This window comes from Paenibacillus sp. J53TS2 (assembly GCF_018403305.1).
GTDB lineage: Bacteria > Bacillota > Bacilli > Paenibacillales > Paenibacillaceae > Fontibacillus > Fontibacillus rhizolycopersici.
On record NZ_BOSK01000001.1, the window covers coordinates 230450 to 288120 of the forward strand.

59 protein-coding genes (2 of these 59 running past the window's edge) are annotated in these 57671 nt (G+C 52.1%); 1 reads left to right on the forward strand and 58 read right to left on the reverse strand.

Annotated elements, in window-relative coordinates; all coding sequences use genetic code 11:
• From proS to sucC, 53 genes are all read right to left on the reverse strand, one after another.
• Nucleotides 1-1196: the 5' portion of a proline--tRNA ligase gene (gene proS / locus KJS42_RS01070; protein ID WP_155608019.1), read on the reverse strand. It extends 256 nt beyond the left edge of the window; the window shows 1196 of its 1452 coding nt (coding positions 1-1196); the start codon lies at nucleotides 1194-1196; the stop codon falls past the left edge of the window.
• Between the two features lie 74 nt (nucleotides 1197-1270).
• Complete coding sequence (gene rseP / locus KJS42_RS01075) at nucleotides 1271-2545, reverse strand: RIP metalloprotease RseP (RefSeq protein WP_213621721.1); 1275 nt, start codon at nucleotides 2543-2545, stop codon at nucleotides 1271-1273.
• A 182-nt stretch (nucleotides 2546-2727) separates the two neighbouring features.
• A complete protein-coding gene (locus KJS42_RS01080) occupies nucleotides 2728-3867 on the reverse strand; it encodes a 1-deoxy-D-xylulose-5-phosphate reductoisomerase (protein ID WP_213621722.1) in 1140 nt (379 codons plus the stop codon).
• A 719-nt stretch (nucleotides 3868-4586) separates the two neighbouring features.
• On the reverse strand, nucleotides 4587-5384 hold the full coding sequence (locus tag KJS42_RS01085) for a phosphatidate cytidylyltransferase (RefSeq protein ID WP_193415231.1): 798 nt from the start codon (nucleotides 5382-5384) through the stop codon (nucleotides 4587-4589).
• A gap of 19 nt (nucleotides 5385-5403) precedes the next feature.
• On the reverse strand, nucleotides 5404-6171 hold the full coding sequence (locus tag KJS42_RS01090) for an undecaprenyl pyrophosphate synthase (RefSeq protein ID WP_155608023.1): 768 nt from the start codon (nucleotides 6169-6171) through the stop codon (nucleotides 5404-5406).
• Nucleotides 6172-6242: 71 nt separating this feature from the next.
• Nucleotides 6243-6797 (reverse strand): ribosome recycling factor, encoded by a 555-nt coding sequence (gene frr, locus KJS42_RS01095; RefSeq protein ID WP_155608024.1) that lies wholly within the window; start codon nucleotides 6795-6797, stop codon nucleotides 6243-6245.
• Nucleotides 6797-7525, reverse strand: a complete 729-nt coding sequence (pyrH, locus tag KJS42_RS01100; RefSeq protein WP_155608025.1) for a UMP kinase — start codon at nucleotides 7523-7525, stop codon at nucleotides 6797-6799. The genes frr and pyrH overlap by 1 nt, the downstream gene beginning before the upstream one ends.
• Before the next feature lie 93 nt (nucleotides 7526-7618).
• Entirely contained in the window at nucleotides 7619-8269 is a 651-nt protein-coding gene (gene tsf / locus KJS42_RS01105) for a translation elongation factor Ts (protein ID WP_155608026.1), read from the reverse strand.
• Nucleotides 8270-8469: 200 nt separating this feature from the next.
• Nucleotides 8470-9168 carry a 30S ribosomal protein S2 gene (rpsB, locus tag KJS42_RS01110; RefSeq protein ID WP_155608027.1) on the reverse strand — a complete coding sequence of 233 codons (699 nt, stop codon included), beginning with the start codon at nucleotides 9166-9168 and terminating at the stop codon, nucleotides 8470-8472.
• Between the two features lie 224 nt (nucleotides 9169-9392).
• Nucleotides 9393-10007 (reverse strand): MltG/YceG/YrrL family protein, encoded by a 615-nt coding sequence (locus KJS42_RS01115; RefSeq protein WP_213621723.1) that lies wholly within the window; start codon nucleotides 10005-10007, stop codon nucleotides 9393-9395.
• Nucleotides 10004-10624, reverse strand: a complete 621-nt coding sequence (locus KJS42_RS01120; RefSeq protein ID WP_155608029.1) for a hypothetical protein — start codon at nucleotides 10622-10624, stop codon at nucleotides 10004-10006. Before KJS42_RS01120 ends, KJS42_RS01115 begins: the two co-directional genes overlap by 4 nt.
• Nucleotides 10625-10659: 35 nt before the next feature.
• On the reverse strand, nucleotides 10660-10980 hold the full coding sequence (locus KJS42_RS01125; protein ID WP_155608030.1) for a hypothetical protein: 321 nt from the start codon (nucleotides 10978-10980) through the stop codon (nucleotides 10660-10662).
• Between the two features lie 65 nt (nucleotides 10981-11045).
• The gene (locus KJS42_RS01130; RefSeq protein WP_193415227.1) at nucleotides 11046-12455 is read right to left on the reverse strand and encodes a flagellar assembly protein A; all 1410 of its coding nucleotides are present in this window, start codon (nucleotides 12453-12455) and stop codon (nucleotides 11046-11048) included.
• Nucleotides 12456-12500: 45 nt separating this feature from the next.
• Entirely contained in the window at nucleotides 12501-13289 is a 789-nt protein-coding gene (locus KJS42_RS01135; RefSeq protein ID WP_213621724.1) for a FliA/WhiG family RNA polymerase sigma factor, read from the reverse strand.
• Nucleotides 13290-13304: 15 nt separating this feature from the next.
• Nucleotides 13305-13727 (reverse strand): hypothetical protein, encoded by a 423-nt coding sequence (locus KJS42_RS01140; protein WP_155608032.1) that lies wholly within the window; start codon nucleotides 13725-13727, stop codon nucleotides 13305-13307.
• Nucleotides 13728-13729: 2 nt separating this feature from the next.
• Entirely contained in the window at nucleotides 13730-14227 is a 498-nt protein-coding gene (locus KJS42_RS01145; RefSeq protein ID WP_155608033.1) for a chemotaxis protein CheD, read from the reverse strand.
• Nucleotides 14217-14813: a chemotaxis protein CheC gene (locus KJS42_RS01150; protein ID WP_155608046.1), complete on the reverse strand. Its 597-nt coding sequence runs from the start codon at nucleotides 14811-14813 to the stop codon at nucleotides 14217-14219. The genes KJS42_RS01145 and KJS42_RS01150 overlap by 11 nt, the downstream gene beginning before the upstream one ends.
• A gap of 36 nt (nucleotides 14814-14849) precedes the next feature.
• Nucleotides 14850-15311, reverse strand: coding sequence for a chemotaxis protein CheW (locus KJS42_RS01155; RefSeq protein WP_155608034.1), 462 nt, complete (start codon nucleotides 15309-15311; stop codon nucleotides 14850-14852).
• Between the two features lie 32 nt (nucleotides 15312-15343).
• Nucleotides 15344-17422, reverse strand: coding sequence for a chemotaxis protein CheA (locus KJS42_RS01160; RefSeq protein WP_213621725.1), 2079 nt, complete (start codon nucleotides 17420-17422; stop codon nucleotides 15344-15346).
• A gap of 28 nt (nucleotides 17423-17450) precedes the next feature.
• Nucleotides 17451-18926 (reverse strand): protein-glutamate methylesterase/protein-glutamine glutaminase, encoded by a 1476-nt coding sequence (locus tag KJS42_RS01165; RefSeq protein WP_213621726.1) that lies wholly within the window; start codon nucleotides 18924-18926, stop codon nucleotides 17451-17453.
• 28 nt (nucleotides 18927-18954) lie between these two features.
• Nucleotides 18955-19842 carry a MinD/ParA family protein gene (locus tag KJS42_RS01170; protein WP_155607306.1) on the reverse strand — a complete coding sequence of 296 codons (888 nt, stop codon included), beginning with the start codon at nucleotides 19840-19842 and terminating at the stop codon, nucleotides 18955-18957.
• Nucleotides 19839-21254, reverse strand: coding sequence for a flagellar biosynthesis GTPase FlhF (flhF, locus tag KJS42_RS01175; RefSeq protein WP_213621727.1), 1416 nt, complete (start codon nucleotides 21252-21254; stop codon nucleotides 19839-19841). Before flhF ends, KJS42_RS01170 begins: the two co-directional genes overlap by 4 nt.
• Entirely contained in the window at nucleotides 21251-23287 is a 2037-nt protein-coding gene (gene flhA / locus KJS42_RS01180; RefSeq protein WP_193415221.1) for a flagellar biosynthesis protein FlhA, read from the reverse strand. The genes flhF and flhA overlap by 4 nt, the downstream gene beginning before the upstream one ends.
• A 21-nt stretch (nucleotides 23288-23308) precedes the next feature.
• Complete coding sequence (gene flhB, locus KJS42_RS01185; protein WP_193415220.1) at nucleotides 23309-24400, reverse strand: flagellar biosynthesis protein FlhB; 1092 nt, start codon at nucleotides 24398-24400, stop codon at nucleotides 23309-23311.
• Nucleotides 24401-24414: 14 nt separating this feature from the next.
• Nucleotides 24415-25203: a flagellar biosynthetic protein FliR gene (gene fliR, locus KJS42_RS01190; protein WP_193415219.1), complete on the reverse strand. Its 789-nt coding sequence runs from the start codon at nucleotides 25201-25203 to the stop codon at nucleotides 24415-24417.
• A 12-nt stretch (nucleotides 25204-25215) separates the two neighbouring features.
• Entirely contained in the window at nucleotides 25216-25485 is a 270-nt protein-coding gene (fliQ, locus tag KJS42_RS01195) for a flagellar biosynthesis protein FliQ (RefSeq protein WP_059045330.1), read from the reverse strand.
• A gap of 38 nt (nucleotides 25486-25523) precedes the next feature.
• Nucleotides 25524-26291 (reverse strand): flagellar type III secretion system pore protein FliP, encoded by a 768-nt coding sequence (fliP, locus tag KJS42_RS01200; protein WP_193415218.1) that lies wholly within the window; start codon nucleotides 26289-26291, stop codon nucleotides 25524-25526.
• On the reverse strand, nucleotides 26288-26827 hold the full coding sequence (locus KJS42_RS01205; protein WP_213621728.1) for a FliO/MopB family protein: 540 nt from the start codon (nucleotides 26825-26827) through the stop codon (nucleotides 26288-26290). The genes fliP and KJS42_RS01205 overlap by 4 nt, the downstream gene beginning before the upstream one ends.
• Before the next feature lie 8 nt (nucleotides 26828-26835).
• Complete coding sequence (locus KJS42_RS01210; protein WP_009223016.1) at nucleotides 26836-27201, reverse strand: response regulator; 366 nt, start codon at nucleotides 27199-27201, stop codon at nucleotides 26836-26838.
• Between the two features lie 27 nt (nucleotides 27202-27228).
• Nucleotides 27229-28461: a flagellar motor switch phosphatase FliY gene (fliY, locus tag KJS42_RS01215; protein ID WP_193415217.1), complete on the reverse strand. Its 1233-nt coding sequence runs from the start codon at nucleotides 28459-28461 to the stop codon at nucleotides 27229-27231.
• Complete coding sequence (gene fliM / locus KJS42_RS01220) at nucleotides 28448-29449, reverse strand: flagellar motor switch protein FliM (protein WP_193415216.1); 1002 nt, start codon at nucleotides 29447-29449, stop codon at nucleotides 28448-28450. Before fliM ends, fliY begins: the two co-directional genes overlap by 14 nt.
• A 43-nt stretch (nucleotides 29450-29492) precedes the next feature.
• Entirely contained in the window at nucleotides 29493-29966 is a 474-nt protein-coding gene (locus tag KJS42_RS01225; protein WP_193415215.1) for a flagellar basal body-associated FliL family protein, read from the reverse strand.
• Entirely contained in the window at nucleotides 29963-30187 is a 225-nt protein-coding gene (locus KJS42_RS01230) for a flagellar FlbD family protein (protein ID WP_155607315.1), read from the reverse strand. Before KJS42_RS01230 ends, KJS42_RS01225 begins: the two co-directional genes overlap by 4 nt.
• Before the next feature lie 77 nt (nucleotides 30188-30264).
• Nucleotides 30265-31089 carry a flagellar basal body rod protein FlgG gene (flgG, locus tag KJS42_RS01235; RefSeq protein ID WP_193415214.1) on the reverse strand — a complete coding sequence of 275 codons (825 nt, stop codon included), beginning with the start codon at nucleotides 31087-31089 and terminating at the stop codon, nucleotides 30265-30267.
• A gap of 90 nt (nucleotides 31090-31179) precedes the next feature.
• Nucleotides 31180-31560: a TIGR02530 family flagellar biosynthesis protein gene (locus KJS42_RS01240; protein WP_193415213.1), complete on the reverse strand. Its 381-nt coding sequence runs from the start codon at nucleotides 31558-31560 to the stop codon at nucleotides 31180-31182.
• Complete coding sequence (locus KJS42_RS01245) at nucleotides 31557-32060, reverse strand: flagellar hook assembly protein FlgD (RefSeq protein ID WP_193415212.1); 504 nt, start codon at nucleotides 32058-32060, stop codon at nucleotides 31557-31559. Before KJS42_RS01245 ends, KJS42_RS01240 begins: the two co-directional genes overlap by 4 nt.
• 22 nt (nucleotides 32061-32082) lie before the next feature.
• On the reverse strand, nucleotides 32083-33510 hold the full coding sequence (locus KJS42_RS01250) for a flagellar hook-length control protein FliK (protein WP_213621729.1): 1428 nt from the start codon (nucleotides 33508-33510) through the stop codon (nucleotides 32083-32085).
• Nucleotides 33511-33551: 41 nt separating this feature from the next.
• Entirely contained in the window at nucleotides 33552-34490 is a 939-nt protein-coding gene (locus KJS42_RS01255) for a MotE family protein (protein ID WP_213621730.1), read from the reverse strand.
• 43 nt (nucleotides 34491-34533) lie between these two features.
• Nucleotides 34534-34977: a flagellar export protein FliJ gene (gene fliJ / locus KJS42_RS01260; protein WP_213621731.1), complete on the reverse strand. Its 444-nt coding sequence runs from the start codon at nucleotides 34975-34977 to the stop codon at nucleotides 34534-34536.
• Between the two features lie 10 nt (nucleotides 34978-34987).
• Nucleotides 34988-36307 carry a flagellar protein export ATPase FliI gene (gene fliI, locus KJS42_RS01265; RefSeq protein WP_155607321.1) on the reverse strand — a complete coding sequence of 440 codons (1320 nt, stop codon included), beginning with the start codon at nucleotides 36305-36307 and terminating at the stop codon, nucleotides 34988-34990.
• Nucleotides 36288-37142 carry a FliH/SctL family protein gene (locus KJS42_RS01270; RefSeq protein ID WP_193415208.1) on the reverse strand — a complete coding sequence of 285 codons (855 nt, stop codon included), beginning with the start codon at nucleotides 37140-37142 and terminating at the stop codon, nucleotides 36288-36290. The genes fliI and KJS42_RS01270 overlap by 20 nt, the downstream gene beginning before the upstream one ends.
• The gene (gene fliG, locus KJS42_RS01275) at nucleotides 37135-38151 is read right to left on the reverse strand and encodes a flagellar motor switch protein FliG (protein ID WP_155607323.1); all 1017 of its coding nucleotides are present in this window, start codon (nucleotides 38149-38151) and stop codon (nucleotides 37135-37137) included. Before fliG ends, KJS42_RS01270 begins: the two co-directional genes overlap by 8 nt.
• Nucleotides 38152-38162: 11 nt before the next feature.
• Nucleotides 38163-39746: a flagellar basal-body MS-ring/collar protein FliF gene (gene fliF / locus KJS42_RS01280; RefSeq protein ID WP_193415207.1), complete on the reverse strand. Its 1584-nt coding sequence runs from the start codon at nucleotides 39744-39746 to the stop codon at nucleotides 38163-38165.
• Between the two features lie 30 nt (nucleotides 39747-39776).
• On the reverse strand, nucleotides 39777-40085 hold the full coding sequence (fliE, locus tag KJS42_RS01285) for a flagellar hook-basal body complex protein FliE (protein ID WP_239484139.1): 309 nt from the start codon (nucleotides 40083-40085) through the stop codon (nucleotides 39777-39779).
• Between the two features lie 42 nt (nucleotides 40086-40127).
• Nucleotides 40128-40577, reverse strand: coding sequence for a flagellar basal body rod protein FlgC (gene flgC, locus KJS42_RS01290; protein WP_155607324.1), 450 nt, complete (start codon nucleotides 40575-40577; stop codon nucleotides 40128-40130).
• Nucleotides 40578-40583: 6 nt separating this feature from the next.
• Nucleotides 40584-40991 carry a flagellar basal body rod protein FlgB gene (gene flgB, locus KJS42_RS01295; protein ID WP_193415206.1) on the reverse strand — a complete coding sequence of 136 codons (408 nt, stop codon included), beginning with the start codon at nucleotides 40989-40991 and terminating at the stop codon, nucleotides 40584-40586.
• A gap of 427 nt (nucleotides 40992-41418) precedes the next feature.
• Nucleotides 41419-42822, reverse strand: coding sequence for an ATP-dependent protease ATPase subunit HslU (hslU, locus tag KJS42_RS01300; RefSeq protein ID WP_213621732.1), 1404 nt, complete (start codon nucleotides 42820-42822; stop codon nucleotides 41419-41421).
• A 38-nt stretch (nucleotides 42823-42860) separates the two neighbouring features.
• Complete coding sequence (hslV, locus tag KJS42_RS01305; RefSeq protein WP_155607411.1) at nucleotides 42861-43403, reverse strand: ATP-dependent protease subunit HslV; 543 nt, start codon at nucleotides 43401-43403, stop codon at nucleotides 42861-42863.
• A gap of 561 nt (nucleotides 43404-43964) precedes the next feature.
• Nucleotides 43965-45281, reverse strand: a complete 1317-nt coding sequence (gene trmFO / locus KJS42_RS01310) for a methylenetetrahydrofolate--tRNA-(uracil(54)-C(5))-methyltransferase (FADH(2)-oxidizing) TrmFO (protein ID WP_213621733.1) — start codon at nucleotides 45279-45281, stop codon at nucleotides 43965-43967.
• A gap of 71 nt (nucleotides 45282-45352) precedes the next feature.
• Nucleotides 45353-47455: a type I DNA topoisomerase gene (topA, locus tag KJS42_RS01315; RefSeq protein ID WP_193415203.1), complete on the reverse strand. Its 2103-nt coding sequence runs from the start codon at nucleotides 47453-47455 to the stop codon at nucleotides 45353-45355.
• A 207-nt stretch (nucleotides 47456-47662) separates the two neighbouring features.
• A complete protein-coding gene (dprA, locus tag KJS42_RS01320; RefSeq protein ID WP_213621734.1) occupies nucleotides 47663-48754 on the reverse strand; it encodes a DNA-processing protein DprA in 1092 nt (363 codons plus the stop codon).
• Between the two features lie 98 nt (nucleotides 48755-48852).
• Complete coding sequence (gene sucD / locus KJS42_RS01325; RefSeq protein WP_155607328.1) at nucleotides 48853-49782, reverse strand: succinate--CoA ligase subunit alpha; 930 nt, start codon at nucleotides 49780-49782, stop codon at nucleotides 48853-48855.
• Between the two features lie 49 nt (nucleotides 49783-49831).
• Nucleotides 49832-50992, reverse strand: coding sequence for an ADP-forming succinate--CoA ligase subunit beta (sucC, locus tag KJS42_RS01330; protein ID WP_155607329.1), 1161 nt, complete (start codon nucleotides 50990-50992; stop codon nucleotides 49832-49834).
• A gap of 640 nt (nucleotides 50993-51632) precedes the next feature.
• Here sucC and KJS42_RS01335 point away from each other — a divergent pair.
• On the forward strand, nucleotides 51633-53261 hold the full coding sequence (locus tag KJS42_RS01335) for a YifB family Mg chelatase-like AAA ATPase (RefSeq protein WP_213621735.1): 1629 nt from the start codon (nucleotides 51633-51635) through the stop codon (nucleotides 53259-53261).
• Nucleotides 53262-53445: 184 nt separating this feature from the next.
• Here the strand turns inward: KJS42_RS01335 and KJS42_RS01340 are convergent, their stop codons facing one another.
• The 5 genes from KJS42_RS01340 to ylqF all read right to left on the reverse strand — a co-directional run.
• Nucleotides 53446-53838 carry a YraN family protein gene (locus KJS42_RS01340; RefSeq protein ID WP_213621736.1) on the reverse strand — a complete coding sequence of 131 codons (393 nt, stop codon included), beginning with the start codon at nucleotides 53836-53838 and terminating at the stop codon, nucleotides 53446-53448.
• Nucleotides 53831-54136, reverse strand: coding sequence for an EscU/YscU/HrcU family type III secretion system export apparatus switch protein (locus KJS42_RS01345; protein WP_193415197.1), 306 nt, complete (start codon nucleotides 54134-54136; stop codon nucleotides 53831-53833). The genes KJS42_RS01340 and KJS42_RS01345 overlap by 8 nt, the downstream gene beginning before the upstream one ends.
• Nucleotides 54133-56214, reverse strand: a complete 2082-nt coding sequence (locus KJS42_RS01350; protein ID WP_213621737.1) for a flagellar hook-length control protein FliK — start codon at nucleotides 56212-56214, stop codon at nucleotides 54133-54135. Before KJS42_RS01350 ends, KJS42_RS01345 begins: the two co-directional genes overlap by 4 nt.
• Nucleotides 56215-56283: 69 nt before the next feature.
• The gene (locus KJS42_RS01355) at nucleotides 56284-56904 is read right to left on the reverse strand and encodes a ribonuclease HII (RefSeq protein WP_155607334.1); all 621 of its coding nucleotides are present in this window, start codon (nucleotides 56902-56904) and stop codon (nucleotides 56284-56286) included.
• A gap of 224 nt (nucleotides 56905-57128) precedes the next feature.
• Nucleotides 57129-57671, reverse strand: the 3' portion of a protein-coding gene (gene ylqF / locus KJS42_RS01360; RefSeq protein ID WP_155607335.1) for a ribosome biogenesis GTPase YlqF. 321 nt of this gene lie beyond the right edge of the window; 543 of the gene's 864 nt are visible here — the last part of the coding sequence; its start codon lies off the right edge, out of view; the stop codon is at nucleotides 57129-57131.

The following is a 57671-nucleotide window of genomic DNA, read 5'->3' on the forward strand; positions in this document are numbered from 1 at the left end:
TACATTTCCTGATGAACCTGTTCCAACATAGCCTGAACCTCTTCGACCAAACGGTCCTGCTGGATGACCTTCTTCTCGCCACTGATACGAGAGACGAGAACGCAAACGCCGTTCTCCATATCCCGAGGCCCGATCTCCAGACGAACCGGAACGCCGCGCATCTCGTATTCGTTAAACTTCCAGCCTGGGCGGAAATCGGAACGATCGTCGATACCGACGCGAATACCGGCTTTCTTCAGCTCGGCGAACAGTTCGTCCGCACGACCTACGACCGCTTCCCATGTTTTTGGCGGGCCGATCGGAATGATCATGACTTGCTTCGGTGCAACCTTCGGCGGCAGTGCCAATCCGCGGTCATCCCCGTGCACCATAATCAGTGAACCGATCAACCGGGTGCTGACGCCCCAAGAGGTCGTGTGAACATATTCGCGAACGTTTTCGCGGTTCAAATATTGAATATCAAACGCCGTAGCAAAGTTGGTTCCGAGATAGTGGGAAGTCCCTGCTTGGACGGCACGTCCATCCTTCATCATCGCTTCGATGGAGTAGGTATCGACGGCTCCGGCAAATTTCTCGGATGGTGTTTTTTGGCCAACGATGACCGGAATCGCCAAGTAGTTTTCCACGAAATCGCGGTAAGTTTCCAGCATCCGCATCGTTTCTTCGCGCGCTTCCTGCTCATTTTCATGCGCGGTATGGCCTTCCTGCCATAGGAATTCGCTCGTGCGAAGGAATGGCAGCGTACGTTTCTCCCAACGGACCACGTTTGCCCACTGGTTGATCAGCACCGGCAGATCACGATAGGACTGGATCCATTTTTCGTACATATGCCCAATCATCGTCTCCGACGTCGGACGGATCGCCAGGCGCTCCTCCAGCTTCTCGCCGGCAGCTTCCGTTACCCAAGGCAGTTCCGGGTTGAAACCCTCGACATGTTCTTTCTCCTTCTGGAAGAAGCTTTCCGGAATAAACAGCGGGAAATAGGCGTTACGGTGGCCCGTTTCCTTAAAGCGGCGGTCCAACTCGGCCTGAATATGCTCCCAGATCTCGTAGCCGTCCGGCTTAAATACGATACAGCCGCGGACCGGCGAGTAATCCATGAGATCCGCTTTTTTGATGACGTCGATGTACCAGCGGGAAAAATCCACTCCCTGCGGGGTAATCTCCGTGACGAATTGTTTCTCCTCGTTTGCCATAAGAACCTTTGTCCTCCCGTTAAAACCACAAGTTTAATGTTCCAACGCGTCGATCAAAGCCACTCCTACCAGGATCAGCCATGAATCAAACGCAAAATATCATTATACGTGACCGCGATCATCAGCAGGAACAGCATCGCAAAACCGATGAAATGCACCATGCCTTCGCGGTTTGGATCAATCGGTTTGCCGCGCAGGGCCTCAACCCCCAAGAATATAAGTCGGCTTCCGTCCAGCGCCGGAATCGGCAACAGGTTGAAAATCCCCAGATAAAGGCTCAAAATCGCTGCCCAATACGTCAATTGCACGATCCCTTGCTTCGCGATTTGGCCGGTAACCTCAAACGTCCGAACCGGGCCTCCCAAATCGTCCATGTTGAAGCGATTGATCAACTGCTGGAAGCCGAGGAAAATCGCCTTGGTCGTGTTGACCATATCCTCTCCAGCGACTTGGAACGTCTCGCCAATGGAAGCGCTGCGCGTCGGGAACACGGTGACAATCGTACTCCCGATTTTGCCGTCTTCGTTCTCTGCCCCTTTCGGAGTGATCGTCAGATTCAACGTTTCTTCGCCACGTTTGATCGCCCATGTCATCGGTTTGTTTTTCGAAGCTTGAATCATTTCGATCATTTTATTCGCATCGGTTCCCACCGGAGTTCCGTTGATCGTTTCGACGATATCGCCGGTTTGGAGCCCTACTTCCTCGGCCGGCATCCCTTTCATCACCTCGCCGATTTGCAGGTGGCTGGGTTGATCGAGCGGGATTCCCGCCATTTGAATATGCAGGGCAAACAATACGAACGCCAGGATAAAGTTCATCAGCGGACCCGCAAAAATCGATAAGGCACGCTGTCCCACGGTTTTGCTTCCATACTGCCGGTCCCGTGGCGCGATTTGCGTCTCTTTGCCTTTCGTCACCATCATAGCCTGCGGATGCACTTCGTAGGTTAACGTTTCGCCATCCACGTCCAAGCGTACCGCAAGATCGTCTTCGAGGTCGATATGCTGTACCTCGCCCCGGATCACGTTCTTCCGGCTATCCAATCGGTCCAGATAAATCTTCCGGACCTGATCGTTCTCTAGTCGCAAAGCGATGGTTTGTCCGTCCGAAATCTGGATCAACTCCGGATCCTCGCCCGCCATGCGTGCATATCCGCCGAAAGGTAGCAAACGCAAAGTGAACTGGGTCTCGTCCCGTTTGAAAGACAGCAGCTTGGGGCCAAACCCGATGGCAAATTCCCGTACCAAAATCCCGGCACGCTTCGCAAAGAAGTAATGTCCCCATTCATGCACTGTAACGATGACGAAAAACATGAGCACCGTTAAAAATATGATTTTCAGCAATTCCAAGCGTAAGCATCCCCCTTCTGGCCACGGATCGTCCAACGTTACTTTAGATTAATATATTCTCCGATCAGGCACAAGAGAATACCGCCACCCTCAGCATTTGATCACGAAGTGAAACTACGCGCTGATTAGCTGACGCTATTGATCACGGAGCGATGCAACGAAGCAAGCTTGGCTCTTCCGATTTACAGCGTCTCGGCCAAGGCTCGTGCCCAGCGATCAGCCTCGCGAATCGCCTCCAGATCCGGGCGGGCCTGCACTTCATGTTTGGCTAAGGCCGTTTCAATAATGGTCTCGATCTGCAAGAAAGGAATTTCTCCCTTCAAAAATCGGGCGACCGCCGCTTCATTCGCGGCATTATAAACGCTGGTTGCCGTACCTCCTATTTTACCACACTCGAAGGCTAGTCTTAAACAAGGGAACCGGTCAAAGTCCATCTCGCGAAAATGCAACTTCCCGATCTCGGCCAGCGACAACCGTTTCGCTGCGGAAGTCCAGCGATGCGGATAGGTCAACGCATATTGGATCGGTACGCGCATATCGGGCGTTCCGAGCTGGGCGATCACGCTGCCGTCACGATACTCAACGAAGGAGTGGATGATGCTTTCCGGGTGCAACAGAACCCCGATTTGCTCAAAAGGAAGACCGAACAGCCAATGGGCTTCGATCACTTCCAATCCTTTGTTGACCATCGTGGCAGAATCGATAGTGATTTTGGCACCCATTGCCCAGTTGGGATGTTTTAAGGCGTCCTCTACTGTGACGTCCCGCAGTTGCTCTCGCGTCAGATCGCGGAACGAACCGCCGGAAGCAGTCAACGTTATTTGCCTTACTTCTTCAGGGTGTTCGCCGTTCAAACACTGAAAAATGGCGGAATGCTCGCTATCGACAGGTAGCAATGCGACGCCTTTGCGCCGGGCCAGTTCCGTTACCAAGTGCCCGGCCGATACCAGCGTTTCCTTGTTCGCCAACGCAATATGCTTGCCTTCCTCGATGGCCGCCAACGTTGCAGGCAACCCCGCGCTGCCGACAATGGCCGTCACCACCGTATCGGCATCGGTTCCCGCCGCAACTTCAATCAGCCCCTGATCGCCATAGTGTAGCTCGACACCCTCTGGGAGCTGCGGACGGATCCGATCAGCCAATTCCTTGGTGGCCACAGATGCTTTGCGGGGTCGAAACTCATGGACCTGCCGAGCAAACAACTCGATGTTGGTGCCGGCTGCCAAACCTTCCAGCCGGAATTCCTCGGGATGAGCCCGGATCACATCCAGCGTTTGCGTACCTATGGAACCCGTCGATCCGATCAACGCTATTTTCTTCATGTTGCACCTCGTGTTCACAGAGATTCAAAGAGATCTAAATATATCCATAAACCTGCAAACGGACTGTATCGCCGTTATTGATCTATTTCCCGACTATTTCCCGCTGTAACGGACTCCAGAGTCGTTATTCAGAGTAATAGTCAGCCAACTAGATGCCTTTGGCCCTAATAAGGTCTCTCAGGTCCGTTAGCTTCCAAAACCCTTCTTTGCCACACCAATAAGGTCTCTGGAGTCCGTTAGACCTGCAAAAGAGAATCTGAGCCGCGGAAGGTCCGGCTGAGTTCAAGATTCGACGCCGAATCCGCATCACCGAATCCACCTCGTGATGGGAAGCCGATTTTTAATCTACCTCTTCAATAAAGATTTAAAATCGGGTTTTCAGCACCGAGAAGGTTGAATGAAGCTAGGGACTGAGCAGCGCAGCGTAGCTGGAAGCTACGTGAGCCGCGGAAGGCCCGGCTGAGTACAAGATTCGACGCCGAATCCGCCTCATCGAATCCACCTCGTGATGGGAAGCCGATTTTAAATCTACCTTTTCAATAAAGATTTAAAATCGGGTTTTCAGCACCGAGAAGGTTGAATGAAGCTAGGGACTGAGCAGCGCAGCGTAGCTGGAAGCTACGTGAGCAGCGGAAGGCCCGGCTGAGTACAAGATTCGACGCCGAATCCGCCTCATCGAATCCACCTCGTGATGGGAAGCCGATTTTAAATCCTCCTTGTTAAGGGAGGAGGGTTAGGATATGTATGAACGGGAACACCGCAATCCAACTGTCGCACCGGTCCAGAATCCCGCCATGGCCGGGCAGCAGCTTACCCGAATCCTTAATCCCATAGACGCGTTTGTAAGCCGACTGAATCAGATCGCCAAATTGACCGACCACTGCAGCGGATATCCCGAGTAGCACGGCTCGTCCGACCGTTAGCAATCCGCCGGAAGCAAACGCGAAGATCACAGCAACAATGACGGCCAGCAAGACGCCGCCCAGCGCCCCCTCCACGGTTTTGTTCGGGCTGATTGCGGGCCACAGCTTATGCTTACCGAAGCGCCGACCGGTAAAATAAGCTCCCGCATCACTGCTCCATATCGCCGCCAGCATCAGAAACGTCCAGAACAAGCCGTGACCGTCAGCGGTATTACGCGTTTCCGCAATCGCCGCAAATCCGATGCCGACGTAAACCATGCCTAAATACAGCAGAGCAACCTGACCGATCGGCATCTCATTTTTGCTAATGACCGTAACGGCCAAGAAGAGTAGCATAAATAACCACAACACCGCGGAGTCGCCGAGCGGTCTAGCGATGTCGAACAGCCGCCACGGAAACGCAAGATAGATTACGCCTAAGTAACCTAGGATAGCGGGACCTTGGAACGCCGGGATGCGGGTCATTCGCACAAATTCGTAATATCCGATTAGAGCCATAAGCAAAATAAGTACATGATAGAGGGTTCCGCCCAACCAGCACATTCCGAGGAAAAAGCCGCCGGCGATGATGCCCGTAATCAACCGCTGTTTCACCAGTCTACACCTTCCATCGCTAGGTTAATCCGCCGTATCGCCGCGTGCGGCGCTGATACTCTGCTACCGCTTCAACCAAATGATCCTTGCCAAAATCCGGCCACAAGATATCCGTAAACCATAACTCGCTATAGGCCGTTTGCCAGAGCATGAAATTACTTAATCGCAGTTCTCCGCTCGTGCGAATCAGCAAGTCGGGTTCAGGCAAGCCAGCTGAAAGCAACCTGGATTCAATCGTGTCCGTCGTTATATCCTCCACCGACAGCTCACCAGATTGAACAGCCCGGGCTATATCCTTTACACTTTCCGTTATCTCGCGGCGGCTGCCATAATTCAAAGCAAAATTTAAGATCAAGCCGGTATTCTGTTTCGTCCGCTCAATCGCTTCCTCCATGGCGGCAATCGTGTGCTTGGGCAGTTCATCCGTATGTCCCATCATGCGAACCTGGACATTTTTTTCGATCAACTCTTCCAGTTCGATCGCCAGAAACTCCTGCGGGAGCGACATCAGATAATCCACTTCATCCTTCGGCCGTTTCCAGTTTTCCGTCGAGAAAGCATACAGGGTCAAAATGGAAATGCCAAGTTCGTCCGCCGCAATCGTGGCCCGCTTGACGGCTTTCATCCCCGATCGATGACCGACAATTCGCGGCAAACCCAGCCTGCGTGCCCATCTTCCGTTACCGTCCATAATAATCGCGACGTGTTTCGGGATATTGTCCGGGGACAGGCTGACGGATGCCCCAGGATTCTTCTTTTTCCGCCAGGGTTGAAATAACTTGATCATTCCTTTTCCTCCAGCCGATGATGAAAAAGAGACAAAACCCCACCGTAATAGGAGGGGCCGCTTTTTGTCTCTTAAACTTCCATGATCTCTTTTTCTTTCGCAGCGAGGACCTTATCCACTTCCGCGATAAACTTATCCGTCGTTTTCTGAATATCTTCTTGATGTCGGCGCGATTCATCCTCGGAAATATCGGTTTTCTCCAGCTTCTTGATGTCATCGTTCGCGTCGCGGCGGATGTTGCGGATGGCAACCTTCGCTTCTTCACCGAATTTCTTCGTCATCTTCACGAGTTCTACCCGACGTTCTTCGGTCAAGGCTGGGATCGACAAGCGAATCATCGTACCATCGTTCGCCGGGGTTAAACCGAGATCGGATTTCTGAATCGCCCGCTCGATCTCCGATAGCGACGATTTGTCCCAAGGTTGGATCATCAACGTCCGAGAATCCGGCGTGTTAATATTAGCCAATTGGTTGATCGGTGTCGGCGAACCATAGTAATCAACCTGAACCCGATCAAGCAGCGAAGGCGTAGCTCTTCCGGCACGCAGCGTCGCCAGGTCTCTCTTCAAGGCCTGGATCGCTTTGTCCATACGGTCTTCGGCATGTTTCTTAATCGTTTGCGGCATTAATCTACACTCCCTTTGACGATCGTCCCGATTTTCTCACCGAGAACGACGCGCTTAATGTTCCCTTGTTCCGTAATGGCAAAAACAATCAACGGGATATCATTGTCCATACACAGCGAGGAAGCTGTCGAGTCCATGACACCCAGGTTTTTATTCAGTACTTCCAAATAAGTGAGGGATTCATACTTCACCGCGTTTGGATCAACAAACGGATCGGCGGAATAGACGCCATCGACTTTATTCTTCGCCATCAAGATAACTTCCGCTTCGATTTCAGCGGCGCGAAGAGCTGCCGTTGTATCGGTGGAAAAGAACGGATTGCCCGTGCCGGCCGCAAAAATCACGACCCGACCTTTCTCCAAATGGCGAATCGCCCGGCGACGGATGTACGGTTCGGCGATTTGCTGCATCGCGATCGAAGTTTGCACTCGGGTCGGTACCTCGATTTGCTCGAGCGCATCCTGCAAAGCCAGGGAATTCATCACCGTGGCAAGCATCCCCATATAGTCCGCGGTAGCACGATCAATGCCTTTGGCACTGCCGGCAATCCCGCGCCAAATGTTGCCGCCGCCGCAAACGATGGCCACCTGCACGCCCAGCTCTACCACTTCCTTCACCTGCTCGGCGATGGATGCGATCGTCTCGGCGTCGATGCCGTAACCGTTTTGACCGGATAACGACTCTCCGCTGACCTTTAAGACAACTCGTTTAAACACTGGCTGTTCCAAATGTATACCTCCACATTGAACTCATTCGCGGGTTAAAAAAGAAGGAACACGGCGTGTTCCAACTTTCCTTCACATGTATGTGAGATGGTTTGCTTATTTGTTCACTTGGGACATAACTTCTTCTACGAAGTTGTCCACCTTTTTCTCCAAGCCTTCGCCGAGTTCATAACGAGCAAAACGACGGATGGTGATATTTTCACCGATCGTGCTGATTTTTTCATTCAACAGCTGAGCGATCGTTTTGTCCGGATCTTTAACGAAAGGTTGTTCCAACAAGCAGAACTCTTCGTAGTACTTGCCGATACGGCCTTCGACCATTTTTTCGACGATCTTTTCCGGCTTGCCTTCATTCAAGGCTTGAGCTTTCAAGATTTCCTTTTCTTTCTCGATTTCCTCTTGAGGAACCTCTTCCCGACGTACGTAACGTGGGCTCATAGCCGCGATATGCATCGCAACGTCGCGAGCAAACTCCTTAAATTGTTCGTTCTTGGCTACGAAGTCCGTTTCACTGTTGATCTCAACGAGAACGCCGATACGGCCCCCTGCGTGGATATAAGATTCAACTACGCCTTCCGTTGCGATACGGCCCGCTTTATTAGCAGCGGCAGCAAGTCCTTTTTCACGCAAAAATTCAATTGCTTTCGTCATATCGCCGTTTGATTCTTCCAGCGCCTTTTTACAATCCAGCATCCCCGCGCCGGTTTTTTCACGTAGTTCTTTAACCGATTTTGCATCAACAGCCATGTTTAATTCCCTCCATATCGATATATAGGGGTTTTCCCCTTCAAACTAAAGATATAAAACCATCCGCATATGTAATAACATCTTATGGGCCAGCCGATTTTATACCGTCTTCTTCACTTTAAAAAAAGGGTAGTGAGAGGTTTGACACCTACCAACCACCCTTTTCATTTAATTTATCGATTTAGCCTAAGCTATTGCAATTAAGCCGTCGTTTGCTCGCCTTGATGAGCTTCGATCACAGCATCAGCCATCTTACCAGTCAACAGTTTAACCGCGCGAATCGCGTCGTCGTTACCTGGGATGACATAGTCGATTTCGTCCGGATCGCAGTTCGTGTCGACGATACCTACAATTGGGATACCCAATTTGCGGGCTTCGGCAACCGCGATGCGTTCTTTGCGAGGATCGATAACGAACAGAGCGCTAGGCAAGCCCTTCATGTTCTTAATCCCGCCAAGGAACTTCTCAAGACGATCTTTCTCTTTGCGAAGAATGATAACCTCTTTCTTCGGCAATACGGTGAACGTGCCGTCTTCTTCCCAAGCTTCCAGCTTCTTCAAACGGTCGATCCGTTTTTGAATCGTTTGGAAGTTGGTCAGCGTACCGCCCAACCAACGTTGGTTGATGTAGAATTGACCCGCGCGTTCTGCTTCTTCTTTCACGGAGTCTTGAGCTTGTTTCTTCGTGCCTACGAACAGAATCGTACCATTCTCTTCTGCTACGCTCTTAACGAAGTTATAAGCTTCTTCCACTTTCTTGACCGTCTTTTGCAGGTCAATGATATAAATACCGTTTCTTTCAGTGAAGATATAACGATCCATTTTCGGGTTCCAGCGACGAGTCTGGTGACCGAAGTGAACGCCTGCTTCAAGCAGTTGTTTCATGGAGATTACTGCCATCTTCACGCACCTCCTAAGTTTGGTTTTTTTGATGCTTCCTCCGCAGGTTTCATTTCCCGCCAAGACTCCCTCGTTAGAGCGAGCACCCTTGGCGAAATCATCCCGCGTGCGTTATAACACCGTCAATTACTATACCATAAGTAAAAAGGGGATGCAACCGAAGTTTGGCGTAAATTGACGGCAAAAGAAAAAGGCACGCTAGGTGCCTCTCTATATGTTATTCCTTAGCTCCCGGAAGCCTTCGGGGAGATCTTTGAAATGATGGAATCGAAGTCCTCGCCTACTTGAAAACGATACGTACCCGCACGAACCTTATAGTTGATCTTCTTGGATACGGCCGTCTTCAAAAACGCGCTCTTGTCCGCGATGACCCCAGCCTGCTCCAATCCTTGCGCTACGCCTTCCAACGTCGTGCCTCCGACGATCTTGTATTCCACCGTCGCCGGCTGAGGAGATTCCGGGTCCACGGGTTGGTTCGTTTCTCCAGTCTTAGCGCCGGACAAGGCTTGTCCATCGCTGGCTCCAGGATCGTTTGGAGTATTGGGAGCCGTTGGCGAATTAGGCTTCGTTGGATCGACCGGCGTAACCGGAGAATTCCCGGTCCCGTTCTCAGACATATCCGATGCTTGACCGGATCGCTCCTGCCATTCCTCTTCCGTTAAGAGCTCTTGATCCACTTCCACGACCTTTAAACCCGCTAGCACCGCAGCGCGTTCAATCTGCTCTCTCGTATAGAGTTCTTTGTTGTTGCCTTGCCCAATCAACATCAATTGGAGAAGCAAAGCTCCTGCGATGAGTCCGCACCCCAAGCCTAGCATAAACTGGCGGTTCTTCATCATCGGGACTCCTCCTTCTTGGCCAACTGCAAAATCAGCTGAACCTCACCGCGTTGAAGACCCATCGTTTTGGCGATCATATCGATCGATTTCCCCTTGCCATATAGCTCGAACAGCTCGGGATACCGATCCCTAACCTGTTCTTGCGGCGGCTCCGCTTCCTCCGGCAATGGCGACTCAACTACGGGCAGGCTTTCGGACGTCGCGGCAGCCGCAGCTTCAAGCTGTGGCAGCATGCCGGGTAACGCGTGAGTTGTCCCCCCTGGCACCAAGTCAGTAACGACGGCCGACTTCTCCATGGCGCTTTCCAGGAGAGCTAGTCGCGTTTCGGCTTGTTTTGCGGAAGCTTCTGTATCGCCCAGACGACGTCGAAGCTCAGCGATTTGCTCCTGCCCGGCTAACTGCTTCGAGACGAAATCCTGCTTCATCTGTGCGACCATATCGATCAATTCTTGGTTTTCATTTTCGATTTCCGCCATGTACTGCTCCAAAGTGGCTTCCAGCTCTCTGGCCATATCCGCTTTAGGTGCCGCAGATTGACGCCCCGGAAGCAGCAGGGCATAGACAAGTGCCGCCGCTCCAAGCAATACGATGTAAAACCAAGGCTCTCCAAATGACAATGTAATCCTCACCTTTTGCGTTGATGTGATCTCTTCTATAAAGACAGGTCGATATGCCGGCCCTTATAAGGGTGTTCCGCTTTATGCTCCTGTCCTTGCTCATCCGACTTGTCCCCGGAGCCTCCGTGTTCCTGTTCCCGCGCGAAAGAACCATTTCCTTCCCGCCTTACGGTCGTATTATGGGCGCTCTCATCCACGCCGGCACTTCGCCGGCGCTCTATCTCGCTGTCCTTTAAGGCTTGAGCCGATAACAGACTTTGGTCGAGAAGAGGTCGATGCTGCTGATCATGCTGAACACGTCCCGCCTCACTGGTCCGAGGGACCGCGATTTGCATTTCCACGGATTTCATATTCATGGGATCACCTCATTTAAAAACGAAGGGAATGGATAATTCGAATATCGTTCCTATGAGTGCCACTACTAGATGTAAGCCGACATGGAAATATCCCCTTCGCTAAAATAAAAGGACATTCGCGAGATGGGCTCCTTAATATACTTGGTATATCTCCCGATGACGATTTTTGAACCGCCGTAAATCATTTTAAGGACGTCAACCCGAGCTTTGCCGGTATCCTCGAGCGCCTTTTCAATCGAGAGCATTCGCTCCTTCATCAGGTTCAATTCCTGCATATTGGATTTCTTGGTCATATTAAGCTTTGACCGCATCTCTACCTTATCCGGGGTCAATTTCCCCATAGAAGCGAGCTGATCCAGCAAAGTAAGCGCCTTCTCCGTCTTGTCCAAATTAGCTAGCTGATCCTTCACCTGTTGGCGAAGTTCCTGCAACTCGCCCCGCAGCTCCGGCAAAGCCCCTACTTCGATCGAGGTTGTTGTTGACATCGGGTTGCCGATGATCCGCGCGACCACCTTCTCGCCTGCCTGTATGTTTCCTCCAACGATCAAGCCTTTAGCTCCGCTGCAGATCACGTCACGTCCAGCGCGGATATTGGAGTGCATAATGCTCTGCGAAACGATCACATCTTCACCCGCTTGGACGTTACCGTCCTGGATGAACGAGCTCTTAATGTTATGTCCCGCTTTGATCAGACCTTTGTTGTAACCGATAATGCCCCCGGTAATCTCGATGGAACCGTCCGCGATCAATTCAGCCCCCTCAACCCCGCCAACGACGCGAATGTCCCCGGCAGCGCTGATACGAAAACCCGTCAGCACATTCCCGCGGACAACGACCGTTCCTACGAAATCAATATTGCCGATACTGTAATCCACGTCCCCGTTAATTTCATACACCGGGAACACATTCAGCTTGCCTTTCTCTGTTCGCGTCACCAATCCGTCAATTGCGGCATACATCGCGACTTGTTCAGGGTTCAACACGACGTTCTTACCAATTTTGAACCGGGCTTCTTTGCCTTCACGGCAAGGGATCGGTTCACCCGTCACGGCCGTGCCGGGGCGGCCCGGAACAGGAGGCACAAGCTCCGCGATCAGTTGTCCTTTACGGATATTATTGAGCCGCGTGACATCCTTCAAATCCACTTTACCGTCTTCGGATTCTACCGGTCGATGCTGATTGTCATCATCCAGAGAAATCGCGTGACGGATAAAGCCGTTCTCCCCGTGAATCGGTTCTTGACCCATGGCAATCGGGGTTTTGCTAAAAAAGTACTCTTTTGGATTCGCCGCAAAGCGCTTAACGATATCCTCTTGAATTCCAAACTTCAAGCCCTCGCTTTTCAGGAATTGAAGCAGCGCATCCGCCGTACAGGCAAAATCATCTTCCTTCTTTAAAAACTGCAAATAGGCCACCGTCTTATCATCGTTCAGCGTCACGCTCAGGATCTGCTTTAAATCATCCAGAAGCTCCACGAAGCCGTTCCTCCCTCCATCATACACTCGCTTAAAAATAACCCGTCAGTCTTCACGCATCAACAGATCGCGTTGCTTCTCCAAGCTGCCGCGCAGGCGCAATATCGCCTTGGAATGCAGCTGCGAAATCCGCGAGGGTGATAAAGACATGACCTCGGCGATTTCGCTCAGGGATAAATCCTCGTAATACAACAGGGAGACGACCGTACGTTCTTTCTCGGTCAATTTCTCGATCCCTTTCGCGAGGGAATCACGCAGATAAAACTCCCTGACTTTATAATCCGGGTTTTTTGCTTTTTCGTCAACGAGTAAAGTAAGACGAGTCTCCGATTCTTCTTCACGTATCGGATCCTCTAGGGAACAAAGCGTCATGACGGCAACATCTTGGAGCATGCTTTGAAATTCCTTCTCGCTGATATTTAAATAGGAACTCATCTCGGTATCAGTGACAGAGCGGAGATATTGCTGTTCCAAATTCTGGTATCCCTCTTCGATTTTCTTGGCTTTCTCTCTCACGGATCGGGGAACCCAGTCCCCTTGCCGCAGGCCATCCAAAATTGCGCCCCGAACCCGCCAAGAGGCATAGGTTTCGAATTGAAGTCCTCGTTTGTAATCAAACTTTTCGACCGCATCGATCAATCCCATGACACCGTTACTGGCGAGATCGTCCTTGGATACGTTTTTGGGCAAGCCGACAGCGAGACGTCCTGAAACGTAGTCGACAATTGACAGATATTTCTCGATAAGTTGTTTCTTGGCCTCTAAATCGCCGTGCTCTTTCCAACTTTCCCAAAGGTCGGCATGATTCAGAGTGGATGTCTTCCGCTCGTTCAATTGCCTTCACCCTCCTTATTGTTCTGTCAGGTGACGAACGATCTTAACCAGCTCTTCAGGATCTTTGTCGTCAGGTGTCTTTACTAATTTTGGCGGATTCAGTGGCGCAAATGGCATTTCCTCATCCGAAGCGGCCGGAGCAGGCTTTAACAGATCGCCCAGCTGCTCACTTTCATCAGGTGTCAACAAGTCGAGATTCCCGCCTATGCCCTCTTCGGCTACCAAACCTGCCTCGCGAACCGGAGCATAATCTCCCGGCATTTCCTTCAGGAAACCCAGCATCCAGCTTGCCGCAAACGCAAGCAGAAACCAGACGGCAAACGAAATGAGACCCCGGATAAAGCTGGTCATGAACAAATTATTCCCCGCCGAAACGGCAAACGTGATCAGAAATCCGATAAAGCCCGACAACAAGTAATATCTCAATTTTCCTGGCATGGCTACAATTCCTTTATCCCCATTTGTACACTTCGCACATATAAGATCCCCGTCATGCTGTCCAATTCGATGGTTCGGCCATAATTGCCGCCCGTATCTTCCGATAGCAACGGGATGCTTAGCTCGGACAGCTGTTGCTTGCAAGATTCTACATTTCGCGGACCGATTCTCATCGAGTCGCCGCTGCTGGCAAAGGTAAACATTTGTGAACCGCCGGCCATTTTAGCGACGAGCCGGCCAGGCGCCGCACCGAGCTCCAGCAACTTCCGGTAAAGCGCCGGAATTGCGGTGTCCGCATATTTAGCGATATTCAACGCCCCTTCCCGGGCGATATCTGAGGAAGGCAGCATCACATGTGCAAGACCGGCAACCTTGAGCTGCGGGTCAAACAAAGTCAGCCCTACACAAGAGCCTAGGCCGGTTGTTCGTATCAGTCCCTGCTGAGTAATGACATTCAACTCGGCCATGCCTACCTTAACGATATATTGCTCATTGATCATGATCAATCGGTACCCCAAGTGCAGCAAAGATTTTAGCGAATGAATCCGGATCAGGAATGAGGAAGAACTGGCCCTCCACCTCATGATGACCTTCGATGAATGTGGTATCAATCAGCAGGGCGGAATCTCCCATTTCACCAAACTGCAGGAGTCCGTAACTTAAGATTGCGCCCGCCATATCTAGGGCCAGGGCAGGAACGGTAGGCGACATCGACAAGGAAGTGAAATCGGCCAGCGAAGACAAATACGACCCGGCCAAAATATTCCCGATTTCCGACAGCGCCGACCACTCCATCTCCGAGAAGGTTTCTTCGTTCTCCACGGTGATGCCGGCCAAACGATGCAGCAGCTTCTTCGCCGCTTCTGGGCTTAGGATGAAGAACAGATTGCCTGGCGCGTCACCTTCCACGCGAAAGAACACCGCCAGCACCAGGTTCTCCGCACCGCCGACGCGATCCGCAATCGCTTCAAACGGTAGCATTTGGACCTTGGGAACGGCCATATCGATCGGCTTGTCCAATAGCTTGGACAGCGCGGTAGCGGCGTTTCCCGCTCCGATATTGCCTACTTCCTTTAAAATGTCCATTTTGAAGTCTTCAAACCCTTTGAACAAATCCACGGTTTAGCCCTCTAAGCTTTCCAATTGAATGATTTCCTTCCGGCTTAAGACTTCCGATAGATTCAACATGACGAGCAGGCGTTCCTCGGAAATACGGGCAACCCCATGAAGATATTTGGCTTTGATGCCCCCGACTACATCCGGTGGGGAGTCGATCAGATCGGAATCCAGATCGATAACGTCATTTGCGGAATCCACGATGAATCCCACTTCCATCTCGTTTGCCGCTACGATAATAATCCGGGTTTGATCGCTGTATTCAGCCTCCGGAAGTCCGAACCGGCCGCGCAAGTCGATCACCGGAATAACCACGCCGCGCAAATTGATAACCCCTTTGACGAACGCATACGTTTTGGGAACGCGAGTAATCGGCATCATGCGCTCAATCGTTTGGACCTTGTCCACGTCGATACCGTATTCCTCATGACCCAATTTAAATACGATGACTTTCAATTCCTCTCCCATGTGGAAACCCTCCTTAGAGTGTAAAACTGGCCTTATTTAATGAAAGCATTCGGATCGATGATGAGTGCAACTTGGCCGTCGCCCAAAATCGTTGCTCCGGCAACCCCTTGCACCGATGGCAGGTACTTACCGAGATTCTTAATAACGATTTCGCTTTGACCGATGAAATCTTCTACCGTTAAGGCAGCCAACCGATCGCCTTTGCGAATGACGACGATTTCCGTTTCCTCTTCGTCGTTCTCGGAGAAGCCTGGAATGTCAAACAACTTGGCGAGCGACATCAAAGGAATATGCGTATCGCGATAAGCCACCATCGTATAGCCGTGGACTTCCCGAACTTGGTCGCGTCGGATTAAGCCGGTTTCGACGATCGAGGACAACGGAATCGCATATTTTTCTGTCCCAACCTTGATCAGCATCGCCGAAATGATCGATAAGGTCAGCGGGAGTTGAACCGAGAACTTCGTACCTGAGCCTAACTTCGATTCGACAGAAACGACACCGCTTAAGGATTCGATTTTGGATTTGACGACGTCAAGTCCAACGCCACGACCGGAAATATCGGAGATGACCTCCGCCGTACTAAAACCCGGAGCGAACAACAACATAAACACCTGCTCGTCCGTCATCGAGGCGGCTTCGCTTTCTTTCACGACGCCATTTTTGAGCGCCTTTTGCAGAACCTTGCTACGATCGATGCCGTGTCCGTCATCTTCGATTTCGATAAACACGTGATTGCCGCTGTGGAAAGCGCGAAGCTGAACCGTTCCGGTTTCCGGCTTACCTGCTGCAATTCGTTCTTCCGTAGATTCCACCCCGTGGTCCACCGCATTCCGAAGTAAATGCACCAAGGGATCGCCGATCTCGTCGATGACCGTGCGATCCATCTCCGTTTCCGCACCAACGATCTGAAGGTCGATCTTCTTGTCGAGCGATTTTGCCAAATCGCGAACCATCCGCGGGAAGCGGTTGAACACGGTATCGACCGGCACCATCCGCAGTTTCAATACGATGTTCTGCAAATCGCTGCCGACACGACTCATATGCTCGACCGTTTCCGTCAAATCGCCGCGTTTCACTTCGTCGGCTAGCTGCTCTAATCGAGCACGGTCAATCAACAACTCACTCAGCAGGTTCATCAGTACGTCCAGGCGATCGATATCGACCCGGATCGTCCGGGAAGGAGCTGAGGATCCCCCTGCAGGGCGGGCATTATTCTTCGCCTCAGCAGACGCAGTCGGTTTGGCTGGTGCCTCTTTGCTTGGAGAAGGGGTAGGCGCAGGGGCTGCGGCCTCCGCAGTCGCGGCCGTCTCCTTCACACCGGAAGTGAGCTGCGCCAAGGTCTCATGGTCCAGCGGGGCAACCTGGGCGGAATCGATTTCCGACAGATTTAGGATCATGCTTTGGATCTCGGCAGCCTCTTTTTGCGTTATGTAATAAAGAGAGAAGCTGCGTTCGAATTTTTCTTGCTCGATATCTTGAACGGATGGCGAAGATTTCACGATTTCCCCGTATCTTTCCAGGAGGTCGAAGACGAGGTAAGCGCGTGCTGCCTTCAATTGGCAATCTTCCCGAATCGCCACATCGATGTACATCACTTTATGTCCTTCCGTAATGGACTGCTCCAATACGGAGAATTGATATTGATCCAGCTGGATGGCCGATGGGCCGGAAGCAGCTGTCCCCGTCGCTGCTGGCTTGCTCGCAGCGGAGCTTCCGCCTCCTGCGAAGTCCCCGCGCACGATCGATTGCAGCGAAGCGACGATCTCGCTTACGTCTGCTTTCCCTTCGCCGCCTTGGGTAATGTCCTGCACCATCATTTGCAAGGCATCCAGACTCTTGAACAGGGTATCGAAAATAAACTCCTGCATTTTCAGCTTTTCGTTCCGGACCAGGTCAAGCACGTTTTCCATCTGGTGCGTGAGCGATGACAAATCCTCGAAGCCCATTGTCGCCGCCATGCCTTTCAGCGTATGGGCCGACCGAAAAATCACCTGAACGATGCTGATATCGTCAGGGTTGCTCTCCAGCTCCAGCATTTTTTCGTTTAATGATTGCAAATGATCGTTCGACTCATCGATAAACATGGATAGATACTGATTCATGTCCATGGTGAGGCACCTCCTCCAAGAGATTCCGTTATTTCACAACTTGTACAAGCTTGGGGCCGATTTCGTATAGCGGTAATACATGACTGACGCATTTCTGTTCGATTGCCGAGCGCGGCATTCCGAATACGACGCAGGTCTCTTCGCTCTCGGCAATGGTGGAAGTCACGCCAGCGTCATACAGCCGCTTCATGGCTTTCGCCCCGTCGCTGCCCATCCCGGTTAGCAGTACGATATGACGTTTTAGCGCTTGCAGCGGGAGCAGCGATTCATACAAGACGTCCACCGAAGGTCGATGTCCGTTGCAGGGTTCGGTTCTCGTCAGATGGACGCGGTAACCGCCCGCAGAACCAGGCACAACGTTCAGATGGAAACCTCCCGGAGCAATGTATGCCGTACCACTCTGCAATTCCTGGCCTTCCTCAGCCTCAACGACGTTCAATTCACATAAGCTGTTGAGTCGTTGAGCGAGCGACTTGGTGAAGTTCGGCGGCATATGCTGCACGATGACGATGGGGGACGGAAAGTCGCCCGGAATTTTCTCCAAGACCGCTTTCAGCGCCTTGGGGCCGCCGGTAGATGTACCGATCGCAACCAGATCGGTGAACCCTGCCGGAGAGCGGCGGAGCTCTGGCCGCCCTCTGGCGGCAGCGCCGCCCGCCGTTTCACGGGCGGCGGCCACTTCCGCCGCCGCAGAAGCCGGCGGCGGCGTGGCCTGCCGGGCCGGCGGGGCGGCTTTCGCCCCGCCGACCGGCGATGGCGCGGGCCGCGTCGCTGGCCGCGCGCGCTCCGCCGACGCCTTCGCAGGGCGCCGGCTTGGGGCCTCCCGGCCGACGCTTGGCGCGGCCGGGTTCGCTGCGGGCAGCCTCGGCTCTGGACGAGGCTGCCCCGCGAGCGGCTGGCGCGCCGCGGCGGAGCCGCCGCTGGCAAGCGCTCGCCCAGCGGGCGGCGCCGGAGTAGCGGCCGCCGCGCTGCCAGGGCCGGAAGCCTCCGCGCCTTGTGCCGGCGGCCTCGGCTCGCCAAGGCCCACTTGCGGCAGCTTGCCTGCCGAAGGCGGCACCGGCGCGCTCGTCTGCGCCGCTGTCCAGGCGTCGCGTCGCGCTTTCGCCTGCATCGCAGCGTGGATCTGCTCGCGCAGCTCGCGTCCCACCTGCTCGATGTCATGCGAACTTGTGGTTGCCGATGGCTTGCGAATGAAGTCGAAAGCGCCTAGTTCCAGCGCCATGATCGTCTCTCGCATGCCCTGCTCGTTAATACCCGACAACATGATCACCGGCAGCGGATGCTCCTTCATAATAACCTTAAGCGCATCCAGGCCGTTCATTTCCGGCATTTCCACATCCATGGTCACCAAATCCGGCTGGATCCGCGCGATCTGTTCAATCGCTTCGCGTCCGTTTTTAGCCGTCGCCTGGACCTGAAAGGCCTCTTCTTGTTCGATGAGATCCGAGATGATCTTACGCATAAACGCCGAATCGTCTACCACCATCACTCGATAAGTCATCAACGTTCCACCCCTGTTCCTTCACGAAGAATCATTTTGCTAGTTTTAACCATTTATGCATAAATCCCTTGATTCCCGATAAAGTATCCCTCGACTTGGTTTGCGGAACATTCAGATAATCCAAAGCCAAGCGTTGAATGTCTCGCGCTGCTGAGCAACCGGGGAAAGCGATGGAGAAAGGAACCTGTTTTTTGACCGCCTGCATCACATGGGTATCATCGCTGAGATAGCCAAGCGTGGGGATATCCATGTCGAGGAAACGCCCCGCGACCAGTGAAATCTTATCGGCGACCTGTTTGGCTTCATGCTCCCCCGAGACCCGATTAATGACCAACCGAAACGGTACATCCGCCTCCATTCCGTGTACGACCTTGATTAATGCATAGGCGTCGGTGATGGAGGTCGGCTCCGGTGTCGTAACGACCAGACATTCATCGGCCGCAGTGATGAACTTTAGCGTTTCCTTAGATAATCCTGCTCCGGTATCAAAGAGGATGAAATCCATCTCCTCAGAAATCATCTCGATCTGCGAAGTGAAATAATTGAGATCCCCTTCGGAGAGGGAGAACAAATCGGCAAGTCCCGAGCCCCCCGCAATAAAAGGTAAAGCATGCGAGCCCAGTTCCACGATCTCGGTGATGTCTTTTTCCCCCTTCAGTAGGTGGTACAGGTTATACCTCGGTCTGACGCCCATCAAAACGTCGATATTCGCCATTCCGATATCCGCGTCGAAAAGCAGCACCTTACGTCCTAAAGACTTTAAGGCCAAGGCAAAATTCAACGTGAAGTTGGATTTGCCTACACCGCCCTTGCCGCTGCTCACGGTCAAAATTCGGGCTGATCCTTTGCGGAACTTTGACTCCGCTGGGCCTACATGTGACGATACCAGTTGTCTGAGTGCTTGGGCCTGGTCGCTCATGGCTTCCATTCTCCCAGCAAAATATCAACCAACTGTTTCCCATCTGCCTGAAGCAGATCATCCGGTACATTTTGACCGTTGGTCAGGAATGACAACTTCAGAGGGTACTCATTTAACAGATTATAAATCGAGCCTACCGTTTCCGTTTCATCTAGCTTCGTAAAAATCACCTTATCCAAGTTGTATTTGCTAAAATGCTCGGTGATTCGCTTCATATCCTGTGTTTTGGAGGTCAAGCTGAGAACGAGATACGTCTCGCTGGCATCCGACGGAGCAAGCAAACTATGCAGCTCTGCCACGAACAGCTCATTCAGATAATTCCTCCCTGCGGTGTCCATCAGGATGAGGTCGCAGTGTTCTAACCGTTGCATCGCGCGCTGCACATCCCCGGGAGATTGGACAATCTCAAGTGGAACGTTCAGGATGGAGGCATAGGTTCGCAACTGTTCGATTGCCGAAATTCGATAAGTATCTGCAGTGATGAACCCAACCTTCTTGTGCAATCGAAAGATTTGATCGGCTGCCAGCTTGGCGATGGTTGTCGTTTTTCCTACTCCGGTAGGTCCTGCAATGTAAACGATCCTCGTGTTATCGCCAATCCCCATCCCAATACGGTCATTCAGGAAGCTGCTGACAATGGCTCGCAGTTTGGTTCTCATCTCTTCGCCGCTTAAAGTTTTGCCGGAGCTTAGCCAATCCTCGTAGATCTCTTCGATCCATTTCTCTGTAAGCTCCGAACTCACTTCCTGGTTCATGAGCTGCTGTTGAAAGGAATGCAAGCTCGGCGGCATTTCTCGGCCATCGCCTTGCTTCTTGGCCAACTGACCGATCCACATCTTCATTTGCCGAATCTCTTCGAGCAAGCGCTCTTCCTTAGCGGAATCTTGGAAAGGTAGCGCTGAGGTGGATTCCTGATCGGCTGCACTTTGAAGCGCAGCCTCCAACCGAGCCGATGCTGAGCTCGGCGCTGTGTCTACCGATGCTTGGCGTATTTCTGGTCTAACCGTTTGCGGCTTTACGATAGGAGGAATCGGGGTGATGATTGGCTCCTCCCTTTCTTGCAAACCGATCGCCGTCAAAGCGGAGGATGCTGCCGCAACTTGCGGGGAAGCGGTCGACTGTACCAATTGCGACGTTTTGCGATAAGCCTCCGGTACGGTTTGGCGAGCGACCGGAGCAGGTCCCGGCGGCTTTGCCGGAGTCACCGGCATGGCCGGTTTTCCTCTCTGCGCAGGTGCTGCATTCCCCTCGGTAGCGGCAATCACCTCGATCTTCTTCTTCTGGAACATGCCGAGGAAACCGCCAATCTTCATCTCTTTCGTACTCAAGATGACGGCATCCGCTCCTAGTTCACTGCGGATTTTCAACATGGCGTCAGGCATTGTGTCAACGATATATCGTTTGACTCTCATAAATTCACCACCCCGACACTTTGAATTTCAACATTCGGTTCCAACTCACTGTAGGATAATACCGGAATGTCCTGCATACTCCGCTCGATAACTTGCCGCAAATACATCCGGATTGTCGGCGAGGTGAGCAGGATCGGCTGATGGCCCGTTTGCACTAAACGGTTGATTTGCTCTGTCAGCTTCTGGAATACCGTTTGCGTTGATGCCGGATCCAGCGCCAAATAGCTGCCTTGTTCCGTCTGCTGTACGCTCTCGGCGATCTTCTTCTCCAGGGTAGGTCCTACGGTAATGACCCGCATCGTTTCGCCCGGCTGGGTAAACTGTTGCGTAATTTGTCGGGAGAGTGCCTGTCTGACATATTCGGTCAGTACTTCCGGATCCTTAGTGTATGTTCCGTAATCCGCCAGCGTTTCGAAAATCGTCACCATATCGCGAATCGAAATCTTCTCTTTCAACAATTTAGCCAGTACCTTCTGCACGTCACCGATCGACAGTACCGATGGGATTAACTCGTCGACAAGCACGGCATAGTTCTCCTTGAGATTGTCGACCAGGGCTTTGGTCTCTTGACGGCCGAGCAGCTCATGCGCATGCTTCTTGATCAATTCCGTCAAATGGGTGGCCACCACGGATGGCGGATCAACCACGGTGTAACCGGACAATTCCGCCCGATCCTTGGTCGCTTCGTCGATCCATAGAGCCGGAAGACCAAACGCAGGTTCGCGGGTCTCGATACCTGTTATCGTATCGTCATCCATCCCGGGACTCATGGCCAAATAGTGATTAAGTAGTAATTCACCGCCGCCTACGACATTTCCTTTAATTTTGATGACATATTCGTTCGGTTTTAGTTGAATATTGTCGCGAATTCGGATGACGGGAACGACCAAACCTAATTCAAGCGCACATTGGCGCCGAATCATAATGATTCGGTCGAGCAAATCTCCGCCTTGCCCGGTATCGGCCAGCGGAATAAGTCCGTATCCGAATTCGAACTCGATGGGATCAACCTGCAGCAGATTGATGACGCTCTCGGGACTGCGCACCTCTTCGATTTGTTGCTCCTCCTCTTGTTGCTCCTGCTCGATTTGCCGGCGGTCCATATTTTTCTGCATCTTAAGGGCCGCAAAAACCATTAATCCGGCGAATGGATAAGTCGTCCATATCCCGATCGGCGTAAACGTCCCTAGCAGGGCGATCGTCCCGGCTACGATATAGAGCAGCTTCGGATAGGTAAACAGTTGACCCGTAATATCATCCGCCAAGTTCCCTTCAGAGGAAGCGCGCGTCACGATCAACCCGGCCGCCGTGGAAATCAGCAATGCCGGGATCTGGCTGACCAAGCCATCCCCGATCGTCAAGAGCGAGTAAGTCGAAAGCGCATCGGGAAAGCTCATGCCGTGAATCGTCATCCCGATGATAAAGCCCCCGATCAGGTTGATCAGGAGGATGATGATACTCGCGATCGCATCCCCTTTAACGAATTTACTCGCACCGTCCATGGCGCCGTAAAAATCCGCTTCCCGCTCGATCTTGCTGCGGCGCTCACGTGCTTGTTGCTCGTTAATGAGCCCTGCGTTCAAATCGGCATCGATACTCATTTGTTTCCCTGGCATCGCATCCAGTGTAAACCGCGCCGCAACCTCGGCCACGCGTTCCGAGCCTTTGGTAATGACGATAAACTGAACGACCACGAGAATCAGGAAGACGACAAAACCGACAACGGGTTCCCCGTGGGAAACCCATGAACCGAAGGTGGCCACCACGTGGCCGGCTTTGGCCTGTCCCAGAATCAACTTGGTAGTCGACACGTTTAGCGCCAAACGGAATAAAGTCGTGATGAGCAGCATTGCCGGAAAGATGGAAAACTGCAGTGCTTCCTTGGTGTTCATCGAAACAAGCAAAATGATCAGCGCTAACGAAATATTAATGATCAGCAAAATATCCAGCAGCCAAGTCGGGATCGGAACGATCATCAGCAAGACGATGCCAATTATGCCAACAAGAATAAATAGGTCCTTAAATTTCTTCACGTTAGTTCCCCTCCGATCCCATTATGATTTGGCTCTGCCTTTTATTCGGTATACATAAGCCAACACTTCGGCGACAGCTTGAAACAAATCCGCGGGGATTGTATCCCCGATTTCGGTTCGTTGAAACAACGCCCGTGCCAGCGGCTTGTTTTCCATCGTAATCACGCCATGTTCCTTGGCGATTTCTTTAATGCGGAGGGCAACGTAGTCTTGCCCTTTGGCGATGACTTGCGGGGCATCCATTTCAGACCCGTCATACTTTAGAGCGACCGCAAAGTGGGTAGGGTTGGTAATAATGACATCGGCTTTCGGCACTTCCTGCATCATCCGTTGCAGAGCCATTCGCCGTTGACGTTCCCGAATTTTCCCCTTGATAATCGGATCGCCTTCCATTTTCTTGTATTCATCTTTGATGTCTTGTTTGGACATCTTCAAGCTCTTCTCATGCTCATATCGCTGATACATGTAATCCAGGGCCGCGAGCACAATCAAGGCCGCCGCAATTTTGATCCCCAAATTCATCGTTAGCTGGGCTGCGAAATGAAAAGTATCATCCACCGGTAAATGTCCCAGCGCAGAAAGACTTCCACGATACCCCCAAATCGTCGAGTAAACGAGATAACCTATAATCAGCAATTTAAAGAGGGTCTTGAGAAACTGTACCAATGACCGCATGGAAAAAATGTTCTTAAATCCTTTGATCGGGTCCAGTTTGCTAAACTTCATTTTGAGCGGTTCTCCGATAAACAGGAAACCGATCTGTGCGTAGTTGGCAACGATCGCCACCACCACGACGACCAAGAAGATTGGAGCCAGCAACAATAGCACTTGAACCGTGTAATCCCCCATCATGGTCATCACGTTGGTTTGCGTCACTTCCATCGACAATCGGTTATAGAACACGTCGACGAACAGGCTGACCAACCGTTCCTTGATATAACCGCCGAATGCTGTCAGACATAAGAAGCCCGCCATCAATAGCAAGGCCCCGGTCAATTCCTGGCTTTTGGCCACTTGACCTTTCTTACGGGCGTCCTGACGTTTTTTCGGAGTCGCTTTTTCCGTCTTTTCACCGGCGAACAGCTGCAGATCAAGCGAATACCGATATGACATAGCGATCCTCCATCCTACTTCGGCCTTTGTCCGATCGCACCGAGCAGATCATGCAGCGCACGGAACAACACCTCGAACAAAGATTGAAACGCAACGATAAAGCCAGGTACAAGCACCAACAGAACAAGTAAACCAACAATGATCTTTACCGGAATGCCAATGACAAAAATGTTAAATTGCGGAGCCGTTCGAGCCAAAAAACCTAATGCCACGTCGGTGACGAATAAGGCGACGATAAGCGGAGCCGACATTTGGAATGCCAACAAAAACGCCTGGCTGAAGGTTTGCACGAGAAATTCGGCCAAATCCCCGTTGTAGATTTGCTGAAACAGATCATTAGACAACGGAATCCAGTTATAACTTCGTATGACCGCATCCAGCAAATAATGATGTCCGTTCATGCTGAGGAACATCAACGTAGCTATGATGTACTTCAGGTTCCCTAGAACAGGCGCCGCCGCTCCGGTCATGGGATCGATCACGTTCGCGATCCCGAAACCGATTTGTATGTCGATGAAGGATCCGGCCATTTGAATGACCGAAAAGATCAGATTCGCGACATATCCCATCAGCAGACCGACCAACACCTCACGCAAAATAAACAACACATACCCCAAATCGTTAGGTAACGCTTGATTCGGGCCAATCGTCAACAGAATGACAACCGCAATCATCCCTGAGAAGCCTACCTTAAATGTATTCGGCACCGTTCGAGAAGAAAATATCGGTGAAACTACAAAAAAGGCTGTCATTCGACAAAAAATAAGCATAAAAGTAGAAATTCCGTGCAATAAAGTATCCATCATTGCGGTAACCTAACCGATATAACTAGATAGGTTATTTAGAATCCCATAGGTGAAGTCCACCAGCGTCGTCAAAATCCAAGGACCAAACAACAGCAAAGCGACTAAAACCGCAACGATTTTGGGAACGAAGGCAAGCGTTTGCTCCTGGATTTGGGTCGTTGCCTGAAAAATACTCACCAAGAGCCCCACCACTAGACCGATCAACAGCATCGGCGCGCTGACCTTCAACACGGTATAAACGGCTTGTCCGGCCAAACCGATAATAAATTCCGAACTCATTACCGCTGTTCTCCTTCCCTGAACCCATACCCTTATTCCTAGGTATTAAAGCTGACCAACAGTGATTTGACGATCAAATACCATCCATCCACTAGCACGAACAGTAAGATCTTGAACGGCAGTGAGATCATAACCGGAGGCAGCATCATCATCCCCATCGCCATGAGCACGCTGGATACAACAATATCGATGATTAGAAACGGGATAAAAATCATAAAGCCCATTTGAAACGCCGTTTTCAGTTCGCTGATCGCAAAGGCGGGCACCATAACCGAAATTGGAATGTCCTCGTAGCTTTTGGGCTTTTCCATTTTCGTATAGCCCATAAACAGCTGAAGATCTTTGGTTCTCGTATGCGAGTACATGAACTTCTTCATAGGAACCGCTGCTTTGTCCAAAGCTTCGGATTGGGTAATTTCCCCTTTGATATAAGGCTGAACCGCGACCTCGTTGACGGTAGAGAGCGTTGGGCTCATTACAAATAACGTCAAGAACAAAGCAAGTCCAATCAGCACCTGGTTCGGAGGCATCTGCTGTGTTCCCAAGGAGGTGCGGACAAACCCCAAAACGACGACGATTCGGGTAAAGCTTGTCATTAGCACTAAGATCGCAGGTGCGATGCTCAGTACCGTGATCATTAAGATGATCGACAATGAACTCGTCCCTGACGCCCCGCCCGAGCCTGAATTCCCGATTTGAATCCCGATATTCGGAATCGGATCAACCGGTTCAGCCGATGCGATGGAGACCGCGAGTAGGCTCCATATCGTCAACATCAAGCTGACAATCAACAATTTTCTCTTCATGAATCCCTCGACCGATCTGTAGATTGTTCTTCCGGATCCTGCAATAGTTCCTCCATTTGCCGTTTCCGGTCCGGCATCTTCCGTAATTGCGATTGAAACACCTCATGGAAAGCGACTCCGTCTAGCTCTTCTTCCTCTCGAGGCGGTTCTTTGCGAAAACGGGAGATCAAGCCGGATAAGGTCGACGACAATCCGGCAAATTCCGTTCCTTCTTCTGCGAAGGCATTCACCAGCAAGGCTACCTCGTCCGGCCCGGATATTTTGTCCACCAGGGAAATATCCTCACCGACACCGACAAGATAGATACTCCCCCCGAGTTCAATCACTTGCAGGGATTTGTTCGGTCCGAGGCCAATGGCCCCCAAAGTACGAATCGCACGACTCTGGGATAAATACCGGTTCCTTTTGCCAAGAAAGCGGACCAGTAAGACGATTAAAGCAATGATTAGGCCCAGAACTACGATGACGGTAAACAAGTTCCCCCAAAGGTTGACATCCCCAGAATTAAACGGGGGAGACTCCTGCGGATTATTCATCGCTTAGCTTACACCCCAAGCGTTTTGTTGATCGCTTCGATTACTCGGTCGGATTGGAAAGGCTTCACGATAAAGTCTTTTGCTCCGGCTTGAATCGCATCGATAACCATCGCTTGTTGTCCCATCGCGGAGCACATGATCACTTTCGCGTTCGGGTCCAGCTTCTTAATCTCTTTCAACGCGGCAATACCGTCCATCTCAGGCATCGTAATGTCCATCGTGATCAGATCCGGGTGAAGCTCTTTGAATTTCTCGATGGCTTGTGCGCCGTCCTGTGCTTCACCTACGACTTCAAACCCGTTTTTTGTCAAAATATCACGGATCATCATTCTCATAAATGCTGCGTCGTCTACGATAAGAATTCGGTTAGCCATTGATATAAAATCCTCCCTAAACTTCTACTATTGTAATTTTTGAATGCGGTCCCACTGGCTTACGATATCCGTGACGCGTACGCCGAAGTTTTCATCAATGACGACAACCTCGCCCTTAGCGATCAGTTTGTTGTTCACAAGAATATCCACGGGCTCACCAGCGAGCTTGTCCAACTCGATTATGGAGCCTTGGGATAACTCCAGGATATCTTTAATTTGCCGTTGGGTCCTCCCTAATTCTACGGTGACTTTAAGGGGTATGTCCATCAGTAAGTTTAAATTATTTTCGTCCACATGACCAAAGGATGGATTTCCCAGATTAGCGAACTGTACAGGCTGTACATTCAAATTACGTCCCGGGGCTGCACCATAATGATGCGGCTCGCCGTAAGGCTGACCTTGAGGCGGATATCCATAAGGCGCCGGTTGCCCATAGCCATATCCATCTTGCATCGGCGGCTGTTGCATTGGCGGCTGCTGCATGGGTTGGGACGGCTGTTGGTAAACCGGTGCCTGCGGTGCTGGCTCAGCATGCGGCGCGGCGGCGGCAGCACTTTCCATGGCGCCTGTATTGGGTTCTGATGCCGACCCACTGATCAAGCTGTCCACCATCTCCTTAGCAAACTTAACCGTAAGCAGTTGCATGATGGTGGAATCGATCAAATCCCCGATCGTTAAACGGAAGGAGATTTTAATGAGCGGATCCGCCTCTGGCAAGCTGCTCAGCCCATGCCCGTCAGACATATTCAGGATATCGATGCCGGGCGGTGAGATATTGACAAACCGGTTGAAAATCGTTGACATCGACGTCGCCGATGAACCCATCATTTGGTTCATGGCTTCCTGTACGGCACTAATATGGATTTCGTTCAATTCTCCCTCTTCGGGATTCCCTTCTCCGCCGAGCATCAGGTCCGCAATGACCTGGGCATCTCTCGTCTTGATGACCAACGAGTTCATCCCTTCAAACCCGTCCACATATTCAACATGGATGGCCACATGCGGTTTTGGAAACTCGGCTTCAAATTGGGCCCGCGTAATGACGGAGACTTTTGGCGTCGTGATGTCCACCTTTTTATTCAACAGAGTGGAAAGCGCCGTAGCCGCACTGCCAAACGTAATGTTCCCGATTTCTCCCAGTGCGTCCTGCTCCAAAGGCGTCAGTACGTCGTTTATGGTCGGCTCTTGAGCCGTATCTTGATTGGCTTGTTTTAGTAAAGCGTCTATCTCTTCCTGGGACAAGTAATCATTGCTCGTCAAGTTCCTCAACTCCTTCGCTGACAATTTCATCAATTTGGATCGCAATCCGATCTTTGATCGTTCCGGGGCTACCGATATACTTCAACCTGTCCCCCACACGGATTTGCAGTCCATCTTGAACGGGTTTGTTCAATGAGATCACGTCACCGACGGATAATCCGAGGAACTCGCGGATGGTGATCTGAGATTCACCCAGCTCCGCAATGATCGGCAGCTTGGCTTTGTTCACCCGATTTCGCAGCGCATCGACTTCTTCAGGTGCACGCGATTTCTTCTGGGAGACAAACCAATGGTGAACCGAAAGTTTAGGCATGATCGGTTCGATCACGACATGCGGTATACATAGGTTAATCATGCCTGACGTATCTCCGATTTTGGTGCTTAGCGAAATCAATGCGATTGTCTCGTTCGGCGATACGATTTGCATAAATTGAGGATTGGTTTCCAGCCCCTCCATCCGCGGATTAATATCCACGATCGTCCTCCAGGCTTCCTGCAAGCTCTCAAAGGCACGGCTGAAAATCCGCTCCATAATGATCGTTTCGATCTCTGTTAGCGTTCCAATCTTCGAAGGTGCCGCTCCGAGGCCTCCCAATAGCCGGTCCAGCATGGCAAAAGCGACGTTGGGATGCACTTCCAGCACCATTCTTCCTTCAAGCGGCTCCGCTTCAAAAATGTTCAAGATCGTCATTTTCGGGATGGAGCGGATAAACTCGTCATAGGGTAGCTGCTCTACCTGAACGACGTTAATTTGTACAAACGTGCGCAACTGAGCTGAAAAATAGGTGGTGAGATAACGGGCAAAGTTCTCATGTATCCGGGTCAAGCTCCGAATATGATCTTTGGAAAATCTCACCGCTCTCTTAAAATCATAAGAGCGGATCTTCTTCTGCGTCTCTTCCTTTTTCAGTTCCTCGGCGTCCATTTCGCCCGACGATAACGCAGCAAGCAGCGCATCGATCTCGTTCTGCGACAACACATCAACCAAACATCTCACCCCCTTAGAAAAATCCGTATTCGTTCGATATTAATTAGATTGTCGTCATGATGAAGTCGGTAATATCGATTTGAATCAATTTCCCTTCCGGCAGTGACTTGTTGATCAGGTTGAGCAATTTGGAGCTTAGATTGTCTTTCCCCAATGCACCTGTCAATTCCTCCGGCTTGGTATCCGCCAACGTTTTTATGATAATGGGTTTGATTTTGTAGTCCTTGATTTTGTCGAAGGCTTCCTTGGAAACCTCATTATCCAATTGGAAAGCAAAATCAATGACCACAACATAATCCGGCTCGGACAAATTCGTTTTGATGTCGTCGAGCGTTGAAGTGACCTTCACGATCTCGTCCACCGACAATTTCTCCGGTTCAGCTACGCTATTGACAGCAGCATTTACCTCGGTACCAGGCGCGGGTTTATTCATTTGATTCACCAGCAGGAAGGCGGCCAATACGATTAATGTGATTGCAAGCAAAATCGTGATTAGCCAAGGCAGCATTTTTTTCATGACCATTCCTCCGTTTGTTGCACTTTAATAGTTGCTGCGTGGATGCCGATATCCCGATAATACGCTTGGATCATCGCAATAACATCGGCCGCCTTCTCCAGCACGATAATACGCTTCCCTGTGATCAGGGTGACGTAAGTATCCGGCGTTTCTTCTACGGTCTCAATCATGATGGCGTTCAGCCACATTTGAGAACCGTTCAAGCGTGTAACAGAAATCATGATTTCCCTCCTAGGCGATCAAGGAAGCGGGGGAAACAGCCGGGGAAAGGGTTCCCTCCCCCCGGCTACCCCTTCGCTTAACGTTTCAGATTAACTACTTCCTGAAGCACTTCGTCAGAGGTGGTGATGATCCGCGAATTTGCTTGGAAGCCCCGCTGCGCTACGATCATCTCGGTAAATTCTCCCGTCAGATCGACGTTGGACATTTCCAATTGTCCAGAGACGAGAGCGCCGGTCCCGGCTTCCGCATTATTCGGGTTCGTGTAGGCCAACTCGCCGTCAGCTACGGCATTCAGGGACACCCGGTAAAGGTTGCCTCCAATCTTCTCCAAGCCTTCCGGGTTGGTAACTCTGGCCACGCCGATGACGGCTCCCGCTTCCGTCCCACCTTCGGCGTTTTTCAGCATCATTGTTCCGTTAGAAGCGATCGTAAAGGCGGTTACCGCTTCAAAATCGATGGGCTCAATGACATCGCCATCGCTATTACATACTAGCAAACCGTCTGAAGTAACCAGTTGGCCAGATGCATCCAAATGAAAGTCTCCCGCACGAGTCAGGAAAGGAACCTCTTGATCCGCCGTCAGCTTAACGAGGAAAAATCCGTCCCCATCGATCCGTAGATCCAGGGGATTGTTCGTCGTCATCGCGCTGCCGCCGGTATGTAACGTATCGATGGAGCCGATGGATACCCCTAAGCCGATTTGTTTGGCGTTAACGCCACCAGATTCGCCATCAACCGGTGCGGTAACCCCGGCTACCGTCTGGCTCATGATATCCTTAAACATCACGCGTCCGGATTTGAAACCTACTGTATTTACGTTCGCAATATTGTTGCCGATAACGTCAAGCTTGGTTTGAAAGCCGCGCATCCCGGAAACGCCAGAATACATAGATCTTAACATGCGTTCTCATTCCTTCCAGTGATAAAATAACTTGCTTTGGCTGCTTCAGTCGATCCGCAGCCGATGGCTCCCGTAACCGGTCCAGCCATATTAAGAGATGATGACGGCGCTGTCGATTTGCGTGAATACGTTATCCTTCATACTGCTGCCGTCCATTGCGGTAACGACGGTACGATTATTCACATTGACGATAAGGGCCATGTCTTTCAGCAATATCAAGGAATCCTTGGCTCCCTTTGCAGCAGCACTATCTATCGCTGATTCGATCTTGTTCAACTGCTCCGGTTGCAGTTCGATTCCGCGTTGTTCCAACCGCTTCACCGCATGGTTGCTGAAATGGACCAGCCGGTCTTCCAGCATATCCTTGAAATTGGTTCCCGTCGTAGCTGTCGAATGGTTTCTGTTAGGCGTCAGCGCACTAGGTCCGATTCTTCCTGTGTACAGCTGTCCTACTCGGATCGGCCCGTTCATGATGGGTCCGCTCCTTGACCAGCTCCGCCGGTTTCCTCAGCAGGATCACCAACCTGTTCGATATCGGAGATTTTAACTTCCTTATCTCCCACCTTGACGTAGTGAACACCGTCACGAACAATAATGGAATCAACGATACCGCTTTCCTTCTCAACCACAACTTCGGATTGACCTGTCGCAACATCATAGTTACCTGTTTTGGTTGAGCTGACCCAAGTCACCTGTTTCCCAATCAGTCCGGAATCATTGCCTAATGATCGGCCTAGATTGGATAGCTGTTCAGAGATATTGGTCAGTTGCTCTACCGAGGAAAACTGAGCCATTTGAGCGACCATTTGTGTATTATCCATCGGGGATAAGGGATCTTGATTTTGCATTTGGGCCATCATCAGTTTCAGAAAAGCATCTTTGCCCATTTCGTTGGTTTTCGTGCTAGCCTTCTGAACATTGTTCTGCGAATAATTCGGCCACATCACTGAAGGTGAATACGTATCTGCCACGGAGGTACCTCCTTTCTGCTTTTTATGCTCTAGCGACAAAGGAACTGCCGTAGTTTTGCTCCTTGGCTCTGACCTCGGCAACCCACTCGTTCCATTCCTCATTCATATCATGAATGGCCAGAGTATCGTCCTCCATCAGTGGACGGCGTTTTTCACTTTGCTGCTGCCCCGCTCCGCTGCCGGACTGGCGACCATCATGGTACATATGGGACGATAGTGCCGAGTTTTGCGTGACTTCCAACTTGTTCACCTGAAGCCCCTGGGACTGTAACGCCGTTCTCAGTTGCGCCATTTGCTGCTCCAGAGATTCCTTGGCAAAAGCATGCTCTGTCATGAATTGGGCGGTTAATTGCCCGTTTTGCATCGTAATTCGTACGTCAACTTGTCCTAAATGCTCCGGATAAAGCGAGATTCTCGCTTCAGATACGCCTTTCAGATTCACGATATCCAGCTTGTTAACCAGGAAACCGCTCATTTCTTTGGCGAACTGTTCAACCGGAACCGGCTTGGCTACATGCTTGACGGAAATGATGCCGCTATCCCGGATCGCAAGTTGTCCCGCGGTCACGATTTGTCCTGTTGGAACGGAATCCTCGTGTTCTTTAGGTTCCATCGTTAGGTCGTCAACTGCCGTATCGGTTTCAAGCGCTGAGTAAATCGCGTGAACTGCTGCCGTATTGCTGCCTGTCTTTGTGCTGTGCTGAGCGGTCTGTGCATTCCCTTGATTTAGCATATCGCCGCCCGAGCTGCCTTGTGGGTTAGCTCCTGCACCTTGATTTGCCGTAAGGACTCGCGGGTGTATTCCTCCAACCGATTCGGTTCCTTTTCCGCCATTCAGCTTCGTTTCGACCGAATCAGGGAGTGTATCCAGCATCCCTTGCAGCGTATCCAGCATGACTCCGGCTTGTCCTTGCGCGCTCGATGTCAGCTTCGCGGCATCGGTATTCGATTCCATTGCAGCCAACAATTGCACCAACGCATCCTGTACCGCAAAACGCATCGTCTCTGGCTGTTGCGCCAGCGCCGGCAGTACATTAGCTTCTTCAGCCACCACTGCTCCCGACGTTGGAGTCGTGTTCGTCTGCTGTAATAAGGTCTGGACATTTTGTAGCCAGCCTTGCAATGCCGCCATCAACGATGGGTCCGCTTGAAGCGCTTCATCCAATTTCGGCAGCTGCTGCAGCAGTCCTTCGATCATGGCTGCTAGCGTACTGTCCGTTGCGTCGGATGTAGCCGCTTCTGTGGTTTTCTGAAGTCCAGCCAAGGTCAGCAGTTGGGCAGAAGTTTGTCCTTCCTGTGGCTGAGCATTGCCGAGCAGCATGGAAAGGAGCTTCTGGTCAAAAGACAATGCCGTATTAGGCGTAACTTCCGACTTGCCTGCCGATCCATACCATAACGAATTAACAGATCCCGCTTTGCTTCCATTTACTTGAGTTACGGTTTGATTCATCTTGTTCTCACCTCCTTTCAAGAGTAATTTTCAGTCCATATTCACTTGCTAACCAATTGATTCAAGATCTTCACCGACGTTTTCTCATCGGTTTTGGCCATTTCCGCCAAAATTTTCGATCGAGTGGTTCCATTGACCGACTTCATGATCTTAAGTCCCTTTTCCGGACTCAGCTTATACGTTTGAAGAATGAGTTTGGCGGCATCTGCCGCAGCCATCGATGAGAAAGTCTGACTGAGCTCGGTATCATCCAGCCCTGTTCCGGTTGTGGCGGCGGCAGCATCCGCAGCCGATTCCATTTTGAGTCTGGACTGCAGTGCGGCGATCGCCAAATCCTCGGACGTATTGACATCCTTCAGCTTGATCGAAATATCGGCTGCCTTCTGTGGATCCATCTTTTCCAAAATGGCCACTTTACTCTCATTACTCATCACACTCAGCATTTGCAGCGTCTCTTCCGTTGACAGCTTGTCGAAGATTGCCGCTGCTTTGCTTGGGCTCATCTCCGCATAGAGATTGGCCAGCTTCTTAACTTCCTTCTGGTAGGCTTCCGCTTCCGTCGATTGTTGCTGTTCATTCTCTTGCTGTTGAACAGTAGCAAGCTGATCCTGTAACTCTTTGACTTTCTCCTGCTGCTGGGACGCTTGCTGGTTCGCCGATTGCAGCTCCGCCTGCTGTTTTGCAAGCTGATCTTTGAGTTCTTTCACAGTCGCCTCGGTACTCTCCTGCTGCTTCTGTTCTTCCTCCGCAGCTTGCTTCAACTCACCCTCTGGAACTTCAGGATCCGGGACCAAATTCTTCACAACGGGAATCCGGTTTCCCCAATCGAACAGCGTATTACGGAAGTCAATGTTGAATAAGGTTAAAAGCACACCTAACAGGACAACCGTAAAAAGAATAGGGGTCATAAAGAACAGAAAACGCGAGAATCCGCCTCCCGACTCTTCTTCTAATTCTTCATCAAGTACTGTTTTTGCCATCTTGTTTCCCTCCTTCGAACAACCGTATGGGCGCCCGCTTTCTTTATCGGGCTCTCATGGCGAACCGGACCGTGGCCATTTCATCCAGCTCGTTTTGTTCCCGAAGATGCATATCGTGCTGAAATTTATCCATGGCTTTCTCTTTCGCTTTAAGCCATACCTTCTCGTCCAGCAATTTCCCCTTTAATACCGTCTTCTTGTGCTCTACCTTCTGTTCGGCTACGCGAATATCGCCTTGCTTCCTCTCGATCGCTTGATCGATGAAGCCCATATATCGTTGAAGTTCCTGCAGTTTGATCATGGAGGCTGTGTTCTCTGCTTCGGCTGCGATCACCGCAGCGATACTGGCTTTCTCCTCCAACAACTGCTCCAGCGAACGTTGCTCCGACTGCAGTTCGCCAACGGCAGCGGACAGCATCCATTCAGCCTGCGTCTTTTCGTTGGATTTCAAATCGACTACTTTTTGATAGACGTAACGGAACTTCATACTTTACGTTTCATCTCCTTGCGAATTCGGAAATTAGCCGTTCCTGCACTTCAGTGAGCTTCACTTTCTCATTGACCTTCTGTTTCGTAAAGTTCCATATCTCTTGGATCGCGCCGATCGCTTCGTCGATATCCGCGTTGGAGCCCGGCTGATACGCACCGATATTGATCAAATCCTCGGAATCCTTATACACGGCCATCAGCCGCTTCAGGTTATCGGCCGCCTCATTCTGGTCGTCCGTCACGATATCCTTCATCACCCGGCTAATGCTCGCCAGAATATCAATCGCGGGAAAATGCCCCTTATTCGCGATCCCGCGGTTCAGCACGATATGGCCGTCCAAGATTCCCCGGACTGCATCGGCAATCGGTTCATTCATATCGTCGCCGTCAACGAGTACGGTGTAGAAAGCGGTAATCGATCCGGTAGGCCCGGTTCCCGCACGCTCCATTAATTTCGGTAATGCAGCAAACACGGAAGGGGTATATCCGCGCATAGCCGGCGGTTCCCCAACTGCTAGTCCTACCTCGCGAAGTGCCATCGCATAGCGAGTAACGGAATCCATCATGAGCATGACGTTAAGGCCGCGATCCCGGAAATACTCAGCGATCGTTGTGGCAATCAAAGCCCCCTTCATCCGGATCAAAGCCGGTTGATCGGAGGTTGCCACGACGACGACGGAACGTTCCAACCCTTCGGGGCCAAGATCCCGTTCAATAAAATCTAGCACCTCACGCCCCCGTTCCCCGACAAGCGCGATCACGTTAACGTCTGCCGAAGTGTTACGAGCGATCATCCCCATCAACGTACTCTTTCCGACCCCGGAGCCGGCGAATATCCCAACCCGCTGGCCTTTGCCGATTGTTAACAGACCATCGATAGCTCGCACCCCGATGCCTATTGGCTCGGTAACTCTCGGACGATTCAGCGGATTCATTGGTTTGTTGTAGGTTGAATAATGTCCCATCCTCGATGGCAACAGGGACCCGTCCAGCGGTTGACCCAAGCCATCCAGCACCTTACCGAGCAGTTCGGATCCAACCTGAACGGTCAGCGGTTTGCCGGTCCCGACGACATCACATCCGGGACCAATCGCTTGGAGCTCGCCCAGCGGCATAAGCAACACCTTGTTATCACGAAACCCAACCACTTCGGCTTGGAGTGGTTGAGCGGCCTTGCTGGGGTAGATATAACATAAATCGCCTATGCTGGCGTCCGGGCCTTCGGATTCGACCATCAGCCCGATGACCTGTGTCACTTTCCCGTTGATTCGGATCGGATCAAGTTGCCTAAGGTGATCGATATAACGTTCAGCTCTCAACATCGTCATACGCCTGACCTCGCTCCTCCGTTTGTAGAGAAACCCGCAATAGTTCTTTTTTGATCTCCGACAACTGGGTATCGATTCTGGCGTCAACGCTGCCGAAAGAGGAGCGAATGACACAACCGCGATCCTTCACCGTTGGATCCGGTAGGATCTGAAGTTCGGCCTGCGAGTCGATAGCTAGACTCAGTTCTTCGCGGGCCGCCTGTACGAAAGCGAAGTCGCCCGGCGAAACGCATAACGTTAGAATTCCCTGCTCTCGTTTGCGAGCTAGGCTCTTCTTGATCAGGTCCATCGCGTAATCCGGCTCAAGCTCAAGCTGCTTGTCGATGATTTTCTCGGCTATCGCGCAGCTCAATTCAACCACGAACGGCTCCGCTTCCTGAATGATGCGTTCTTTCTCAACATAAGCATGTTGCAGGACCGAACCGGCTTCGTTCATCATCTCGTCGATGCGGGAGCGCATTGTTTCTTCTGCCTGTGTTTTTCCTTCTTCATAACCCTGATTGAAGCCCTCCGCCTTCAAAGCTTCAATCATATGCTCGTCCTGTTCACGGCGTTCTTGCCACCAGGCTTCGATTTGCTCGCGGGCTTCGGCTAACATAAGTTCCGCCTGCTCCGCAGCCTCCCTTACCTGTCGTTCGGCAAACTCCTTGGCATCGGCCAGCATTTGTCGTCTCGTTTCTTCTGCTGCAAGATCTTCAACAGAAGGGCTGTGAACGCTCGTTTTCTCGGTTTGTGCAGAAGGCGTGTCCTCAGCAGAGGTATGGATCTTAGCTAAATTTAGTTGTTTTAAGATTTCGACCGGTACGTATTGAGACACCTTGATCAAATTAGACAATGATGTCATCTCCTCCGCCGCGGGCGATAATAATCTCACCGGCTTCTTCCAGTCTGCGGATCGTAGCTACGATGCGGGTTTGTGCCTCTTCCACATCACGCAACCGCACCGGCCCCATGTATTCCATTTCTTCCTTGAATGTCTCGGACATCCGTTTCGACATATTGCGGAAGACGGCCTCGCGGACTTCTTCGCTGGCCACTTTGAGGGCAAGCTGCAAATCGGCGTTCTCGATATCGCGGATAATTCGTTGGATCGAACGATTGTCGATGTTGACGATATCCTCGAAGACGAACATCCGCTTTTTGATTTCTTCGGCCAACTCGGGATCCTGGATTTCCAGCGAGTCGAGGATGGTTCTTTCGGTTCCCCGGTCGACCCCATTCAGAATCTGTACGATGGACTCGATACCGCCAGCGCTGGTGTAATCCTGCGTAACCGTTGCGGAGAGCTTCTGTTCCAGCACGCGTTCGACCTGAGCAATGACCTCCGGTGAAGTACTGTCCATAACCGCGATTCTTCTCGCGACCTCTGCCTGCTTCTCCTGCGGAAGCGAAGACAGGATGGCAGCCGCTTGTTCGAATTGCAAGTAGGACAAAACCAAAGCGATTGTTTGCGCGTTTTCGTTCTGAATAAAGTTGAGAATTTGATTTGGATCTGCCTTACGGGCAAAATCGAAAGGCCGGACCTGCAAAGTTGCGGTCAGGCGGTTGATGATATCCACCGCCTTCGATTGGCCCAGCGCTTTCTCCAGAATTTCCTTGGCGTAATTAATGCCGCCCTGGGTGATATACTCCTGAGCAAGGCAGATCTGGTGAAACTCCGCCATAATCATTTCTTTTTCCGTGCCGTCGACTTTACGAACGTTGGCGATCTCCAGGGTGAGCTGCTCGATCTCATCATCCCGCAAGTGCTTGAAAATTTGCGCCGACACCTCGGGCCCTAACGTAATCAACAATATGGCTGCCTTCTGCTTCCCGCTCAAACCCGGGCTCGATGTTTTTGACAATGCGTTCACCTCTATTCATCAGCCAGCCAGGTGCGAAGCAAGTTAACGAATTCGTCAGGCTTCTTCTTGGCCAACGTTTCCAGTTGTTTGCGCACTTGGTTTTCATTCGTGACCGTATCCAGATTAATGGACGGGAATTCCGGCGTAAGCGGCAAAGCGAGATCTTCTTCCGCTTCCGTCGCTTTCTTGCGGCGGCGGAACAAGACGATTCCGAGACCTGCCAGTGCCAGCAGAGCCGCGCCCCCCACACCCCAGACCAACGGGCTCGACAAACTCAAACCGCTGGTTTGGGTCGCGTCCGAATGGAATGGCTGGGACAACACTGAAACTTTTTTCTGCAATTCTTCGTCTGTATAGGTAGTACCCGAATCTGCCAGGTAGGAACCGACGATGTTTTTTAAGATATTTTCAATCGCGGACTGCGTATTCTCATCCAAAGTATCTTGACCAACTGGTGGTTCAACAGCCACGTTAATGGTTAAATCCTTTATAACGTATGGACTAGCGATAATATCCTTCGTAATCCGATTAACTTCATAGTTGATTGTCGACGAGCTCTCTTCCGAAGACGATCCCCCGCTTGTTTCTGCTGAAGGATAATTAACGACGTCTTCTTGACCGGTACCTGGAACTCCGCTAGTCGGACTAGCCGCTCCGGTATAGCTCTTCTGCACTTTTTGTGCGCTAATTTCGATACCTTTCATATTTTCGGTATCCACCGGTGTTACAAGATTATCCTTCTGGCTAACCTGGTCAAAATTCAGCTTTGAAGCAACCAGCACTTCGATTTTGTCCGGACCGGTTAGTCTGGAAAGGAACTGCTTCACGCTTTGGCGAACATCGCTTTCGAATTTCTTCTGCAGGGCCATGTTCTCCTGAACCGCCGTGGTTAACGACCCCGTTGCTCCACCTTGTCCACTTGGCAACAATACGGTGTCATCACTCGACGAAAGCGAGATATTTTCTACCGGCAAATTCGGAACCGAAGTCTTTACCAAATTGAAATACCCGTCAATGGCTTCCTGATTCGGCCGGTACCCTGGCTTGAACGAGAGGACGATCGAAGCCGACGCCTTCTCCTGGTCTTCCGGGCTGGCGAATACATTCTCCGCTGGAAGGTTGAGAAGCACCTTAGCGTCATTGATTCCCTGCATGCGCTTCAGCAGTTTTTCAACTTCGCCATTAATGGCGGTTTTATACTTCACGTTAAATTCATTGTCGGTCATGCCGATTAAGGAAGAACTCTCATTAAAGGCATCCAAACCGATTGACCCACTCTGTACGATCCCTTGCGAACCGACATCGACCTTAACCCGTGCTGCCTCCTTGCTAGGCACCGAGATCGTGGAACCGTCCGGCCCCAGCTTGTACGGAACCCCGCTGGATTCTAGGTAATTGATGATTCCTGCCGCATCGGTTGAATCGAGGCCGGTAAATGCCACGTCATATTCCGTTTTGGAAAATTGGATCGTCAGCAGGATGATGGCAAGCAGCGCAAAAGTTACGGTTGCGATAATAAATGTTTTTTGTTTTTTACCAAATTGGTTCCAGTACCCTAGCATTCGATCTCGGTACTGTGTAATTCTCTCATTCACAATGTCACCTCATCCGAGCATGTTCAGTCCTTAAATTTGCGTACGCATAATCTCTTGATAAGCTTCTATCACTTTATTCCGGACTTGCGTAGTCAACTGCAAACTTAACAAGGCTTGCTCCGAGGCGATCATCATCTCATCGGCATTTACTTTCCCTAACAGAAACTGGCTATTCACCTGTTGTGCATTGGTTTCCTGTGCAGCAACTCCGTCCAGCGCATCGCTAAGAAAAGAACTGAATTGCTTCATGGATTCCGCAGGCGTGAGATTCTGCGCATTGCCGGACGTTTGCGTTCCTGTCACCGGCTTTAAGGAGTCAAAACTCATTCTCTCGATCAACGTGCAACACTCCTAACTACGAATTATGTTATCTTTTCTAGTCTATTTACCGATTTGCAAGGCTTTGGTAAACATCGCTTTGCTGGCGTTAAGCGCCGTAACGTTAGCTTCATAAGAGCGGGTTGCCGAAATCATGTCTACCATCTCTTTCAAAACATCGACATTCGGCATATAGACATACCCTTCACTGTCTGCATCAGGATGTGTCGGGTTGTAAACCGGTTTAAATGGCGAGGCATCTTCTTGAATTTTCGTGATTTTTACCCCTTGGCTACTCGCATCCTTACCCATAGCCGAATTCAAGGCACGATCGAAATCCATCTCCTTGGGTGCCATAACAACCGTTTTGCGCCGGTAAGGAACAGCTTTGCCGTCCTCAATCTTGGCCCGAGTCGTATCGGCATTAGCGATATTAGAGGAAATCACGTCCATACGAAGACGTTGTGCGGTTAATGCGGAAGAACTAATCCCAAAACTGTCATTGATATTCAATGCCGATTATCTCCCTTCAACGGCGGTACGCTTCATTTTAATCAAATAATTCATTTGCTCGACATAAGCGTTATATCTCAGTTGATTTTCGGCAAGTTTTGTCATTTCGCTGTCGATATCGACGTTATTCTGGTTGTTGTTCATTGCCGTACTTTGATCCGTGCCTACGACCGGTTCAGGAACCTCGTTCGTTGGACCTATAACGAAATGCCTCACGTTCGTTCTCCTTCCTTGGAGCGCAGGCATACCGTCGTTCATCTCTGCTTGCAGCATGCTTTCAAAAGACACGCTGGATCTTTTAAAGTAAGGGGTGTCCACGTTCGCAATATTATTGGAGATAACCCCTTGCCGAAGATTTGCGGCCTGAATCGCGGTATCAAGCCTGTCAAATCCCACCCCATTCAACAACTGCACATTAGTTCCCCCCTTAGTCTCATTCGATCTTAATCATTAATGATTCTACAAACAATAGACAAATCCTCTTTTTTCGACATTTTTTTTGCTAATTATTGTCTTTTAATTGTCTTTCTTACGTCCTAGACATGAATGCTGTTTAATAATGTCATATATCCTAAGTTTCAAGGAGATTCGACATTATTACAATAAGAAAAAAGCCCTATCTTTCATGACTTTGACATCGTTTTTGGTCAAAAATGCAAATTTTACATAATAATCGTCAAAAACCAACATCATCCATATCTATTAAAGTCAATCACCTTTCTGGGAATAAATAAAGACCACCCGCCTAAGATGGCGAAGTGGCCTGAGTTTTTACAATATTGTGAAAAACGGATCAGGTCCTAGCTTGCAAATATCCTTTTCTGATTCGAATCAGATGGATTTACAAAATAAATTGACTAAGGTCTCGATCCTGGGCAATATTTCCTAGTTTTTCCTTTACGTATTCCGGAGTGATCACCATTTTCTCGAGCGTCAGCTCTGGAGCTTCAAAGGACAGGTCCTCCAGTAGCTTCTCGAGGATCGTATGCAGCCGTCTGGCTCCAATGTTTTCGGTATTCGTGTTGACCGAAGCCGCAATACGAGCGATTTCATGGATCGCTGCGTCCGAAAACTCAATTTCTAGATTTTCCGTGCGCAGCAGCTCGATGTACTGTTTGGTCAAAGCGTTCTCCGGCTCGGTCAAGATCGATACAAAATCTTCCAACGATAAGCTGCTCAGCTCAACCCGAATCGGAAAACGCCCTTGCAGCTCGGGGATCAAATCAGATGGCTTAGCAATATGGAAAGCCCCCGCTGCGATAAACAAAATGTAGTCGGTTTTAATCGGTCCGTATTTAGTCATGACCGTTGAGCCTTCCACGATGGGCAGGATATCGCGCTGCACGCCTTCACGGGAAACGTCCGGCCCCGAACCTTGACCTCGACTGGCAACCTTATCGATTTCGTCAATAAAGATGATCCCGGTTTGCTCCGCTCGCGTGACGGCTTCTTGAATCAAATCGTCCTGATCGATCAGCTTAGCTGCTTCCTCCTGCGTCAGTACCTTGCGGGCTTCTTTGACCGTCAGCTTTCTCTTCTTCGTCCGTTTCGGTAGAAGGTTGCCGAACATTTCCTGCATGTTCATGCCGAGCTGGTCGTTCCCTTGACCTGCGAACATATCCATCATCGTTGGCGCATTGTCCTCTACTTCGACTTCCACGATATCATTCTCCATTTGGCCGGCCAGCAATTTGAACCGTACTTGACGGCGACGTTCCGTCAGCGTACCATCTTCTTCCGGCTGCTCCTGGTCAGGAGTGCCGTTTCCGTTGCCTCCCCCGAATAACATTTCAAAGGGATTACGCACCCCTTTGGCTTTGCTTTCGGAAGGCACCAGAATGTGAACCAGACGTTCATTCGCAAGCTCTTCGGCCTTGTCCTTCACCTTTTCGGTTCGCTCCAGCTTCACGGTACGGATCGCCGTTTCGATCAGATCGCGCACCATCGACTCGACGTCCCGGCCAACATAACCGACCTCGGTGAACTTCGTCGCTTCCACTTTAATAAATGGGGCACCGACGAGCTTGGCGAGCCGGCGGGCGATTTCCGTTTTCCCCACACCGGTCGGCCCGATCATCAGAATGTTCTTCGGCACGATCTCATCCTGAACCTCTTCCCGGAGAAGACTACGCCGGTACCGGTTACGCAGAGCGACAGAAACCGATTTTTTGGCTTGCTTTTGCCCTACGATGTATTTATCCAATTCAGCCACGATTTGTCTGGGCGTTAAATTTTTATCGGTCATGATTCGTCCCCCCTGAACACGATAGTTTCAACGGAACCTCAAAGCTCCTCAACAATAATGTTATTGTTGGTATAGACACAAATTTCCGAAGCAATCTGAAGGGATTCTCGAGCAATATCTTTGGCTTCAAGACCCTGGCCATGACGTTTGAGCGCCCGTGCAGCCGACAACGCGAAGTTGCCGCCTGACCCGATTGCCAACACATCGTCATCCGGCTCGATAATTTCCCCGCCGCCGGAAATCAGCAGCATACCGGATTTGTCCATCACGATCATCAATGCCTCCAGCTTGCGCAGCACACGATCTTGCCGCCAATCCTTGGCTAGCTCGACAGCAGCTCTCTGCAAGTTGCCTTGGTGCTCCTCCAGCTTGCCTTCGAATTTTTCGAATAACGTGATGGCATCAGCAACCGAGCCGGCAAAACCAGCCACCACTTGCCCGCGGTATAACCGGCGTACTTTCTTCGCCGTCTGCTTCATCACGACGTTCTGCCCAAACGTAACTTGCCCGTCACCGGCGATGGCCCCTTTGCCATTATGTCGTACAGCGCAAATTGTTGTGGCGTGAAAAGTTAGATCCATGAGTGTTTTGGCACTTCCTTTCTTGAATCTCAACCCTCCCCATCCCTCCCTTACCGTAAGGGAGGGCGCCCGAGGGCCTGCTGCCCTCTGGACTCCCGCAAGGGGGAGAACGTGCGATCGACTGAGGCGCTCCTGAGCCGCTGTCCCCTGCGGGGATGCGCTCTACTCGTGCACGGAACGCTTTTCCCCCTTCGGGTACGTCTCACTTTGGGTTCTCCTGGGTTACCTGGAACATCGGAAGAACGTGCGATCGACTGAGGCGCTCCTGAAACGCTGTCCCCTGCGGGGATGCGCTCTAATTCGTGCGCGGAACGCTTTTCCCCCTTCGGGTGCGTCTTACTTTTGGTTCTCCTGGGTTACCTGGAGCATTTCGAGAACGTGGGACCGACTGAGGCGCTCCTGAAACGCTGTCCCCTGCGGGGATGCGCTTAACTATGTGCGTGGAACGCTTTCCCTTCGGGATTCGCTTACGTTCTGCTTTATTGGGCTAATTCTATGTGTATGAATATCCTTGCTTTCAGCATAACCCGTTTGCCCCCTAGATTGCAAAAAAACGGTGGATTAACCCAACCGTTCTTCTGCCATAAAGGCTCGCAAGCTATTGAGCGCGCGATGAGCGAGCGCTTCGTTTTTCTCCGCTTTCTTGCGATAGCGGATGTCCAGCTTCGGAAATAAGCCGAAGTTGGCGTTCATCGGCTGGAAGTGCTCGAAGTCCGCGGTGGTAATATAACGCGCCATGCTGCCTAGCGTCGTATCCTCCGGGAAGACGATCCCTTCCGTATCGGCTGCGGCACGGGCGGCGTTGATCCCGGCAATCAAGCCGGACGCGGCGGACTCGACGTAGCCTTCAACGCCGGTCATCTGTCCGGCGAAGAACAAGGTTGGCCGAGTCTTCAATTGATACGTCGGCATCATCAGCCTCGGCGAGTTGATGAACGTGTTGCGGTGCATCACGCCATAGCGGACGAACTCGGCGTTTTCGAGACCTGGGATCATGGAGAAGACGCGTTTTTGCTCGCCCCATTTCAAGTGGGTCTGGAAGCCAACCAGGTTGTACAATGTACCGGCAGCGTTGTCCTGACGCAGCTGTACGACCGCGTGCGGCAACTTCCCGGTATGCGGGTTCACGAGACCAACCGGCTTCATCGGCCCGAACAACGCGGTTTGCTTGCCGCGGCGCATCATGATTTCAATCGGCATGCAGCCTTCAAAGTATACTTCTTTCTCGAAGTCCTTCAGCTGCGCCACTTCTGCGTTAATCAATGCCTCGTAGAAGGCGTCGAATTCCTCTTCGGTCATCGGGCAATTGAGGTAAGCCGCTTCGCCTTTGTCATACCGTGAAGCTAAGTACACTTTGTTCATATCGATCGATTCCTTCTCCACAATCGGAGCGGCGGCATCGTAGAAGTAAAAATAATCCTCACCGGTCAACTTCCGGATCTGCTCCGATAAAGCAGGAGACGTTAGTGGCCCCGTCGCAATAACGACGATCCCTTCTGTCGGAATCTCCGTGATTTCCTCATTCACCACTTCGATCAGCGGGTGCTCACTGAGCGTGCGAGTGATTTCCCCGGAGAAACCGTCCCGATCAACCGCCAGCGCTCCGCCGGCCGGCACCGCGTTACGGTCCGCAGCACCGAGCACCAGCGAGTTCAGCATTCGCATCTCTTCCTTTAGCACGCCAACCGCGTTCGTCAAACCGTTCGCCCGCAGCGAGTTGCTGCAGACCAGCTCGGCGAATTTATCGGTATGATGCGCCGGGGTTTTGACCACCGGACGCATCTCGTACAAGACCACGGGGATCCCTCGGCTCGCGATCTGCCAAGCCGCTTCACTGCCGGCCAGTCCCGCGCCAATGACCGTTACTTTGTTCGTCATTCTCTAATCCCCCCAAAATCCTTGCTGAGTTTCTAAGTTGTCAATGTCCGCAAGTACTTGCAAGACTCGTCTTAATCATCCGAACCGTCGTCGTTGTCCTCAATCGCTTCCACGTAATCGCAAGCCGTGCATTGGAGTTTCCCGCCTTGCTTGTTCCGTTTCTCCACAAGCAGTGAACCACACTTCGGACAAGGCTTAGGGGACGGTTTATCCCATGAGACGAAATCGCACTCTGGATAACGGTCACAGCCATAGAAAACCCGTCCTTTTTTGCTTCGGCGTTCGACTACATGGCCCTCCTTACATTTCGGGCAGGTGACGCCGATATCCTTAACGATCGGTTTGGTATTGCGGCAATCCGGAAATCCGGAGCATGCCAGGAACTTCCCGAACCGTCCCAATTTATACACCAACGGTTTCCCGCATTTTTCACAAATTTCATCGGAGACTTCGTCTTCGATTTCGACTTCCTTCATTTCTTCTTCTGCAACGCGAAGTCGCTTCTCGAACGATTCATAAAATTCGCCGAGCACCCGTACCCAATCCTCGGAGCCTTCCTCGACATGGTCAAGGTCCTCCTCCATATGAGCGGTAAACTCAACGTCTAGGATCTCCGGGAAGAATTGTTCTGTCTGCTCAATAAGGAGCTCGCCTAGCTCGGTAGGCATGAATTTCTTCTCTTCGATGGCGACGTAGCCGCGTTTTTGAATCGTCTCCAGTGTTGGGGCATACGTACTTGGGCGTCCGATCCCCAGCTCCTCCAGCGTTTTGACCAAACGTGCCTCGGTGTAACGCGGTGGCGGTTGGGTGAAATGCTGTTTCGGTTCGATCGATTCTTTAACCAACACTTCCCCTTTTTGCAGAGGCGGTAAGAATTTATCATCCTCATTGGCGTTCCCATCATCGTTGCCTTCCACGTACACCTTCATGAATCCAGGAAAACGGATTTTCGAGCCAACGGCACGGAAGGTCGCTTCACCTACAGCAATATCGACCGACATCGTGTCCAGCACGGCAGACGTCATTTGGCTGGCCATAAAACGGTCCCAAATCAATTTATACAACCGGTATTGGTCGCGGCTAGTGAATTCCTTCACCGATTCCGGATCGCGCATCGCCGATGTCGGACGAATCGCTTCGTGAGCATCCTGCGCGCTGGCGGCTTTTTTGGAATATTGACGCGGCGTTTCGGGTGCAAAGGCTTCACCGAATTTACCCAGAATATATTCCTTCGCTTCCTCTTGAGCCGAGGCGGCAATTCGCGTTGAGTCCGTACGCATATAGGTGATCAGACCAACGGTTCCCTCTTTGCCGAGGTCAACCCCTTCATAGAGCTGCTGAGCAACGGACATCGTCTTCGCTGCGCGGAAATTCAATTTACGGGCAGCCTCCTGTTGCAGGGAGCTTGTCGTAAACGGCGCAGCCGGATGGCGGAGGCGTTCTTTCTCCTTCACTTCGGCCACGCTAAACTTAGCTTTCTCAATCGATTTCAGGATTTCCTGAACCTGCTGTTCGCTTTGCAGCTCCAGCTTTTGGCCTTGGAACTGGTGAAACTTCGCTTCGAACGCAGAATCTCCGGTTTTCAGCTTCGCCGTAATGCTCCAGTATTCTTCCGGAACAAATTCGGAGATTTCGTTCTCCCGATCCAAGATGATTTTCAACGCAACCGATTGTACGCGGCCAAACGACATCCCTTTTTTGATCTTCTTCCACAGCAGCGGGCTGACCTTGTAACCAACCAACCGATCCAGAATCCGTCTGGCTTGCTGCGCGTTCACAAGATCCATATTGATCTGGCGTGGGGTCTTGAACGCATCTTTCACCGCTTGCTTCGTAATTTCATTAAATACGACACGGCATGTTTCCGTTTGATCCACGTCCAGAACGTGGGCCAGATGCCAGGCAATCGCTTCGCCTTCGCGATCGGGGTCAGCTGCCAGATAGATTTTTTTTACTTTTTTGCTGGCATCCTTTAATTCTTTTAATACGGAACCCTTCCCACGGATCGTAATATACTTCGGACTGAAGTCGTTCTCTACTTCAACCCCAATTTGACTCTTGGGCAAATCGCGAACATGACCCATTGAGGCTTTCACGATGTATTTGCTGCCTAAGTATTTGCCAATCGTTTTCGCCTTGGCAGGCGATTCTACGATGACGAGTGAATCCGCCACAGGTTCGTCCTCCTCTCAAACAATACGAAACTTCATTCAATTTAGTAATCGAGTTCAAAAAGTCAGATTTTCAGCACCAAGATGGTTGGATGAATTCAAGATTCGATGTCGAATAATCTTCTTGATTCTACTTCGTGATCAAAGAATGACTTTTTGAACTACCTCTCATATAGTCATATATTGGGGCCATTCTTGGTTAGGAAAGGACTATATTAACTGGTACACAGAGCCGGGGAGTTGAACCGCCGTTTTTTTCATGATTAAAGATAACAGAACTGAATGTAAAAGTCCAAAATCCCACCCCGTCTGCACGAGCAAATCATCGAAACTCGTGATGCCCTGCTCCAACATATGGTATATGCGGCGCTCCTCATCTGTCAACTTGTTTCCTGTTACCGCTTCCTTTTTGAATTCCTTCGCGGAAGGTAAAAAGGCCTCGTATTCCTCCCAGATATCCTTGGCTTCGGTGACGATTTTGGCTGCTCCCTGCTTCAGCAGCGACAACGTCCCCCGGCTTTTCGGCGAGGTGACCGGACCTGGGACGGCAAACAAGTCGCGATTGGCCTCCAGCGCCATATCCGCCGTGATCAACGAACCGCTCCGGGCATCGGCTTCCACCACCACGGTACCCCGGCTGATCCCTGCGATGATCCGGTTGCGCTGCGGAAACATCCCGGGATGCCCCGGTGTGCCGATGGGATACTCCGAAACGATGAGCCCTTGCTCGGTAATCCGGCGATACAGCGAGACATGGTCCGGAGGATAAGCGACATCGATGGCGGTACCCAATACGGCTAAGGTCGGCCCGCCGGCTTGCAACGCCGCTTCATGGCAAACCCCGTCGATCCCCCGGGCCATCCCGCTAACGACGGTAATTCCGCGAGCGCTAAGCTCCCCTGCCAAATCTGCAGCTACCTTGCGCCCATAGGCAGTTGGCAATCGCGTGCCCACCATCGCCACGGAGAGGCCGTTAAGCAGCCGTACATCTCCAAGGACATACAAAACCCATGGTGGCCGAGCGGTCTCCTTCATTAAAATAGGATACTCCGAATCCAACCTTGTAATCACCTGTATGCCTTTGAGGCAAAGTTGTTCCATTCGAGCATCAATCCAACCGGCGTTGAACTGTTCCGACAGGTGCAGCGCAAGCTCCGGATCCAGCCCCCGTTCCATCCAATCGGCTGCAGTAAACTCTAGGGCATGCTCCCAATCCTTATCGTATTCAACAATTCGCTGAAGCGATTTCCATCCCACCCCGGGGCATTCATGCAAACCTGCCAAAACCCACTTCTTCTCCACTCCCGAATCCCTCCTCTGAAATAAAAAAAAGCAACCTTCCAAGCCGCTTTGGGCTGAGAAGGTTGCTTACCTTTGCGAATGATTATATCAAAAAAAGATCAATGTGTCGTGCACAAATTCAGAATGCCGCGCTCCTCCAGTACGCTCACAAGCGTCGCGCCCATTTCGGAAGGAGTTGGCGCAACCTGAATACCGCAGGACTCCAGCTTGGCGATTTTTTCCTTCGCCGTACCTTTCCCCCCGGAAATGATCGCGCCGGCATGGCCCATCCGTTTGCCCGGAGGCGCCGTTACGCCGCCGATGAACCCAACGACAGGTTTCGTCATGTTCTTCTGGATCCACTCCGCCGCTTCCTCTTCGGCCGTACCACCGATCTCCCCAATCATGATCACGGCGTGCGTGTTATCGTCGTCATTAAACCGGCGCAGAATATCGATGAACTCCGAACCCTTCACGGGGTCCCCGCCGATGCCGACTGCCGAGGATTGGCCGATGCCGCGCGTCGTCAGCTGATGCACCGCTTCATATGTCAACGTGCCGCTGCGCGAAACGACGCCGACATGACCAGGCAAATGGATATACCCCGGCATGATTCCGATCTTGCATTCGCCCGGCGTAATCACGCCCGGACAGTTCGGACCGATCAGAACCGTCTTTTTTCCTTCCATATAACGTTTAACCTTCACCATATCAAGGACCGGAATGCCTTCCGTAATACAAATGACCAGATCCAATTCCGCTTCCACAGCTTCCAGGATCGAATCCGCGGCAAATGCCGGCGGAACATAAATGACGCTGGCGGTAGCGCCAGTCGCTTCCTTGGCTTCGCGAACCGTGTTGAACACCGGCAGGCTAACAGTTTCGCCGCTCTCTAAAGCGATGTCTACCTTCGTGCCGCCCTTGCCCGGCGACGTTCCCCCGACCATTTGCGTGCCGTAGTCGAGTGCCCCCTTGGCATGGAACAACGCGGTTTTCCCGGTGATCCCCTGGGTGATGACCTTCGTATTCTTATCGACCAAAATACTCATATTTCGAGCCTCCCCTTATGGATAGGTGATTGCGTTCTAAATGCGTCCGTTAGGATACGAGCGCTACGATTTTCTGGGCACCATCCGCCATCGAATCTGCGGAAACGATCGCAAGTCCCGATTCGGCCAAAATCCGCTTGCCCAAATCAACGTTCGTCCCCTCCAGGCGCACGACGAGCGGGCGGTCCAAACCAACCTGCTTCGCCGCTTCCACGATGCCCGAAGCAATGACGTCGCATTTCATAATACCGCCGAAAATGTTGACAAAAATGCCCTTCACCTTGGCGTCCGACAGGATGATTTTGAACGCTTCCGTTACCTTCTCCGCCGTAGCGCCGCCCCCAACGTCCAGGAAGTTAGCCGGGTCACCGCCGTAGTATTTGATGATGTCCATCGTTGCCATCGCGAGACCCGCCCCATTGACCATACAGCCGATATTGCCATCCAGCGCGATATAGCTGAGGTCAAATTTCGAGGCTTCGATTTCCTTCTCATCTTCTTCCTCCAGGTCGCGCAAAGCCAAAATATCCTTATGGCGGAACAGCGCGTTGGAATCGAAATTGAGCTTCGCGTCGAGTGCCATCACATTTCCGTCACCCGTGACAACCAGCGGATTGATCTCCGCAATGGAGCAATCTTTGTCCACAAATGCTTCATATAAAGCCAGCATAAATTGCGAGGCCTTGCCAACCAATTCGTTTGGAATGTGAATCGCATAAGCCAACCGGCGCGCCTGAAACGGCGTCAAGCCGATAGCCGGATCGATCGCCTCTTTGAAAATTTTCTCCGGAGTCGCGGCCGCAACCTCTTCGATTTCCGTGCCGCCTTCCTCGGACGCCATCATCGTCACTTGGCCCGTTCCTCGGTCCACGACAACGCCGACGTAATACTCCTTCTTGATATCGCAGCCTTGCTCGATCAAGAGGCGCTTCACTTCTTTGCCCTCCGGCCCCGTCTGATGGGTCACCAGCACCTTGCCGAGGATATCCTGAGCATAAGATCTGACCTCATCCAAATTCTTCGCCACTTTTACGCCGCCGGCTTTCCCGCGGCCTCCGGCATGGATTTGCGCCTTGACCACGACAACCGGGGTCCCCAGCGCTACCGCCGCTTCCACAGCTTCCTCGACCGTAAACGCCACTCGTCCTTCAGGAACGGCCACGCCGTACTGCTTCAGGACTTCTTTTCCTTGATATTCATGGATATTCATGCGTAAAAATCCTCCTATCAACAGGCGGTATTTAGAGGGTCCAAAAACCAGCGGCTTGTGGTCCCCCTTCTCAAATTACATCAGCTGAAACCCAGAATATTGTACCACTATTTTGAAACGCTTACCTTAAAAAGTTCATGATTTATACACAACTTTTTTATATCGTTTTCATCTCACTTTGAGATGAATAAGTGACGCAGAAAGGTAGAACAGCCGAATTTTCGTTAACCGCTTTCAAAGCTTCAAAGAGCTGGATTGAAAGGGCGAATTTTCAATGAGGCAATCTGCGAACAAATCGTATTGCGCGCGCACACATCTCACCGTGAGATGAATTTCGATAAAATTCGGCAATGCCGATACGTACCGCGTTTGTGAGGTATACGCTTGCCTTTTTACTATTAACCAGAGACATCATGATATTTAGCAAGGCCGTCCATAAATAAGAGCATTCCGGAGGGGAACAGAGATAGAACTTACCTCTATCTCGCCGCCTCTTTGGCTTTGAAAAGCTTGACAATCGTAACGGTTCGTCCTAGAATACGTGTAACTTCATTAACTAGGATAATAAGGAAGCACCTTTTTCCAATCTGGCCTTGCCCAAGCAAGGATTCGAATCGACATGGAAAGAGGTGTTTTTGTTATGTACGGAAAATTGTACAGCGCTTGCTTATATGGTATTGATGGGGTGATGATCGAGGTCGAGGTCGACTTGTCCAGCGGAATCCCGCAAACCAGCATCGTTGGTTTGCCGGACTCCGCGGTTCGTGAAGCGATTGACCGGGTAAGGGCGGCGATCAAAAATTGCGGGTATCGCTTTCCGCTTCAACGCGTCACGATCAATTTGGCGCCAGCCGATCTACGCAAGGAAGGATCCGCTTTCGATTTGGCCATCGCCCTCGCGTTATTGGCAGCCAGCGATCAGGTGAAACTACCGCCGGAGGAGCGACTGCTCATTATCGGCGAGCTGTCGCTAGACGGCACGCTGCGGCCGGTCCCCGGCGTCTTGTCCATGGTCGATCGAGCGCGGCGCGACGGCTTTACCGCTGTCCTGCTGCCGCAAGACAATGCCGCGGAAGCGTTGCTGCTGGGAGGGATTCGAGTCTACGGTCTTAGCCATCTATCGGAGCTGGCTCCCCCCTCACTCGAAGCCCAGCTTCAGACAGCCAGCGCTCTGCATCCTTTGCGTTCTATCCGGGAGCTGGATAAGCAGGAGGAGCAGGCTCCGCTCGTCCTGCAATCGTTGAATCACCTTGAGCAAAAAACCGAAGCCATCGCTACCTCGGTCGATCTTCCCCCATTGCTAGACTATAGCGATGTCTTGGGGCAACGGCAAATCAAACGAGCGCTGACGATTGCTGCCGCCGGTTTCCATAATATCGTGCTGATCGGCCCGCCAGGCACGGGCAAAACGATGCTAGTGCAAAGGCTTCCCTCCATCCTGCCGCCCTTGACGTCGGAAGAATCGCTGGAGGTTACGAAAATATATAGCTCCGCCGGCAAGCTCGGCGACTCCAGTCAAGGTCTGATCCTGCGCCGACCCTTCCGCTCGCCGCACCATACCATCTCGGCCGGAGGCTTGATCGGAGGCGGCGGAATTCCTAAGCCGGGCGAAGTCAGTCTCGCCCACCACGGCGTATTGTTTCTAGACGAGTTGCCGGAGTTTTCCAGAAACGTGCTGGAGGTGCTGCGTCAGCCGCTGGAGGATCGCATCGTCACGATCAGTCGTTCCCGGGCGTCGTTCACGTTCCCTGCTCATTTTCTGTTGGCCGGTTCGTTAAATCCGTGTCCTTGTGGATACCAGGGTGCGGAGCCTCCGCTGCCGCAGTGCACCTGTACCCCTTGGCGCATTGCACAATACCGCGAAAAAATATCCGGCCCGCTATTGGACCGGATCGATATGCAGGTAGAGGTCCCCCGTCCTCAGCGTTGGCAGGAGGACTCCCAGCCGCTCGGCTCTGGAGCGATGCGGGAACAGGTGATGGCGGCCGAACGGATCCAGCAGGAACGTTATCACGGAAGCCCAATCACCCGGAACAGCCAGTTGTACGGCAGCCTGCTGCGTCGATTCGCTCCGCTGAACCCCGATGCCGCCAAGCTGCTGCAGGTTTCCTTCGATATGCTGGGCCTTAGCATGCGGGCTTATGATCGAATCATCAAGCTATCGAGAACCATTGCCGATCTCGCTGGGGAGACCCACATCCGGGCCGAACATGTGGCGGAAGCCATCCAATACCGTCAATTGGATCGTCGGCAAGAGATTGCGGGGTGAGCCGGTTTCATTTCTTCGGAATCACAGGTAAGGGAACAAGGAGTACTCTGCCCTATCCCGGCACTTTGCATGATTATCCCGTTGGATCATGTAATTAAGCATACTAGGGCACCTTACTATCCATCTGAACGAAAGGGATAATCGTGCAATACTACAAATCGGGAACGCCAAACGTGAACCCACTTTAAAAAGCTGCTTCGATATGTTCCAGCGTGATGTCATTATTCTTGTCGAACGTTACGGCCACCACATCAAAGCGAATGTTTGCATCCGATTGCCCCGTACGATGAAGATAAACAACGGCCGTGTCACGAACCTGCTTGATTTTCCGGGCGGTGATCGATTCGGCCGGTGTGCCGAAAGCCGCAGCCTGTTGGCTGCGGCTCCGTACTTCTACGATGATAAGCGTATTCCCTCTGCGGGCGATAATGTCAATCTCCCCCGTGCGGCAGCGCCAATTTCGCTCTACCACGATAAACCCGTGCGACAGCAGGTGCTCACAGGCGGCCTGTTCCGCTTTGCGGCCGCGGTCTTTTCGACCGTCTGTTCTTCGCTCATTTACATCGAGGTTACTCAAAGAACAACCCTCTTTCCGCCATTTTATCGGATCGATAAATAAAGGTTAGAATTTCGGCCACCAGGTCAAATAATTCGGAGGGGATTTGCTGATCCAGATCCAGCTTGGACAGTACCTCAACCAAGGCGGCATCCTCCTGGATTGGAATCCCGTGCTCTAAAGCCGCGTCCAGAATCTGATCGGCGATCAAGCCCTTGCCTTTGGCTACGACGACCGGAGCTTCGCCTTGGCCGGGATCATATTTAAGCGCGACCGCTTTTTTGAAAGCCAATTCGGAAGCATGCGGGTTCTCCTTCATACGCGGTAATCCACCCCTTTATATACGCTCGGCGCATAAGACATAGGCAGACTGAAATCCGCCTCGACCCCCTCCGCGCTCGTTGGCTGAATCAAAGGTTCGGCTTTCAGCGACAATAGCCGGTACCCCGCCCCCTCTAACGCCAGGCTTACCTCCGCTTGACGAGATTCAAGAAAAGCGCCTGTCGCTTCCTTTTCACTATAAATTTTGAGCAGCACCTTCTTGTCGGCGACCTGAACATCCACCATGATCTGGCCTAGCGCTTTCATCTGTAAATCGAACCACAGCCGGCAATTGTCCGGATCCAGCTCGCCTTTGCGCCCGCGCCGCGACTCGATGTGTACCGCGGCGGTTTGTCGACCGTCCGGTCCGACAAAGGGCAGGAACATCGTGACCTGTGCAAACGGCGCGGTCCGGTCCGTGTTCAGCAGCAGTTGCTGTCCGGTCAGCTGCTGGACGAGCTGGCGTGCCGCCTCCTGAAGCGGCGCGGGCAGATCGTCTGAGGCCATCACCTGCAGGAGAAGGCCTTTCAGCGTCTCGTGCGCGGCCGTGCCCGTTGCCGATGTGCCAACGCTGCCGCCGTTGTTGCGGGCGGCTGCGGCTACGGCTTCATCGGCGATGCCTGACGGCTGCGCTGGGGATTGGCCCGCGCGCGCTTCCGCCGGCGCGGCCGGGTCTTTTCCGGGCGGGGTCAGCCCCTCGCCCGGGGTTGCGCCGCCCGCCGCTGCCGCTTGGCGCAGCGGCGATGGCGCCGCCTCCGGCGCGGCCGCAGGCCCGCTGCCGGCAGCCTGGCCGCCGGGCACCTCCGCGCCCCCGGCGGCGGCCCGCGCCGAAGCGCCTGCCGCAGGCGGCGCTTCCTGCGCCGCTCCCGCGGCCGGCGTACCCGCCGGCGCGGTCGCGCGCAGCGCCTGCTGCTCGTGCTCCGCACCGAGCAGCTTCAGCACGCGCCCCACCCACGGCTCCGCCGCGGGGGTGGGGTGCGTGCCCGCTGGCGAAGGCCCTGCGGGCCCTTCGCCTTGCGGCGGTATCGCCGCCGAGGCCGGGCCTCCGGCGGCAGCGCCAGCGCCTCCCGTCACGCTTGCAGCGACGGGAGCCCCCCCGACCGGGCCGCTAGACCCCCGGCCCGGTACCGACCCGCCGTCCATGCCCTCCTGGAGCATGGACGCCTGCAGCTCCGCCAGCACGGCCTGTAGCTTCGCGACCAGCGCCCCGCCAGTTCCACCGGCGGCTTGCCCTTGCAGGCCCGGCTGAACTGTCTGCGGCCCGCTCACGGCGTCCGCAAAAGCCCCCTGCCGGGCTAACTGGACCAACCCGGCCGCTTGGTTCGACTGAGCTCCTCCGCCGAGGGGAGTTGCCCCGGCTTGAACCGCAGCCCCTTCGGCCGTTGGGGGATTCGCCCCTGACGCTTGCGAAGCCGTACCGGCCAACGGGAATGTCGACGTTGTCTGCCCCGAGGAAGCCGTCGTCGCTTCCTGCCCCGCTTGGCGTAAGAATCCAGCCATTTGCTCCTCAAGGGAGGAAAGCAAGACGTGCAGCGGCGGCCCAAAAACCGCTTGATGCAGCCCGGCTACCGACTCACCCGTTAACGGCAATCCCCGGCCGAGAGCAATCCCTGCCGCTTGAATCCATTCTGACAAAGGCACCCCAGCCGGCTTCTGCCCATTCACTTGCAGCAGGAGCGATAAATTGTCTTTCGTTAACGGAATCCCGCTTTTTTGCATGAGCTGCAATAAATCCCGGTTCGTTGCAGTATTCTCGAGTCCCAGTGATTCGAGCGCTTTAGCCAAGGAAGCGGCCGACAATACGGCCCCAGGCGCCGACTGTACCGGCTTCAACACCGCTAGTCCGTCCTTGGAATCCGGCTGTACTTGCAAGAGCGTCGTTTCCCCTGGACGCAACGGCGTTTCCAATGCAGCGTGGAGTTTGACGCCTTGCACTTGGATGACGGCTTCTTGCCCATCTTCGGAGACGGACAATACCGTACCGCGGACCACCTGCCCCGTCTTGAGTTCCAGCGACTTGGGTTCTCCGGAACGAACGTCCCCCATCATGCTGCGCAGCAGCGGTCCGATATTCATAAGCTCCCCCCTCACTTCGTTTACGATATGGAAAACCCGCCTCTAACGAGAGCGGGTAAGAAATGCCGGTTAAAACAATGTTTGTTCCTCAACGAACAAATTGCGCATAAAGCTCTTTCGATGCATCGGCGTCGGCCCCAGCGCTTGTATCTGTTCGCGATGCAGCTTCGTCGCATAACCTTTATGTACGGCGATTCCGTATTCGGGATAACGCGCATCCCATTCGCCTTGGCATAAACGGTCTCGCGTGACCTTGGCGATAATGGACGCCGCAGCGATCGATTGGCTGGTGGCGTCTCCCTTGATCACCGAGAGCTGGGGAATTGAAAGGTCCACTTTCTCCGCATCGATCAACAGGAAGTCCGGCCGTACCTGAAGCTTCTCAACCGCCTGCTTCATCGCCCGCCGGGTCGCCTGCTTAATATTAATTTGGTCGATCGTGGCGGCGTCCACAAATCCGATTCCTACCGCAATCGCCTGTTCCATAATGATGTCAAATAGCTTATCGCGTTTCTTCGCGCTGAGTTTCTTCGAATCATCGACATCCTCTAAGATGAGGTCCTGCGGCAAAATCACCGCGGCCGCTACCACGTCTCCAAACAAGCAGCCCCTTCCGACCTCGTCAATCCCCGCGATATGCGAATAGCCCGATTGCCAGTAATCCCGCTCATACTTCAATAAATCGTTCATAGAGCCTCCTTATCCTTCGTGAAACTTCCCCCGTTGCTAGCTGTTCTATGATGATCTCATTCCCCATCCCGGAAATGAGGGAGTCACGCTTGGAGTGCACTCTTCACTCTATCATCTTCATCTATGAATATGAATCTCCCTTCTATTATCGGCTTCTCTCCCTCGATTCTACAGCCTTTCGCCAAAAAAACAAGCCGCCGGCAACCGCCGACGGCTTTAATTCACTAATAAGGCGCTTCCAACGAGTATCGGCCAAGCTTACCCGCCCTCAACTCACGAAGCAGAATGCCTGAAGCTTTCTCCAAATCCACGCGTCCGCCGCTCATGAGACAACCACGCTTACGCCCGACCGCCTCCATAACGGCAACGATTTCGTCTGGATCTTCGGAATCTCGCGGCGCCTGAGCCAGCTCGAATCGCTCCGCAAACGACTCCCAGTAATACCGGACCAAATATTTGACGGCAAAAAAAGCGATGTCTTCCACGTTAAGAATCTCTTCGCGAATCGCTCCTGTCACAGCAAGCCGATAGCCGACGTTTTGATCCTCAAACTTTGGCCACAAGATGCCCGGGGTGTCCAGCAGTTCCATCTCCGAGCCAACCTTAATCCATTGCTGTCCTTTGGTCACGCCGGGACGATCTCCGGTTGCGGCGATTTTGCGTCCTGCCAAGCCATTAATCAACGTCGATTTGCCAACATTCGGGATGCCAACGATTAGTGCACGTACCGCTCGAGGATTAATTCCTTTGGCGATTTGCTTCTCAAT

Excerpts from the sequence above, each read along its gene's own strand:
- KJS42_RS01080 (WP_213621722.1), bottom strand. The coding sequence starts at position 3,867 with ATGAAGAAAATAGCGTTGATCGGATCGACGGGTTCCATAGGTACGCAA.
- KJS42_RS01090 (WP_155608023.1), bottom strand. The coding sequence starts at position 6,171 with ATGATCAAGTTATTTCAACCCTGGCGGAAAAAGAAGAATCCTGGGGCA.
- frr (WP_155608024.1), bottom strand. The coding sequence starts at position 6,797 with ATGCCGCAAACGATTAAGAAACATGCCGAAGACCGTATGGACAAAGCG.
- tsf (WP_155608026.1), bottom strand. The coding sequence starts at position 8,269 with ATGGCTGTTGATGCAAAATCGGTTAAAGAACTACGTGAAAAAACCGGC.
- rpsB (WP_155608027.1), bottom strand. The coding sequence starts at position 9,168 with ATGGCAGTAATCTCCATGAAACAACTGCTTGAAGCAGGCGTTCACTTC.
- KJS42_RS01115 (WP_213621723.1), bottom strand. The coding sequence starts at position 10,007 with ATGATGAAGAACCGCCAGTTTATGCTAGGCTTGGGGTGCGGACTCATC.
- KJS42_RS01125 (WP_155608030.1), bottom strand. The coding sequence starts at position 10,980 with ATGAATATGAAATCCGTGGAAATGCAAATCGCGGTCCCTCGGACCAGT.
- KJS42_RS01140 (WP_155608032.1), bottom strand. The coding sequence starts at position 13,727 with ATGCCAGGAAAATTGAGATATTACTTGTTGTCGGGCTTTATCGGATTT.
- KJS42_RS01145 (WP_155608033.1), bottom strand. The coding sequence starts at position 14,227 with ATGATCAATGAGCAATATATCGTTAAGGTAGGCATGGCCGAGTTGAAT.
- KJS42_RS01150 (WP_155608046.1), bottom strand. The coding sequence starts at position 14,813 with ATGGACATTTTAAAGGAAGTAGGCAATATCGGAGCGGGAAACGCCGCT.
- KJS42_RS01155 (WP_155608034.1), bottom strand. The coding sequence starts at position 15,311 with ATGGGAGAGGAATTGAAAGTCATCGTATTTAAATTGGGTCATGAGGAA.
- KJS42_RS01160 (WP_213621725.1), bottom strand. The coding sequence starts at position 17,422 with ATGGACATGAATCAGTATCTATCCATGTTTATCGATGAGTCGAACGAT.
- KJS42_RS01170 (WP_155607306.1), bottom strand. The coding sequence starts at position 19,842 with ATGAGCGACCAGGCCCAAGCACTCAGACAACTGGTATCGTCACATGTA.
- flhF (WP_213621727.1), bottom strand. The coding sequence starts at position 21,254 with ATGAGAGTCAAACGATATATCGTTGACACAATGCCTGACGCCATGTTG.
- flhB (WP_193415220.1), bottom strand. The coding sequence starts at position 24,400 with ATGTCATATCGGTATTCGCTTGATCTGCAGCTGTTCGCCGGTGAAAAG.
- fliR (WP_193415219.1), bottom strand. The coding sequence starts at position 25,203 with ATGGATACTTTATTGCACGGAATTTCTACTTTTATGCTTATTTTTTGT.
- fliQ (WP_059045330.1), bottom strand. The coding sequence starts at position 25,485 with ATGAGTTCGGAATTTATTATCGGTTTGGCCGGACAAGCCGTTTATACC.
- fliP (WP_193415218.1), bottom strand. The coding sequence starts at position 26,291 with ATGAAGAGAAAATTGTTGATTGTCAGCTTGATGTTGACGATATGGAGC.
- KJS42_RS01205 (WP_213621728.1), bottom strand. The coding sequence starts at position 26,827 with ATGAATAATCCGCAGGAGTCTCCCCCGTTTAATTCTGGGGATGTCAAC.
- KJS42_RS01210 (WP_009223016.1), bottom strand. The coding sequence starts at position 27,201 with ATGGCTAACCGAATTCTTATCGTAGACGACGCAGCATTTATGAGAATG.
- KJS42_RS01225 (WP_193415215.1), bottom strand. The coding sequence starts at position 29,966 with ATGAAAAAAATGCTGCCTTGGCTAATCACGATTTTGCTTGCAATCACA.
- KJS42_RS01230 (WP_155607315.1), bottom strand. The coding sequence starts at position 30,187 with ATGATTTCTGTTACACGCTTGAACGGTTCTCAAATGTGGCTGAACGCC.
- flgG (WP_193415214.1), bottom strand. The coding sequence starts at position 31,089 with ATGTTAAGATCTATGTATTCTGGCGTTTCCGGGATGCGCGGCTTTCAA.
- KJS42_RS01240 (WP_193415213.1), bottom strand. The coding sequence starts at position 31,560 with ATGAACGGGCCGATCCGAGTAGGACAGCTGTACACAGGAAGAATCGGA.
- KJS42_RS01250 (WP_213621729.1), bottom strand. The coding sequence starts at position 33,510 with ATGAATCAAACCGTAACTCAAGTAAATGGAAGCAAAGCGGGATCTGTT.
- KJS42_RS01255 (WP_213621730.1), bottom strand. The coding sequence starts at position 34,490 with ATGGCAAAAACAGTACTTGATGAAGAATTAGAAGAAGAGTCGGGAGGC.
- fliJ (WP_213621731.1), bottom strand. The coding sequence starts at position 34,977 with ATGAAGTTCCGTTACGTCTATCAAAAAGTAGTCGATTTGAAATCCAAC.
- fliI (WP_155607321.1), bottom strand. The coding sequence starts at position 36,307 with ATGACGATGTTGAGAGCTGAACGTTATATCGATCACCTTAGGCAACTT.
- hslU (WP_213621732.1), bottom strand. The coding sequence starts at position 42,822 with ATGACCGATAAAAATTTAACGCCCAGACAAATCGTGGCTGAATTGGAT.
- hslV (WP_155607411.1), bottom strand. The coding sequence starts at position 43,403 with ATGGATCTAACTTTTCACGCCACAACAATTTGCGCTGTACGACATAAT.
- trmFO (WP_213621733.1), bottom strand. The coding sequence starts at position 45,281 with ATGACGAACAAAGTAACGGTCATTGGCGCGGGACTGGCCGGCAGTGAA.
- sucD (WP_155607328.1), bottom strand. The coding sequence starts at position 49,782 with ATGAGTATTTTGGTCGATAAGAATACGAAGGTCATCACCCAGGGGATC.
- sucC (WP_155607329.1), bottom strand. The coding sequence starts at position 50,992 with ATGAATATCCATGAATATCAAGGAAAAGAAGTCCTGAAGCAGTACGGC.
- KJS42_RS01335 (WP_213621735.1), top strand. The coding sequence starts at position 51,633 with ATGTACGGAAAATTGTACAGCGCTTGCTTATATGGTATTGATGGGGTG.
- KJS42_RS01345 (WP_193415197.1), bottom strand. The coding sequence starts at position 54,136 with ATGAAGGAGAACCCGCATGCTTCCGAATTGGCTTTCAAAAAAGCGGTC.
- KJS42_RS01350 (WP_213621737.1), bottom strand. The coding sequence starts at position 56,214 with ATGAATATCGGACCGCTGCTGCGCAGCATGATGGGGGACGTTCGTTCC.
- KJS42_RS01355 (WP_155607334.1), bottom strand. The coding sequence starts at position 56,904 with ATGAACGATTTATTGAAGTATGAGCGGGATTACTGGCAATCGGGCTAT.